The following is a 55,752-nucleotide window of genomic DNA, read 5'->3' as shown; positions in this document are numbered from 1 at the left end:
CCTGGATGATCACCGGCCTGCTGGGGTTCTTCCTGTTCCGCGAGAACATGCAGCGCCCCATCGGCGCGATCGAGGCCAACCAGGGACTGTTTGCCTACCGACAGGTCAAACCGGTCGACACGGTACTGGTGCGTTGTTATCTCGAGGGCATGACCCGCAGCGTGATCTTTCTGCTGTTCATCGCCGTGGGGGCCTTGATCCAGCTGGACCTGCTGCCGGATCGTCCCGTGATGGCGATGGCAGGCTGGATGTCGCTCTGGGCACTCGGCATCGGCGCCGGTCTGACGCTGTCGGCCCTGTCCGCGCTGGTGCCGGAAATCAGCAAGCTCGTGCGCATCGTCTCGTTGCCGCTGCTGATCCTCTCCAACGTCATCGCGCCGTTGCACCTGCTGCCGCACGACCTGCTGGTCTACCTGATGTACAACCCGATCGTGCATGGCATCGAGTACATGCGGGTGGGATTCTTCCCGTACTACGAGCCACTCCCGGGAACCGACATCACCTACCTCTGGTACTGGGCGCTGGGGCTGATCGCGCTGGGGTTGATGCTGCACCTTCGTTTCGAGTTGAGGCTCAAGGCCAAATGATCGAAATCCGAAACCTGTACAAGCGCTACCACAATCATCACGGCAGTGACTGGGTATTGCGCGACATCAACCTGACGATCCCGCCTGGCGTCAACGTGGGCCTGCTGGGGCGAAACGGTGCCGGCAAGTCGACGCTGCTGCGCCTGATCGGCGGAATGGATGCGCCGGAACGAGGCGATGTCATTCGACATAGCCGCGTGTCCTGGCCCATCGGTCTGACCGGGGGGTTTCAGGGGTCGATGACCGGTCGGCAAAACGTCAAGTTCGTGGCACGCATCCACGGCGGCGAGGCCAAGGTTAGCGAGGTGATCGAAAAGGTGCAGTCGTTCGCCGAGATCGGTGATGCCTTCGACGAGCCGATGAACACGTATTCGTCGGGCATGCGAGCACGTCTGGCCTTCGGCCTGTCGCTCGCGTTCAACTTCGACATCTACCTCTCGGACGAAGCCACGGCCGTCGGCGACCGAATGTTCAAGGAAAAGGCGAAAAAGGCCTTCAAGGACAAGATCGGCGAGGCCAGTCTCATCATGGTTTCGCACCAGGAAGGCATCCTCAAGGAGCTATGCCATGCCGGCATTTACCTGGAAAACGGGCACGCGACCTGGTTCGACGACATCAACGACGCGATCAAGATCTACCACGACGCGACCGGCGGTGAGTCGAAAGCCGACAAGGACACCGATGACGCCCCGCCGCCCGACCTCACGCCGAGTGACAAGGACCAGGCAGCCAAGTGGCTCAAGGAATATCGCCGGCAATGGCGCCAGCAGCACACGGCACTGAAGAAGGCGCGGCAGCTTCGCCTGCCCGCCCCCGAAATCACGGCGCGCAAGACAGCCATGGTGACCACACGCCAGCACATCGACCAGCTCGAAGCCTTTCTCGACTCGAACCCGACGCCCGGCGGCGGCAACGACACGACGAATTCCCCTAACACCAATCAGCAAGAACCTCCGCATTCATGAAACTCAAGATCCAACCCCATTGGCTGATTGCCTTGGTCGCAATTACGGCCGTTACCCTCTACTGGCACCTCTGGGCCGAGGACCGTTATGTCTCGAAGGCAACGGTGGTCCTGGAAAGCCCACAGATCGCGCCGCCGGAGCTGTCCTTCTCGTCGCTGATGAGCGGAGGCACCAGTGGCCAAAAGGACCTGCTGCTATTGCGTGAACACCTGCTGTCGGTCGACATGCTCAAGCGCATCAGCAAGGAGATGCCGTTTCGCGAGCATTACAGCCAGAACGGCGATTGGTTCGCCCGGCTTCACAATGCCGAGGCGCCGATCGAGGACCTCCACGACTACTACATGAAGCGCGTCAGCGTCGAGCTGGACGATTATGCCGGGGTGTTGAACATCAAGGTCCAGGCATTCGAACCGGCCTTTGCCAAGGAGTTGGCGGACCTCCTGCTGGAGGCGGGCGAAGCGCACATGAACGAGATGGGGCGACGGCTGGCCGAGGAGCAGGTGATCTTCCTGGAGAAACAGGTCAAGCGCCTGCACAGCCGACTGATGGAATCTCGCGACGACCTGCTGGCTTACCAGAACGAGGAGGGTCTGGTCGCCCCGACCCAGACCGTCGAGGCGTTGAACCAGGTGGTCGCGTCCCTGGAGGGCGAACTCTCCCGACTCGCGGCCCGGCAAAAGGCCATCGCGAGCTATCAGAGCGGGCAATCGGCCGAGATGGTGCAGGTCAAGAGCGAGATCGATGCCCTGCGCGAGCAGATCGATCTGGAGAAGAAGCGGCTGGCCCAGGCGACGGGCGAGTCACTCAACCGGGTATCGGCGCATTACCAGACACTCGAACTTCAGGCCGAGTTCGCGCAGGAAACCTACTCCAGCGCAATCGCCGCCTTGGAAAACACGCGCATCGAGGCCGCTCGCAAGCTCAAGCAGGTCTCGGTACTGCAAAGCCCGCTGATGCCGGAGTACCCGGTCGAGCCCGAGCGCACCTACAACTCGGTGGTATTTGCCCTGATCACCCTGTTCCTGGCGGTGATCGTGCACATGCTCATCCTGATCATTCGTGACCATCGCGACTGATATTCCGCGTGTCTTTCACAACTCGCGGACTGGGCCTTATCGGCCCGGCCGCGAGTTCAGCGCAAACAGGAAACAACGTCACCGAAATCGCCGGGCGGATGACCCTAGGCGGATAACCCAGGCAACATGAAAAAGGGGGGCTCCAAGCCTCCCTTTCTCTTCCCGCTTCAAGTGCTTTCGAGCCAATGGTTCAGAAGTAGCCTTCCTGCTTTTTCTTCTCCATCGAGGCGGCCGAATCGTGATCGATCACGCGGCCCTGGCGCTCGGAGGTGTTGGTCAGGAGCATCTCCTGGATGATGTCGGTGAGCGTGTCCGCCTCGGACTCGATCGCCCCGGTCAGCGGGTAGCAGCCGAGCGTGCGGAAGCGAACCTTCTTCATCATCGGCACCTCGCCCTCGTTGAGCGGCATGCGGTCGTCATCAACCATGATCAGCGTGCCGTCACGCTCGACCACCGGACGCTCCGCCGAGTAGTACAGCGGCACGATCGGGATGTTCTCGAGGTAGATGTACTGCCAGATGTCGAGCTCGGTCCAGTTCGACAGCGGGAAGACCCGAATCGACTCGCCCTTGTGCTTGCGGGCGTTGTAGAGCTTCCACAGCTCGGGGCGCTGACCCTTCGGGTCCCAGCGGTGCTGCGCGGTGCGGAACGAGAACACGCGCTCCTTGGCGCGAGACTTCTCCTCGTCGCGGCGCGCCCCGCCGAAGGCGGCGTCGAAGCCGTACTTGTCGAGCGCCTGCTTGAGGCCCTCGGTTTTCATGATCTCGGTGTGAATCGCCGAGCCGTGGGTGAACGGATTGACGTCCTTCTCCACGCCTTCCGGGTTGACGTGGACCAGCAGGTCCATGCCGACTTCCTCGGCCATCCGGTCCCGGAATTCGTACATCGCCCGGAATTTCCAGCGGGTGTCGATGTGCATCAGCGGAAATGGCGGCGGGCCCGGCGCAAATGCCTTGCGTGCCAGGTGCAGCATCACCGCCGAGTCCTTGCCGATCGAGTACAGCATGACCGGGTTCTCGGTCTCGGCCACCACCTCGCGCATGATGTGAATGCTCTCGGCCTCGAGCCGTTGCAGGTGTGTCAGCGTGGTCACCGTCCGGCTCTCGCGCCTGTTCTTATTCGGTGTTGGTTGATGCTCCTGTCGAGCCACCGGCCGGGAGCTGCGGGCACGCCCCACCACCCTGAGGCGGTGACGATACGGCCGCAGCGCCTGTTGCAACGCTGGCGTCTGCACCGCGATGCCCCGGGTGACGATCGCCAGGGGGCCGCCAATCTTCTCGGCAGCCGCCTGCCAGAAAGAAACATACTCATGTGCGCGGACCGGCTGGGTGTACAAGGCAAACAACAGTCGCCCCCGTGCATCCTGGACGGTCAACTGATAACCGCCCGCCAATGGCGCCTCGGCTGGCACATTCCGCACGGCCCCCACCATGACGGTAGCGTCATGGACACGCGCCCACTCGAGGCTCTTGCCGATCGGACCGGTCTTGCCGCGCGGCATCGAGCGGCGGCGCGGCACCAGCCCCCAGTCGCTCAACTGTCGGCGGATTGCACGAGCATCGGGCCGGGTGCCGGTCCGTTGCTCGGCCGCCTCGGCCAGTTGTTCCGCGTCCCAGCACCGTCCCGGCTCCTCAACGAGCAGGTCACGCAGAACCGTACCCACGTTCTCGGTCGGCTGACTCTCCGCCTTTCGTGGCCGCCCACGGGGCCCCACATCCACGGCCGGCCAGCCGCCGCGCTTGAAGGCGGCAAAGGCAGCCGTCACGGTCGGCGCACTCACCCCGGCCCGCTTGGCCGCCTGCGCCACCGTCAGGCCATCGAGTCGCAGTTTGACCGCCTCACGACGACGGCGATTCACCGCGTCCGGCGAAAAACGTTTTCTCGCCATGAAAACCTCAAGCGATTGTTTTAAAGACCACTTCCCGGGCGCATCCGTTGATTGGATCAGGAGGTGATCCGGGAGTGTATGTAACGCCTTCGAGGATAACAATCCGCCTTCAACGGCGGCGGCGCACCAGGCGATAGAACCGCTGGAACAACGACAGGGCCTGGGCCGGCTGCGCCTTTTTCCAGGCCTCCAGGAGCGAGACTGCCGTCTCGACATCGACCAGCTCGCCGCTCGAGGGATCGCGGTAACGCGGGTAGAGAATCAGGGTGCCGGCGACCAGCTCATCCAGCGACAACGACCGGCCGCGTCGCGGGGCATCAAGCCGGTCGGTCGTCAACCCCCAGCCAGCGTAGAACGGCATGCCGTACGTGGTCACGGCCACCCCGCGAAGGATGGCCTCGAAGCCGGCCAGGGACGTGATGGTATGCACCTCATCGACCTGATCGAGCAGGCTTGGCATGTCCGCATCGATCAACTCCTGATCGACCAGCCCGTCATCGCTCGACACCTCGCCCACTCGCGCGCCGGATATCACGTCCGGATGCGGCTTGTAGACAATCCAGGCCGAGGGGTTAGCCGCACGAACCGCCTCGAGCAGTTGGCGGTTCGTGCGTACGGCTCCGGCCCCACACCGGATCGAGGCATCCGTCTCGACCTGCCCCGGCACCAGGATCACCTTGCGCCCGGGCGGCGCGTTCAGGTCACAGGCGTGCCCGACGTTGTACTTGGTCAGTCGCAGCGCCACCAGCCGTTCGCGCAAGGCGCGCGCCCGAACACGCATGGACTCGTCGAACCGGGTCTCGGCCAGCAGCACCTCGAGATCGCTGGGCGCCGTCGGGTCGAAGTAGATGCCGCGCGAGTCGAGCACCAACGACAGCGGCTCGACCAGGTCCACCCCCAGCCCCACCGACCGAAGAAACCCGTCCTCCACGCGCCACAACCCCCTGCCCGCCTGCGCTTCCCGCTCCGGCAACTCCAGCGGCATTGATGCGGCCCATCCGACCACCCGCGCGTCGTCGTCCATCGAGGATGGCAACGTCCCGGCCGAGACATGGGACACGTCGGCCGCCGCGCCGAGAAAGTCGGAGACGAATCGCCGCTTGCGTCGCGACAGGCCAACGCTCTGCCACCGCCCCCGGCTGACCTCCTGCTGCCGGTACTGCTCGGCGATGCGCCCCAGTGCTTCCTCGGGTGAGCAAGGCTGCCGGGTGTACGGATTGATATAGCGGGGATAGCGCAGCACCGCATGGGCAAACAGGGCCACGAGGTCCCGACTCACCCCGCGTCGGGGGCTGGATTGGCGGTCGCGAGTCAGGCCCCAGCCGGCGTAGAACGGCATACCGAAACAATGCACCGTCTTGCCCGCCAGCAACGCCTCGAACCCCATCTGGCTCGTGACCGTGTAGACGGCATCCACGGCATCAAGCACCGCCCAGGGAGAACGCGGCTCGGCAAGGAGCGTGCACCCGGCCGCGCGCGCCGCCTCGAGCAGATACCCCTGCTTCTTGCCGGCCAGCACGTCCGGGTGAATCTTGACGAGAATCTCCGCGCCCGGATTGTCCGCGATGGACTCGTCCAGCATCCGCCGGAAGGTTTCGGCATTGGCCAGCCCGTACCGCACGGAGGCATCGTTGAACGTCTGGTCGATCACCAGCACCCGGGGGCGGCCATTACTCGGTGGCAACGGGCTATCCGGCGCGGTGTTGTACTTAGACAGGCGCCAGTCGACCACCTGTTGCATCAAATGCTGCGCCCGTTGCCGGGTCTCGGCATCGAGATCGTCCGCGAGGATCATCTGCTCGAGCCGGCTCGGCGCCGTGGCATCGAAATAGATGCCCACCGGGTCGACGATCAGGCTGTGCGCGGGCGATCCCGCCACCCCCAGCCCGAGCGAGCGAAAGAAACCGTCTTCGAGCGTCCACAAGGGCACCCGGTGGTGCGCCGCATAGCGACGCGCCTTCTCCCAGCTGGGCTTGCGCCCCCAGCCGGCCATCACCTCGGGAGACGTTGATCGCCAGGGGCGGATGCGCACAAGCTCCGCCTCGAGAAAGACCGGCAAGGTGGCAATGCGCGCCATGCCGGCGGAAAAGTGCCCGACACAGGTCATGAGCGAGCCGCCTCCCAGACCGCACGGCGGGCGTCGGGTTGTTCAAGCAAGGAAACGATCGCCTCTACCCAGGCCTCCGGCTCCATGGGACAAAGTCGGCCGTTAACGCCGTCGGCAACGCTGTCCCGATAAACCGGATCGTTGGCGTATACCCCAACCGCCCCTGCCGCGGTGATGTCCAGCAGCTTCGTCGGCGAGCGGGCCGCATTGAACCGTGACGGCAGCAGGGGGGCGACCCCGACCGCGCGGCCCGGACGGGTCACGAACGCGCGGTACGCTTCCCAGCCCATCGGCGAGACCACCGACACACGCGGCAATCCCGCGTAGGCACGTGCCGCGCGCCGATCACCGATCACCTCGAATGTCGCCGCCGGCACCTGTTCAAGCACCGCGCCCATCACCGGGCGAAGCCAGCGATGTTCTGCCAGGTGCGATGCCGAGCCATGGTAGAAAACACGGGTTGCGTCGGGATCGAATCCTGCCCGGTCCGGATACGGTGACATCGGGGGCAACACGATCGGCGACCAGGCCGCATACTTCTCGGCCAGGTACGGCGTCGAGACCAGCAGTTCCGCCCCGATACGCTGAAGCCATGCCTGATGACGTCCTGCAAGCCGATAAAGCTTCCAGCGGTAGCTCCACGGCAACCCCGCCCAGGACGCCGGGTCAAACAGATCGTCATCCATGAAAAAGCTCACACCGGCAATGCGGTTTCGGTACCGCGCCACCCACTGGCGCCAGGCATCGGTGACATAGCGGGTGAACACCAGCCACACGTCACGCGGTGGGGCTTGAGCGGGCGGGGAGTCCAGCCGCACCAGGTCAGGGGCGTGCCCGCTGATGGCGGTCACATGGGGGTGGACGAAGAAGTCGGTTGACGGGTTCCGCCGCTCCTCGACCACGATCGCCCGCTGGCGACCGGTAGCGAAACGCGGCTGGTCAGATCTCATGCAACACCATCAATGTGAATCGCCGCCGACGCGGCCACCCCCGTACAGTCCAGAAAAACCATTCTCGTCCCGACCCTTGCGGGGACGAGGGCGGCCATCGCCGCAGCCGGTTAGTCCGCTCAACGCAGAGAAAAATCCTCGTGCGCCAAAGTCAGATTCGGGTTGTAGGCCGGATCGTTGTCGAGTGCCTTGCCCCAACGCGTTCGCATATAGGTGATTTCCCCTTTGAAGCGGCGGCGTTTTTCCAGTGTGTCGCGACCGCCGCGGGAAACGGACTCGTGGTGGTAGGCCTCCGCGTAGGGAGTCCACAGGTTGCGATAACCCGCCTCGCGGACCTTGAGCGAGAAGTCCACGTCGTTGTAGGCCACGGGCAGGTTTTCTTCGTCCAGCCCTCCCACCTGGTCGTAAACCGATCGACGCACCAGCAGGCACGCGGCGGTGACCGCCGAGACGTTGTGCACGAGCTTCAGCCGCGAGAAGTAACCGGGGTGCTCGCCTGGGAAATGCTTGTGGCCGTGACCGGCCATCCCGCCGATACCGAGGATCACGCCGGCATGCTGAATCCGCCCGTTCGGGTAATACAGCTTCGCGCCGACGCAACCGATCGCCGGGCGACAGGCCTGCCGGACCATTTCGTCGAGCCAGTCACCGTTGATCGGCTCGACGTCGTTGTTGACCAGCCCAATGAGGTCGCCCCGGGCCTGCGCGACGGCATGGTTATTGATGGCCGAAAAGTTGAAGAGACGGCGCCATTCCAGCACCCGCACCCGCGCGTCTTTCTTCAAGTCGTGGAGATAGGCGAGCGTCTCCGGGCAGCGTGACTCGTTGTCGACGACCAGCACTTCCAGGTTAGGGTAATCGGTGCGCTCAAGAATCGCGTCAACGCAGGGTCGCAGAATCTCCACCCCGTCCCGCGTCGGGATGACCAGGCTGACCAGCGGTGGCGGATCAGGAAGCGGCCAGCGCACCCGGCAGGCATGCGGTACGTCCGCCGGCTCCACCGACGCATCCGGCGCTACCTCGGCAAGATGATCCGTCACGGCACGCAGGCCAGCCTCAGCGGCATTGCCCTCGCCGTTCGTCGACACGCCGGCGGCATCACCCCGCGTTCTTCGGTGATACAACACCCGAGGAACATGATGGATCCGCTCAGGCGCCAGACCGCGCGTGAAACGCAGGAGCAGGTCATGTTCCCCGGCATCTTCCAGGGCATCACCCGGGGCATCCGCGAATCCTTCGCGGAACCCGCCCAAGGCAAGCAGGCGATCGCGTCGATACACACACAGGCGCGAGACGTAGTCGTAGGCCAGCGCGAGATCCGGATTCCAGTCCGGCTTGAAATGCGGGTCGAAGCGCTCACCGCCAGCCGACAGCTTGTCTTCGTCGGAATACAGCAACTGCAACCCCGGCGCGGCGCGTAAAACCTGGGCCACGGTCATCAATGCTTCCGGTGCCAACCGATCCTCGCGCCCCAGCACGGCCACGTAGTCGCCGACGCCTCGTGACAGGCCGCGGTTTAGCGTCGTGGAGAGCGCTTCCTCTCCCGCCCATGACAAGAGTGACACTCGCGCATCCTGTCCGCTCGCCTCGGCCAACACCTGACGAACGTCTTCGTCGGCACCGGAGTGGAGCGAGATACAAAGGTCCCAATGCGCAAACGATTGCGCCCGCAACGAATCCAGCACCTCGCGCAGAAGCGCCGGGTCTGCGGCAGACACTGGCATCAGGAGAGAGAACCGAACCGCGGGCACTTGCCCTCGCCCGCCTCCGATCGTCACCAGATCGGAGGCAACGCGTTCGGACTCGTGTCGAAGCCACGAGGAATATTCCGCCTCGATGGGCCAGGAAAAGCAGGTGCGTTCGTAACGACGCAGCGCCAACTCGCGCGCCTGCCGGGAAACCAGCCAGGAAAGCCACACCCGCAGGCAAGCACGCCGCGAAAGCCCGCGGAAATCCCGGTCAAGCTGGCGCAGACGCGACCAAAGCCCCAACCAGGCAGCGAAACGACTCACCCGACGGAAGGCGTTTTGCGTATCGCCCCGGTCACCGGACGTCAGAACCGTCAACCGAGAGTCGTGACCAAGCGCCCCACCCGGCACGAACCGGCGAGTACTTCGCCCCGGACGGGTCTGAAGCCGGAATGTGGCCCCGGTCGCCGGACAGCACAGTGCAAGTTCGACCGGTACCGTGTTCGGGTTGTGGCACTCCCACTCAAACCAGCCCGGGCGCCCACCTCTCACGAACGTCGGCTTTTCATCCATCATATTGTTGCGAAAGTCCCAACGAAAATGGCGCCACGGGCAGTGACCAGACCAGGCCACTCAAGCGACCGCGTCATTTCGATTTCGGGCAGTGGGTTTTGTTCCCTTATCGCTCCCACTTTGAACAGGGTGCCCCCGACGCGCGGGCCAGGGGAGATAACCATCGGGAACAAGAAACGATCGCCGCCGGACCGTTCCGGCGGCTGTTTAGATGGCGGGGAGACGCTTACTGAATTTTGGTGCTCTTCGCCAAATTATGGCGAGCACATAGCAACTGCACATTCTCCGCCTTCAAAGACGTACCCCCTTTGGAGTACGGGACGATGTGATCGAAGTGAAGCTCGTCGGTCGCGCCACACTCCACACACTTACCGCCGTCACGCTTCCAGACCTCCAGCTTCACCGCACTTGGAATCACACGCCGACGTGGCTGTTGATCAGAGTGTTGTGGCGGCAGTTCGGCATCCAGATCCTCGAGTTCTGTCTCAACGGCCAACAATTTGAACTTAAAGACCTGCCGATGCCCGTCATGCTCTTTCCAAGAATCAACCAATTGGAAATAGCCGTTATCCGACCAAATCCCCTTCTTGATCTTCTCGTAAACGCGAACCATATCCGGCGGCTTCACGCCGTTCTTGTACTCCTGAGCAGCCTGGTGAAACTTTCCATTCTCCGTCAGTCGCCCCGACGGGAGCCTTTCCGGCTGATCCAGTAGTTTGGGATACACGGATCCCGCAGACGCGGGCGCGTCATGGCCTTCGTAGATAAGGACCGAACCGCCCTCTTCCAGCCGATCTTGGTAGGGCGCGTTTGCCCGGACAGACATCAGAACAACCGAATGCCGCCCTCGAATCCGAAAGTTCATGCCACGCTGCAGGCTCATGCGCTCACGCGTGCACATCTCGAAATATGAAATGACGTTGTCGTACATCGCCGCCGTCCCTATGCGCTGATGGATTAGGGACAGTCTACGTGCGCGCATAGGGAGTCGCGATTCGGAGAGTGCAAGATAAATCTGGCGCCCAAGGCAGGATTCGAACCTGCGACCTACCGCTTAGGAGGCGGTTGCTCTATCCAGCTGAGCTACATGGGCAGTCGGAAGGCGGCGGGGATGGTAACACGCGCGCCGAACCACCCTCCAGATCGACAGGCGCCTCATTCATTCTCCTGATGCAGTTCCAGGGTCGGGCCTTCGGCGGTCCACTTGATGGTCACCACGATCGGCTGACAGCAGACGCTGCAGTCCTCGACGAAGGTCTGCTCGCCGGCGCTGGTGTCGATCGAGAAGTCGACCGGCTCGCCGCAGTAAGGACAGACGGCACTGGCGTCGATGAGGGGTTCCATGGCGCGCCTCCTGGGGAACGACGCAGGCAATTTTCCTGCCTCAGAAGCGTAGCAGGCGCGCCCGGAAATACCCGGACGCGCCTGCTCGTTTTTCACTTGGCGGCGAGATGCCGCGAAGCGGATCAGCCCATCTGGCGGATCAGCTCGTCACCAAAGGCCTTGCAGCCGACCTGGTTGGGCTTGTCCATCAGGCGGGCGAGATCGCCGGTGACGTTGCCGCTGGCGATCGCGCCTTCCATCGCCCTGATGACGGCATCGGCGGCCTCGGTCCAGCCGAGGTGGCGCAGCATCATCTCGGCCGACAGGATGACCGACGACGGGTTGGCGAGATCCTTGCCGGCGATATCCGGGGCGGTGCCGTGGGTGGCCTCGAACATGGCGACGGTGTCGGAGAGGTTCGCGCCCGGGGCAATGCCGATGCCACCAACCTGCGCGGCCAGTGCATCCGAGACGTAGTCACCGTTGAGGTTCAGGGTGGCGACCACGTCGTATTCCTCCGGCACCAGCAAGATCTGCTGCAGGAAGGCATCGGCGATCGAGTCCTTGATGACGATCTCCCGGCCGGTGTTGGGGTTCTTGAGCTTCATCCACGGCCCACCGTCGAGCAGCTCGGCGCCGAACTCTTCCTTCGCCAGCTCGTAGCCCCAGTTCTTGAAGGCCCCTTCGGTGAATTTCATGATGTTGCCCTTGTGCACCAGGGTGACCGACTCGCGGTCGTTGGCGATCGCGTACTCGATCGCGCGGCGCACCAGGCGCTTGGTGCCGTCCTCGGAGACCGGCTTGATGCCGATGCCCGAGCTCTCCGGGAAGCGGATGTTCTCGACGTTCATCTCCTGGGTCAGGAAGTCGATCACCTTCTTCACTTCCGGCGTGCCCGCGGCCCACTCGATGCCGGCGTAGATGTCCTCGGAGTTCTCGCGGAAGATGACCATGTCGGTCTTCTCCGGATGCTTGACCGGGCTCGGGGTGCCGGTGAAGTAGCGCACCGGACGCAGGCAGACGTAGAGGTCGAGCTTCTGGCGCAGCGCGACGTTCAGCGAACGAAAGCCGCCGCCGACCGGCGTGGTCAGCGGGCCCTTGATGGAGACGACGTAGTCGCGGATCGCCTCCATGGTCTCGGCGGGCAAGCCGCTGCCGTCGGGGTAGACTTCGGTCGACTTCTCGCCGGCGTAGACCTCCATCCAGGCGATCTGGCGCTTGCCGCCGTAGGCCTTCTCGACGGCCGCGTCGATGACCTTTTTCATCACCGGCGTGACATCGATGCCGATGCCGTCACCCTCGATAAAGGGGATGATCGGCCGATCCGGCACGGTCAGTGTGCCGTCGGCGGTGACGGTGATCTTGTCGCCTTCGGGGATGGTGATCTTGTCGAAGCCCATGTGTTCTCTCCTGGCTGGATTCGCATGTCGCAGGCCGTATCGATGCGCCTGCTAGGTTGGCCGGCATTATACCGATTCACGTGATCCCACCGAGGCACGCCGCCAACCCGCTCGTCTCGCGGTGGGCGGACCGCGAACTTTTTTCTTCCCCACCTCTTGAAATCGCCGGGGCCGTTCCTACTATTGGCACTCGAGTCGGGTGAGTGCTAACAACGGCGGCTCCGCCGAGTTTCCCCGTCCCGACGCGAACAAACACCGTCGAAAATCCTTTTTCTATGTCAACGCATGGAGTAACCGCATGAAAATCCGTCCTTTGCATGATCGTGTGCTGGTAAAGCGCGAAGAAGAAGAACGCAAGACCGCCTCTGGCATCGTTCTGCCGGACTCGGCTGCCGAGAAGCCGAACCGTGGCGAAATCATCGCCGCCGGCCCGGGCAAGTCGAACGACAAGGGTGAGGTCCGTGCCATGGGCGTGAAGGTTGGCGACAAGGTCCTGTTCAGCCAGTACGCCGGCGCCAAGGTGAAGGTCGAAGGCGATGAGCTGCTGATGATGGGCGAAGACGACATCCTCGCCGTCATCGAAGACTGAATTGCCCGCGGAAAGAGCTAACGCTTTCCCCCGGAATCGAATCAATCAAGGAGCATATTGACTATGTCTGCCAAAGAAATCCGCTTTTCTACCAGCGCCCGCGACCGCATGCTGCGTGGCGTCAACCTGCTTGCCGACGCGGTCAAGGTAACCCTGGGCCCGAAGGGCCGTAACGTCGTTATCGAAAAGAGCTTCGGCGCCCCGGCCGTGACCAAGGACGGCGTTTCCGTCGCCCGCGAGATCGAGCTGGAGGACAAGTTCGAGAACATGGGCGCGCAGATGGTCAAGGAAGTCTCTTCCCAGACCGCCGACGTCGCCGGTGACGGCACCACCACCGCAACCGTTCTGGCCGCCGCCATCGTGCGCGAAGGCGTCAAGGCTGTCGCGGCCGGCATGAACCCGATGGACCTCAAGCGCGGCATCGACCGTGCCGTCGAGGCAGCCGTTGGCGAGCTCAAGAACCTCTCCAAGCCCTGCACCGACAACAAGGCGATCGCCCAGGTTGCCACCATCTCCGCGAACTCCGACAAGAAGGTCGGCGAGATCATCGCCGAGGCCATGGAGCGCGTGGGCAAGGACGGCGTCATCACCGTCGAGGAAGGCTCGGGCTTCGAGGACGAGCTGGAAGTGGTCGAAGGCATGCAGTTCGACCGCGGCTACCTGTCGCCCTACTTCGTCAACAACCAGAAGCAGATGAGCGTCGAGCTCGAGGACCCGTACATCCTCCTGCACGACAAGAAGATCTCGAACATCCGTGATCTCCTGCCGGCACTGGAAGCGGCCTCCCAGGCGAACAAGCCGCTGCTGATCGTCTCCGAGGACATCGAGGGCGAGGCACTGGCCACGCTGGTCATCAACGCCATGCGCGGCATCGTCAAGGTCGCGGCCGTCAAGGCACCGGGCTTCGGCGATCGTCGCAAGGCCATGCTGCAGGATCTGGCCATCGTTACCGGCGGCCAGGTGATTTCCGACGAGGTCGGCCTGACCCTCGACAAGGTCACCCTCGACGACATGGGTACCGCCAAGCGCGTCGTGGTCACCAAAGAGAACACCACGATCATCAACGGCTCTGGCACCAAGGACGACATCGACACCCGCGTCGAGCAGATCCGCACCCAGATCGAGAACACCTCCTCCGAGTACGACAAGGAGAAGCTCCAGGAGCGGATCGCGAAACTGGCCGGCGGCGTTGCCGTGATCAAGGTCGGTGCTGCGACCGAAGTCGAGATGAAGGAGAAGAAGGACCGTGTCGACGACGCGCTGCACGCGACCCGTGCCGCCGTCGAGGAAGGCATCGTCCCGGGTGGCGGCGTCGCGCTGATCCGCGCGCTTTCCAGCCTCGGCGAGCTCAAGGGCGACAACGTCGACCAGCAGACCGGTATCTCCATCGCCCTGCGCGCCATGGAAGACCCGCTGCGCTTCATCGTCTCCAACTCCGGTGGCGAGCCGTCGGTCGTTGTCCAGGGCGTACGCCAGGGCAAGGGTAACCACGGTTACAACGCCGCCAACGGCGAGTACGGCGACATGGTCGAGATGGGCATCCTGGACCCGACCAAGGTCACCCGTACCGCGCTGCAGAACGCTGCATCGGTCGCCGGTCTGATGATCACCACCGAGTGCATGATCGCCGAGCTCCCGAGCAAGGACGACGGTGGCACCCCGCCGGCCGACATGAGCGGCATGGGTGGTATGCCCGGCATGATGTAAGACCGGTCGCTCCGGCCCGTCGGGCGGGACACCGCTTCCCGGAAACCCCGCCATTGGCGGGGTTTTTTTTGTATCGTGAAAATACCAACGTCCAGCGGAGGCGCTCACCATGAACCACGACCCCTTTCTCGATGCGGCCCTCGAAGAGGCCCGGACGGGCCGTGACGAGGGCGGCATCCCCATCGGCGCGGTGCTGGTGCACGACGGCGAGATCGTCGGGCGGGGCCACAACCGCCGTATCCAGGACGGCAGTGTGATTCGGCACGGCGAGATGGATGCCCTGGAACGGGCCGGTCGCCGGTCGGCGGCCTTCTACCGGGAGTGCACTCTGTACACCACGCTGTCGCCCTGCCCGATGTGCTCGGGCGCGATCCGGCTCTACGGGATACCGCGCGTGGTGATCGGCGAGAACCGGTCATTTCTCGGCGAGGAGGCCTGGTTACGCGAGCACGGCGTGGAGGTAACGGTGGTGAACGATCAGCGCTGCATCGAGCTGATGCAGCGGTTCATCGAGACGCATCCGAGCCTCTGGAACGAGGACATCGGGGAGTGAGGGGCATCAGCGGCAGAGCGCGGCCTGCCCTCACCTGAAACGACAAACCCCGCCAGCGGCAGGGTTTTTCATGCGTCGGATCGTCAGTGACCCTTGCCCTGCAAGCGATCCATCACAGCGTAGAGCACGCCGGAGACGACAAAGGTCAGGTGGATACCCACCATCCAGGCCATCTCTCGGTCGCTCAGATTCTCGACATTCATGAAGGACTTGAGCAATTCGATCCCCGAGATGGCGACGATCGAGCCGATTACCTTGATCTTGAGATCGGTAAAGCTGATATGCCCCATCCACTCGGGGCGGTCATGGTGGCTATGCAGGTCATCCATCTTCGAGACGAAGTTCTCGTAGCCCGAGAAGATGATGATGATGAGCAGGTTCATGATCAACGCCACGTCCACCAGCGTCAGCACGCCGATAATGATCTCGGACTCGCTCAGGGAAAAGGCGTGGCTGAGCAGATGCCAGAGCTCGGAGCCGAACTTCACCAGCAGGATCAGCATCGCGCCGACCAGCCCCAGGTAGACGGGGGCCAGGATCCAACGGGCGCCGAACAGGAAGTGCTCGAAGTAATGCTCGGCGTTACTCGAGCGACGCGGGGCGGGGGTGGGTTTTTCCGATTCCACAGGTGGACCTCGATCAGGGTTCAAACGGTAAAACGCCCCGAAAACCGGGGCGTGGTCGTGGCTATCCTACCATTGGCTCAGCCGCGGTGGCGCGCGCTCTTGCCGGGGCCACCATTCCCCGGGGCGAGATACCCCGGGGCAACGTCCTCGAGCCGAGTGGGCTCGCGGGGACACTCCGGCGAGCAGGTATTGTCCCGCTGCAAGGAATCGAGATTGTCGCGACTGAACGGCTTGCCTGGCAGCCACTCCATCACGCGTGCCTGAATGCGCGACAGCCACATCGGCAGGCCGACCACCCAGCGCGGATGACCACTGGTCGACGCGGCGTAACGCACCAACTCGCCCAGCGAGTAGTCATGCGGACCGCAGAGGTCATAACGCGCGCCATCGGCCTGGGGATCATCGATCGACTCGACATAGCGACGCACCACGTCGCCCACGTAGACGGGCGAGAAGCGTGCGCCCGCGCAGGCCAGCGGAAAAACGCCCGGCATCAACTTGGCCAGGTCGGCAAAGCGGTTGAGGAAGGAGTCGCCCGGACCGAAGATCACCGACGGCCGGAAACTGGTCACGGCAATGTCGTGCTTACGACCGAAACGGTGCACCCAGTTCTCGGCCTTGCCCTTGCTGCGCTGGTAGTGACTGACACCTTCGTCCTCGTCTGCCCCCAGCGCGCTCATGTGCAGATAACGCGGCACGCCCGCAGCGGCAGCGGCACGCAGGGCGGCCTTGGTCAGCTTGATGTGCACCCGCTCAAAGCCCTTGCCGTTGTGCCGGCGCTCGTTGAGGATGCCGACCAGGTTGACCAGCAAGTCCGTGCCCTCGAGCAGTTCCGCCAGTTCGGGGGAGCCGCGATGGGTCGCCAGATCCGACCGGGCGGGGGGATTCATGTCGACCAGCACCACGCTCGGCCACAGCCCCATGTCCCGGTGACGTGCGGCGTGACGGCTTGGCACCACCACTTCCCAGCCCCGCTGGGAGAGCGCGCGGACCAGGTGCCGGCCCACGAAACCGGTTCCGCCCAATACCACGGCCCGAGGCAGGCCCTCGGGTCTATTGCTGCCGCCAACGGCGTGCGATTCGTCCATAACGTCCCTGACAGTGCATCTGCCGAATTTGATCGAACCGGTAGAGTACACTCGAGCCCCGTACAGACATAGCAACCCAGAGCACGGCAAGCACGCGCACTTGCCCGGCCACGACGAGACGCCATGACAGCAAGCGACCACGACGCCCTCGCCAAGACGCAATCGATCGACACCCTGATCATCGGTGCGGGCGCCAGCGGGCTCGCTGCCGGCTGGGCGCTGGCGCGGGGCGGACAGCGGGTCACCGTGCTCGAGGCGGGTGACACGCCCGGCGGCAATATCCAGAGCCGCCGCGACGGGGAATGGCAGATCGAGATCGGCCCGAACACCCTGATGGTCAAACCACCGCTCTATCGGTTGCTCAGGGAACTGGATCTGACCGACGAGGCGATCTTCGCCGGCGAGGCGGGCAAGAAGCGCTATATCGCCAAGGGCAAGCGGGTGCTGGCCCTGCCCACCCATCCGCTCAATGCCCCTTTCAACCCGCTGCTCGGGCCGCGCAGCATCGGCCGCATCCTGCGCGAGCCGTGGGTGGGCCGGGGAGCGGGCGAGGAGACCCTGGCCCAATTCGTCGAGCGACGCCTCGGCCGGAACATTCTCGACTATCTGGTCGACCCGTTCGTCTCCGGCGTCTATGCCGGGGACCCGGCCCGGTTGTCCGTCCAGGCCGCCATGCCGAAACTCGCCGCCATGGAACGTGAGCACGGCTCGCTGATCCGCGGCGGACTCGCCGCCATGAAACGGGCGAAACAGGAGCGCCGCGAGGGCAACGAGCCCATGCCATCCGAATGGCGCGGCAAGCTGATCAGCTTCCCAGGCGGCATCCAGACACTCACCGACCGGCTTGCCGCCGAGATCGATGCGTCGAGCGGTGGCGCGATCGCCTGTGGCCGATGCGCACAAGCCGTTCAGTCGAGCGATGGCGGCTGGCAAGTAACCGATCAGGACGGCACGACCTGGCAGGCCAAGCGACTCGTGCTGGCCACGCCGGCACACGTGAGCGCCTCACTGCTGCGCCCGCTGGACCCGCTGCTGGCCGAACCACTCGACGAGATCGTCTACCCGCCGGTCGCCGCGGTCGCCCTGGGTTTCCCACCCGGCGTGCTGGCCCACCCGCTCGACGGCTTCGGCGTGCTGATTCCCCGACGCGAACGCCGACGGACGCTGGGCGCGCTGTTCTCCTCGACGCTGTTTCCCAACCGGGCACCGCACGGCCACAAGCTGATCACCGCCTTTATCGGCGGGCGACAGGACCCCGACGCATTGGAGATGAGCGATGCCGATTTGGCCCGCCAGGTCGGCAAGGACCTGGGCGACTTGCTTGGCATCGAGGGAGAGCCGGTCTGGCAGCGCGTCAGTCGCTGGCCGCGCGCGATCCCACAGTACGAGCTGGGCCATCTGGCCCGGATCGAGCGGCTCGATCAGGCACTCGAGAACCACCCCGGCCTGTCGCTGATCGGCAACTGGCGCGAGGGCATCGCCGTGGGTGACTGCCTCGAGAACGGCCAGGCACTGGCCAGACGGATTCTCGACGGCAAAGGCTGAACGACTACCGCGTCAACGCGGCAGCAAAGCGCTCGCTAGTCACGATCGCGCTCGCGATCGAGTCGTCGCGGATCACGTGGCTCGTCCCGCCGGATGTCGTCCGGGTCGGCATCGTAGACATTGCCGTCTGCGCCGGGACCGAACGGCCCCTGCGGCCCGGTACCGAACCCGCCACGCTCGACCACGACCTGCTGCATCTTCCCGGCAAGCCACGCGCCAAACGCCAGTCGCCGCAGGAACGGCGTGACCAGCACCAATCCCAACAGGTCGGTTAGCGGCCCCGGCAACAGCAGCAGCAACCCGCCGAGGAAATTGGCCGCCACGCCCAGTCCGTCGATCTGCCCCCGACCGGTGGCCGCGACGTCACGCTGGGCGCGTGCCATGGCATTGGGCCCGGCAGTGCGCATCAGCCACGCGCCCCAGACACCGGTGGCGACGATCCACAGCAGCGTGACGAGAAACCCCATGGCCGCGCCCATCGCGATCAGGAGCACCAGCTCCACGAGGGGTAGAAAGAGGATGAATCCGGACAGTTTTCGCATGACTTCTCGGGATTGAGATGGATTTGTTTGCCGTCTAACGATTGCAGCGCTAGGCTTCCTGTCGTCAACCGGTTGGCATTTTCGGTCCATCGGGCGATCGCGGGTCGAGCCACAGACGCCCCGCGGAACTCGCCGCCCACCAGGTGGACCAAGGCCGGGCCGGCTGAAACGTGTAAGGACGAACAGCGACTCAACGAGCCGACGCAATCACGATAATGACGATCGAGCAAAGCACAATAGCACTGGTCATCACCACACTGGACGACCCTCGCGCGGCCGACGAACTCAGCGCTCGCTTGCTGGCCGATGGGCTAGTGGCCTGCGTGAACATCGTCGGCCCGGTCCGCTCGGCCTACCACTGGCAGGGCGAGCTGTGCCGCGACGAGGAATACCAGCTGCACATGAAGACCAGCCTCGAGCGTATCGACGACCTCAAGGACGCGATCGAGCAATTCCACCCCTACGACTGCCCCGAGGTGGTCATCCTGCCAGCCGAAAGCAGCCAGTCTTATTCCGAATGGGTTCAGCAATGCGTTCAAACCACTCCCTGACCGCACCGTGGGTGCGAATCGCCGCCTTCCTGCTTGTCACCGTCGCGCTTGCCTGGCAGACGGCGGCAAACGCCCAGCCCGAACTGCTGGGGCCGGAAGAGGCCTTCGGCGTCGAGGCCAACCATGACGATGGTGAACTGCGCCTCGATTTCCGCGTGGTCGAAGGTTACCACCTCTATCAGGACAAGTTGAAGATCAACGGTGGCGACGGGGTCGAACTGGGTGACGCGCAACTTCCCGAGGCGGTGATCGACGACGACCCGGTCTTCGGCGAAACCCTCGTCTACAAGGAGGACTTCACCGCCCGCGTACCAATCGAATCCGCGTCCGGCGGCGAGGCGACGGTCACGGTCGAATACCAGGGCTGCTCCGACATCCACGGGGTCTGTTACCCACCCGAGACCCACGAGCTCACCGTGGACCTGCCCCAGACCGGCGCCGACAGCCCGGCCGAAGAAGTGTCCGAGTCCGGGGCCAACTCCCGCGATGGCGGCATCAGCCTGGGCAGCTTCGGTGGCAGCAGCAACGAGCCGATGGACCCCGAAGAGGCGTTCGTCCCCGAGGTGATCGTCGATGACGGGAGCGTGTTCGTCCGCTTCGATATCACGCCCGAGTACTACCTGTACCGTGATCGCACCAAGGCCGCCGTCGGCGAAGGCGCGGAAATTCAAGCTGCCTACATCGGCGAGGGCGAGCGCAAGGACGATCCGAATTTCGGCACCGTCTGGGTCTTCCACGACCAGCTGGAAACCGAACTGTCGATCGACGCCGACGCCCCCTACACACTGGTGATCGGCTACCAGGGTTGCGCGGACATGGGCCTGTGCTACCCGCCGATGGAGAAGGCCTGGCGGATCGATCCGGCCTCGGGGGACGCCGAGCGCCTCGACGAGGTGCCGGGCGATACCGGTGAACTGACGCCGCTGGAAGAGATGGACTCGCTCGGCGACGATCGTGGCCAAGCACCGGCCGGCAACGGCGCGTCGACCGACACCGCCACCGAGGCCGCCGCCCCGGCGGGCTCGGAGACCGACATGATCACCCAGCGCCTGATCGATGGCAGCCCTTGGGCGATCATCCTGGGCTTCCTCATCTTTGGTCTACTGCTCGCGTTCACTCCCTGCGTCTTCCCGATGATCCCGATCCTTTCGGGCATCATCGCCGGCCAGGGCGAGCACATCACCACCCGCAAGGCCTTCGTGCTATCGGTGGTTTACGTGCTGGCGATGGCCGTCACCTACACGGTTGCCGGCGTGCTGGCCGGTCTGTTCGGCGCCAACCTGCAGGCGGCCTTCCAGAACCCCTGGGTACTGAGCGTGTTCGCCGCGATCTTCGTCGCACTGGCCATGTCGATGTTCGGCTTCTTCGAGCTGCAACTGCCCTCCTCGATCCAGTCGCGCATCATGCAGGCGCAGAATCGCCAGCAGGGCGGCACGCTCACCGGGGTGGCCGTGATGGGCTTCCTCTCGGCGCTGATCGTCGGCCCCTGCATGGCCCCGCCGCTGGCCGGCGCCCTGATCTACATCGGCCAGACGGGTGATGCCGTCGTCGGTGGCCTGGCGTTGTTCGCCCTGTCGATCGGCATGGGTCTGCCACTGATCCTCGTCGGCACACTCGGCGGCAAGTACATGCCCAGGGCCGGCGGCTGGATGGATGCGGTCAAGGCCGTGTTCGGCGTGGTGCTGCTGGGCGTGGCGATCTGGATGCTCGAGCGCTTCCTGCCACCGGCCGTCACCCAGCTCATGTGGGCCGCGCTGCTGATCGCCTCGGCGGTCTACATGGGGGCGACCGAATCGCTGCGTGAAGCCGCCTCGGGCTGGTTGCGCCTGTGGAAGTCGCTGGGTCTGGTGCTGCTACTCTGGGGCGCCCTGATGCTGATCGGGGTTGCCGCCGGGGCCAAGGGCACGGCGTTTGCGCCACTGGCCGGCCTGTCACTGGGCGGCGGTGGCGGCCAGGTTGCCGAACTCGAGTTCCGCATGATCGACAACGAGCAGGAACTTGACGAGGCGCTCGAACAGGCCAAGGCCGCCGGTCAGCCGGTGATGCTCGATTTCTACGCCGACTGGTGCATCTCCTGCAAGGAGATGGAGCACAACACCTTCAGCGATCCGCGCGTGATCGAGGAGTTGAGCGGCTTTCTGGTGTTGCAGGCCGACGTGACCGCCAACAACGCCGACCACAAGGCATTGCTCAAGCGTTTCGACCTGTACGGACCGCCGGGGATCATCTTCTGGGATGCCTCGGGTGAGCGGGTGCGTCAGCACTGGGTGGTCGGGTATCAGCCACCCGACGAGTTCCTCGGCCACGTCACGGCCGTCTCCAACCGCTGATCGATATCGAGCCCCGCCTTCGCGGGGCTCTTTGCTTATCCGGGGTATAACTTCGTGAAAAATCCGCCAATGAGTGGCGATTGACAAAAAACCGACGCCGAACACGTGACTTCGTCACCCCCAACCGGCACAATGCGGGAAATCATTGACTCGTCGGGCACTGACCCGGCGGGGACACGGTTATTCCGCCCGTCGACGAGAGCGAGTCTCCATGAAACGGATCCTGGTACTCAACGGCCCCAACCTCAATCGGCTCGGCACCCGCGAGCCCGAGCGCTACGGGCGGCTGACGCTGGCCGATATCGGCCAACGCCTCGACCGGGCGGCCGAGGGACAAGGGGCGGTGCTGGAACACTTCCAGAGCAATCACGAGGGAGAGGCCATCGACCGGCTGCACCGTGCGGCCGACGATGGGGTGGACGGGGTGCTGATCAACCCCGGCGCCTGGACCCACACCAGCGTCGCCCTGCGGGATGCCCTGCTCGCCATCGACCGTCCGTTCATCGAGATTCATCTTTCCAACATTCACGCCCGCGAGTCCTTCCGGCAGCATTCCTATTTCTCGGATGTGGCCGTCGGCAGCATCGTCGGGCTGGGTGCGCTGGGCTACGAACTGGCCCTGACCGCCCTGATCGCTCATCTGGACAGCCCGTCCGCCTGATTCGCACGCACAACGCAAGAGACCCACGTCATGGATATCCGCAAGGTCAAGAAACTGATCGAACTGCTCGAGGAATCGGGCGTCGCCGAAATCGAGATCAAAGAGGGCGAGGAGTCGGTTCGCATTTCGCGTCACTCCCAGCAGCCGCCGATGATGCAGGCCGCGGCGCCGGCGCACGCCCCGCAACCGGCCGCCCCGGCACCAGCCGCGTCAGGCGAGCCGGCACCCAGCGAGGCGCCGGAGGCCCGCGGAAAGACCATCAATTCGCCGATGGTAGGCACCTTCTATCGAGCCTCTTCTCCCGATTCCAGCCCCTTCGTCGAGGTGGGCACCACCGTCAGCAAGGGCGACACCATCTGCATCATCGAGGCGATGAAGATGTTCAACCAGATCGAGGCCGAGGTTGACGGCACGATCAAGGACATCCTGGTGGAAAATGGCCAGCCGGTGGAATACGACCAGCCGCTGTTCGTGATCGAGTAAGGCCCCGCCTGCCCGACCCACATCCAGCCGCTTTCGTCTTCCCAGGAGTTTTCCCAAGATGCTGAACAAGGTCCTGATCGCCAACCGCGGCGAGATCGCGCTGCGCATTCTGCGCGCCTGCCGCGAACTCGACATCGGCACGGTGGCCGTCCATTCCACTGCCGACCGTGATCTCAAGCACGTCCGCCTGGCCGACGAGTCGGTCTGCATCGGCGGCCCCCGGTCCAACGAGTCCTACCTGAACGTGCCGGCGTTGATCGCCGCCGCCGAACTGACCGACTCCTCGGCCATCCACCCCGGCTATGGCTTTCTTTCCGAGAACGCCGACTTCGCCGAGCGGGTCGAGGAATCGGGCTTCATCTTCATCGGCCCGACCGCCGAGTCCATTCGCATGATGGGCGACAAGGTCACCGCCAAGGAGACCATGCGTGCCGCCGGGGTGCCCTGCGTACCCGGTTCGGAAGGCGCGCTGACCGACGATCCGGACGAGAACCATCGGCTGGCACGCGAGATCGGCTACCCGGTGATCATCAAGGCGGCCGGTGGCGGGGGCGGCCGGGGCATGCGTGTCGTGCATACCGAGGCGCACCTGCACCACGCCATCGAGATGACCAAGAGCGAAGCGGGGGCGGCCTTCGGCAACCCCGAGGTCTACATGGAGAAGTTCCTCGAGCACCCGCGTCACATCGAGGTGCAGATGCTCTCCGATGGCCAGGGAAACGCCATCCACCTGGGTGAGCGCGACTGCTCGATGCAGCGCCGCCACCAGAAGGTGATCGAGGAGGCGCCGGCCCCGGGCATTACCGCCGAGCAACGGGCCGAAATCGGGGAGGTCTGCGTCGCGGCCTGCAAGCGCATGAACTACCGTGGCGCGGGTACCTTCGAGTTCCTGTACGAGAACGGCGAGTTCTACTTCATCGAGATGAACACCCGCCTACAGGTCGAGCACCCGGTCACCGAGATGGTCACCGGCATCGATCTGGTCAAGGAACAACTGGCGATCGCCGCCGGCATCCCGCTGCAGCTGACCCAGGACCAAGTGGAATTCCGCGGTCACGCCGTGGAATGCCGCATCAACGCCGAGGATCCGGCCACCTTCGCACCCAGCCCCGGCAAGATCACCAACCTGCACTTCCCGGGCGGGCTGGGTGTGCGGGTCGACTCGCACATCTACAACGGCTACTCGGTACCGCCGTTCTACGACTCGATGATCGGCAAGCTGATCACCCACGCCGGTGATCGCGAGGCGGCCATCCGTCGGATGCACGGGGCGCTCGAGGAAATGCTGATCGACGGCATCAAGACCAACATCCCGCTGCACCGCGAGCTGATGATGGACGCGAACTTCATTGCTGGCGGCATGGACATCCACTTCCTGCACAAGCGCCTCGGGATTTCCTGATGGCGAATGAGTGGCAGCACCTCTGGCTCGAGGTGCCGCGCGACGACGTCGAGGCGGTCGAGGACGCCTTGCTGGCCGCCGGCGCGCTGTCGGTGACCCTGGAAGAACTCGGTGACGAGCCGGTGCTGGAACCGCAACCGGGCGAGTCGCCGTTGTGGGCCGAGACCCGGGTGGTCGGTTTGTTCACGGGCGATGTCTCGCCGGCGATGATCGTCGGCACCCTGCACGGGCTGCTGCGCCCTGCCCTGCTTGACCGGCTGGGTCACTCGATTTTCGACGAGGAAGACTGGGTGCGTCGTACCCAAGCGGACTTCGCCGCCATGCCGATCGGCGATCGGCTGGTGATCGAGCCGGCCTGGGAAGACAGCACCGCACCGGTCGGCCGCCTGCCCATCCGGCTCGACCCGGGCCTAGCCTTCGGCACAGGCAAACACGAGACCACGCGCCTGTGCCTGGAATGGCTGGAATCGCAGGAGATCACCGGACAGCACTGGCTGGATGCCGGCTGCGGTTCGGGGATACTGGCCATCGCCGCGCTGCGTCTGGGCGCGGGCCAGGTCGACGGCACCGACATCGATCCGCAGGCGCTCACAGCCAGCCGCGGCAACGCCGAACTCAACGACATCGACCCCGCCCGCTTCTCGCTGTATCTCGCCGAGGAGTATCCCGCCGACCGACAAGTCGACGGACTGCTGGCGAACATCCTCGCCCCGACCCTGATCGAACTCGCCCCGATGCTGAGCCGGCACCTCAAGCCAGGCGCCCGCTTTGCGCTGTCCGGCATCCTCACGCATCAGGCCGATGCCGTCGCCGCCGCCTGGACGGCTGCCGGCAACGAGGTCACCACGTTCCGGGAACTGGGGGACTGGGCACTGGTGGCGGGCCGCCGGCCGGGCTGAGTCGGGGACTATCGCCCCGGTGGTTCGTGATCCATGCCGTTGTCGGCTCCGCGATCCTCCTGGTCCTTTCTCGCCGCCAGATCGTGCTCCAACAAGGCCTCGATCCGGTCGAGCCGATGCAGGATCTGCATGTCGATGCGCTCCTCGTCCTGACTGCTCGCCTCCATTCTCAGGCCGACGAGAAAAGCGGCGGTCGAGGCACTGATCAGGGCCAACCAGACCACCGCCACGCCGACGAAGACAAAACCCATCGCCCGGGCGGCGTCGGTCTGCGGTACGAGGTCGCCATAGCCGACCGTCGACAAGGTGACCAGCGCCCACCAGGCCCCGTCACTGAAATCGTCGAAGGTCTGCGGGTCCAGCACGGGCATGAGTGACCCCGCCAGCACCAGCAGGAATGCCGTCATCAGGCCGATGGCAAAGAACACGTGCCGGCCCAGCTCGCGAAAATAGCGACGCCCGAGAAAGCGCTGTAATCACGACCAGCAAGACACGCAGCAAGCGCAGACCCAGCAGGAAGGCCACGGCCTCGATCAGGATCAACGGCACACCAATGGCCACTACGGCCACCAGCAACCAGTTGCTCTTGAGATAGAAAACCTTGTCCTTGACCAGGGCGAGCAGAATCAACTGCTCGACCAAAAAAAAGCCCCAGATCAACAGGTCGACCCAGAACCCCTGTCCTACAGCAACCTGGCCGGTATGTTCGAGATACCACTGCACCGGAATCCACAGGGAAATCAGCAGCAGGGGCAACTCGAGACGGACCGCCCATCGCTGGGCCACGTGACTCTCGTGATCGGCCACCCCGGCAATGCCGAGCAGCCGCGTGAATCGTACGCCCCAGCTGATCAGCAGCCTCGCCGTGTGCTTTTCGGGCGACTCGAAGAGCGGTTTATCCGCCAAGGCGCTGGCCTCCCGCCATCCGGGTCATCCAGCGGCGCAAGGGCGGCACACCGGCCACCACCTGGGTCGCGGCGGTGCGGGCGGCGACCGTCAGCGGGTCGCGGCGACGATAGCCCCAGTCAAAACCGTCCATCAGCGACTGGACCAGCTGGTTGTCCGCGCGCCGACGCCGCTCGTAGGCACGCGCCAGTCGCGCATCCCCCATGCCTCGATCGCCCAAGGAGGCGACGACCGTCACCAACGCCTCGACGTCGGCAAAGCCGAGGTTCGCCCCCTGCCCGGCCAGCGGGTGAATGGCGTGTGCCGCATCGCCGACCAGCAACACCCGATCGGCCCAGTAGCGGTGGGCATGCAGGCGCCGGATCGGGAACCACGCCTGCCCGGCCACGCGCGTGATCTCACCGAGCTCATCCGGAAACGCGGCCATCGCCGCGTCACGTAGTGCCTCGGGCGAGAGCGCGTGCCGGGCGCGCACCCGCTCGGGGGCGTCGTACCAGACCAGCGACCCGCGTGCACCGGCAAGCGGCAGGAAGGCCTGCGGGCCGTCCGGGGTGAATCGCTGCCAGGTGATGTCCTGCTGCGGGTAGTCCGTCTCGACCGAGAGGATCTGGGCGGCGACCGAGTAATCGCGGCTGGTCGCGCCGATGCCCGACGTCTCGCGTACCCAGGAGCGTTGCCCGTCGGCCCCAATGACCAAATCGGCGCGCAACTCGCGACCGTCAGCCAGGGTCAGGCTCACGTCACGGTCGCGCACCACGAGGGACTGAGGTTGGCTGCCGGTGAGGCATTCGACGTTGTCGAACTCGCGCAATCGCGACCACAACGCCAGCTGCACCCGGCGATTCTCGACGATGTAACCCAGATAGGGCCGCCCCACCTCGGCGGCGTCGAAGGTCAGGTCACCCGGCCCGGCGGCGTCGAAGACCCGCATGCGTCGATAGAGCGCGGCACGCTCTGCGCGAATGCTCGACCAGGCGCCCAGCCGATCGAGCAGCGCGATACTCGCCGGGGCGAGAGCCGAGACCCGCAGGTCGAAGGGGTCATCACCGCCAAGCGGTGCAGGCGGTTCGCGCTCGATCAGGGCGACATCGAGGTCATCCCGCGCCAATGCCAGCGCCGCGGCAGCACCCACCATGCCGCCACCGACGACGATCACGTCCACCTGGTGCACGGCCGACATCAGGCGATCCCCCGTGTGGCCCGCACCAGGCGATTCTTGAAGGGCAGCAGGCCATCGAAGAGCGACAGGGTCCCACCGCGCAGGTGGCCGAGGCCCGGCAAATCCAGGGAAAAACCGCGCACCAGCCCGTCGGTCAGGCCGATGGTGCGCCGATAGTCGGACTGACGCAGCGAACGGTAGCGCTCGAGCCGTTCCGGATCACCCGGGTCGACCGGGGCACCGCGGTCGGCACGCAATACCCGGGCGAGATCGCGGATGTCACGCAGGCAGAGATTGAAACCCTGACCGGCGACCGGATGCAGGGCGTGGGCGGCATTGCCCAGCACCACCAGCCGGTCGGCGACCGGCTCGTTCGCGGTCACGAGGGTCAGCGGATACTGACCTCGCGGCGTGAGTGCCGATAAGCCGCCCAGACGATGGCCGAAGGTCTCATCCACCGCCTCGGCGAAGGCCTTGTCATCCAGCGTGGCCAGCCGTTCGGCCTCGGCACGGCGCGCCACCCAGACCAGCGAGACCCGACCCTCGGCCGCCGGCAGCACCGCCAGCGGACCGCCGGTGGTAAAACACTCGAACGCCACCCCGTCGTGCGGACGCGCCGGCATGCCCGTGGCCACCGTGGCCACCTGGCCGTATTCGCGACGGGTGACGGCCATATCCGTGCGTTCGCGCACCGCCGACTCCGCGCCGTCCGCGGCCACCACCAGGCGCGCGCGCCGGTTGAGCGTTCCGTGATCGTCGTGGTGGATCTCGACGGTCACGCCGTCGGCGTCGGTTGCATGCTGGCGATAACACGCCGGGCGATGGTACCGAACGCTACCCTCGCCCGTCGGCGGCTCGGCCAGCAGGGATTCGAGCCGCTCGCCCAGCGCCTGGTTGGGCATGACGTAGCCCAGCGCCTCGACGCCGGCCGACCGAGCGGTGATCCGGGTCAGGCCGAAGTGACCGCGGTCGAATACCCGCACCTCGCGGATGCGCTCGGCGGCCGCGGCCAGCGGCGCATCGATCAGGCCAAGCGTGTCCAGATACTGCCAACCGGCATCGGCCACCGCGGTCAGGCGCCGGTCGAAGCTGGCCGACTCGTCGGGACGGCGCGGCTCGATCACCTCGACCGACCAGCCGTCGGCGGACAGGGCACGCGCCAGCACACCGCCCACCATGCCGCCGCCGACGATCATCACGTCGGTGTCGAATGGTTGGAGGCGTTCGGCCGCTGCGCGGGTCATGGTCGGATTCACTCCCGGTCTACTCGATTGGTTGGCTGACCGGATCGCGGCGCCCGGCGAACAGGGCCTCGATCGCGTCGATTTCCTTGGGCACCCCGCGGGTGAGCACATCATGCCCGTCCTCGGTCACCAGCACGTCGTCCTCGATGCGAATACCGATGCCGCGATATTCCTCGGGTGCCTCCGACTGGGGGTCGACGTAGATGCCCGGCTCGACGGTCATCACCATGCCCGGCTCGAGTTCGCGCCAGTCGCCATCGACGCGATAGCCGCCGACGTCGTGGACGTCCGAACCCAGCCAGTGGCCGGTGCGGTGCATGAAGTAGCTGCGATAGCGCCCGGCCTCGATCGCCTCGTCGACCGGCCCCTCGATCAGGCCGAGCTCGATCAGCCCTTCCGTGATCACGCGCACGGCGGCCTGATGCGGGGCATCGAAGGACACGCCGGGGGCGATCGCCTCGATCGCGGCGAGTTGTGCGTCGAGCACCAGTTGGTAGAGCGCGCGCTGGGGCTTGCTGAAGGTGCCACTGACGGGCCAGGTGCGGGTGATGTCACCGGCGTAGTAATCGACCTCCGCGCCGGCGTCGATCAGCACCAGGTCACCGTCTTTCAATTCCGCGGCATTGGCCCGGTAGTGCAGCACGCAGGCGTTCTCGCCGCCGGCGACGATCGGGGCGAACGAGGGCTCGCCGTGCGCGCTGGCGAACACCTTTTGCAGGATCGCGGCGATCTCGAACTCGAACAGCCCGGCGTGCACCCCGCGGGCGGCGGCCAGGTGGGCCTCGACCGACACGGCTGCCGCCCGGCGCAGCCGGTCGATCTCCTGCGCCGACTTGATCAGGCGTTGCTCGTGGATCGGCCCGGCGACGTCCTTGATCGTTTCCGGCGGCTGAACGCCCGCCCGGGCGCCACGGCGCAGCTCGTCGAACCAACCCAGCGCACGGAGCACCCAGTCGTGCTCGTCGAACGGCAGGTAGAGCTTGTTGTAGCCCTTGAGCAGCTCGGGCAGCCGCTCGTCGATCTCGTCGATGCCGAAGGCCTGGTCGATCCCCAGCGCGGCCGGGGCTCGCTCCGTGCCGAGCTGCGGGCCTTCCCAGCGTTCGCGTTCGGGATCACGCGGATGGACGAAGGCGATCACCTCGCCCTCGGGGCGCTTGGGACAGATCAGCAACAGGGCATCGGGTTCGGCCAGACCGCTGAGGTAGTAGAAGTCGCTCGACTGGCGGAAGGGCCACGGATTGTCGTGGTTGCGCTGCTGTTCCACGGCCGCCGGCACGATGGCGGCGCTGCGCTTGCCGATGGCCTTGATCAGGCGCTTGCGGCGGCGTTGGTACTCACGGCGCTCGGTCGGGGAAGGGCCGATCAATTGCATTTCGTCGCTCGTGGTCTGGATTGCGGTGTCGTCGAGGCTACTGCAGGCGTTGCGAGCCGGCCGTCTCGGGGATCGGCGGGTGCAATTGCAGGTACATCACCAGCAGCGCGGAGCTGAGGTATTCCTCGATCTGGTGAATGTCGAAGGCATCGTCCTCGGTCTTGACCGACTCGGGGTCGAGTTGGGCGATATCGCCCAGATCGTCAAACACCTCGCGGGCGTCATCCCCGAGCGCCCGCCGGGCGGGGCCGTTCTCGATCGCGTAGCCGTAGAGCACGCCCTGGGCGAAATCGATCAATCCCTCGACCTGCGTCTTGAGGCTCGTTTCCTCATCGGGCAGCACCAGGTCAAGGCCGAGGTTGTCGGCGGTAGTGACCTGCTCGACCAGGCGCTGGTAGAGCTCCGAAAGCGCGGACGGCGGCGCCTGCGGCGGCTGGTCTTCCTCGACCAGTTCGGCCAGCCAGCGCGACTCCTCGGCCGGGCCGCCACCGATCCACATGCCGATCAATACCCCGTGTGCCTCGGCCGGATTGGCCAGCGCGCCGATGGAGTCGAGTGCCTGCTGGAGTCGTTGATATTCCGTCATTACGCGTCCCGTTGCCTGTTCGCCGGTTCGTGTGGGGTCGTTGCGGCCGGAGCCCGTGAATGGGCACATTGTCACCGCTATGCCGGGCAAATGATAGACTGCCGCCGGAGATCCGGGCGCTCGCGCGCCTGTCTTCCGGGCTGCGGCCCACCCGTCATCCCGCCCGGCATCCCAACGGATGCGTTGGGGCGATTCACGCGGAGATTCGACACCATGGCCGAAGGGCTTGCCGACAAGATCGAACGACTGCTCGCTGCCGCCGAGCGGGCCCATGCCGAGCGCAGCGAAATGCGCACGCAAGCAGCGTCGCTCGCGGAGGAAAACCGGGAACTGCGCCAACTGATCGAGCACAGCCACGATCGGATCGAGGAACTGGCAGGCCAGTTGCGGCGTCTTGAGGACCAGGCCGCCGAGACCCAACGCGAGGATTGACCCATGAGCCAGCCGAACCACCCCGTCACCGTCCGAGTGATGGAAAAGGACTACCGCATCGTCTGCCCGCCCGACGAGCAGGGCATGCTGCTGCGCACGGCCGAGTACCTCAACGACGAGATGGCTGCGATCCGCAAAACCAGCAAGGTGCTCAGCACCGAGCGGATTGCCGTGCTCGCCGCGCTGAACATCACCCGCCAGCTGCTCGAGGGACGTGAACTCGAATTGCCGGCCGATCTCGACAACGGCGAACTGGCCGGTCGCATCGACCGCCTGCTCGAAGCCATGGAGCAGCACTGAGCCGGCGAACAGATCGCCTGGCGACACGACAGCGCTTGAAAGCACGGCCCACCAGCCCTAGCATTGAGTCAGTCTTCTGGGACGTTCGCCAGGTGGCGCTCAATCCCTTGAGCCTTAAATTGCGACACAGGGGGCGACAAAACGGTTCTGTGCGCATGTCCGCTCTGGCGGAAAGCCTGATGAGCCGCGCGGAGCCCCCGACTTGAACCTTCCGGTTCAAGGTCGTAGCGCCGCCAGCGGCGCCCTGGAAGACACCTCACACCGACAGGTCTGCACGAATGCGATTGTGCTGTTCACGCATGGCTCGACGAGCCGGGATGGCATCGAGTTCGTGCAGGCCTTTTTTGCTTGAATCATGTTGAAACCCGAGAAAGCCGCCCTGAGAAAAGCCCTGCGCTCGCGCCGAAAGGCGCTGGGCGGCTTTCCCCGATTCCAGGCCATCCGTCGACTGGAAGACCGGCTCGAGCGTCTGACCCGTGGGCTTTCCATCACATCGGTCGCCGCCTACTGCGCCTTCGACGGCGAACCTGAACTCGATGGCTGGCTAAAGCGTCATCGGGGCCAGGTCTGGCTGCCGCGGGTGTTGCCGGACCACCGACTCGCCTTCCATCACGCCGATCCGCAAACCGCCTGCTCGCGCCGGCGCCTGCCGCGCACCAACCGCTTCGGCATCATCGAATCGGCCGATCCGCGCCAACGAGGCATCAACAGCCTCGACGCGCTGCTGATCCCGCTGGTCGGCTTCGATGCCCACGGCAATCGCCTCGGGATGGGCGCGGGCTTCTACGACCGGGCCCTGGCCCAGCGCAGCTGCCGGCGGCCGCTGGCGATCGGCGTCGCCTTCGGCTGCCAGGAGGTCGACTCGTTGCCGGTCGACCCCTGGGACCAACCGCTGGACTACATCGTCACCGACACCGGCCTGATCGATGCCCGCCGACCGCCCGTTTCGGACTGACTACAAATCACGACGCACAGGAGATGCTATGGCCTACTGGCTGATGAAATCCGAGCCCGACGCCTTTTCCATCGACGATCTCAAGCGCGTCGGCACTGAACCCTGGGACGGCATCCGCAACTACCAGGTGCGCAACATGATCCGCGACGAGATGCAGCCGGGCGACCGGGCCTTCTTCTACCATTCGAACACCAAGGTCCCGGGCATCGTCGGCATCATGGAGATCGTCAGCGAAGCGCGGCCGGATCACACCGCCTTCGACCCCGACGAGAAGTACTACGACCCCAAGTCCGACCCGGACAAACCACGTTGGCTCCTGGTTGACGTCAAGTACGTCCGCCACACCAAGCGGGTCATCCCGCTGACCGAGCTCAAGGCCGACCCGGCATTGGAAGAGATGCCGCTGGTGCGCCGCGGCAACCGCCTGTCGATCATGCCGGTCACCAAGGCGCAGTGGGAACACATCCTCTCGCTAGAGGATCAGGGCTGACACGCCCCGCACCACGGAAACGAAAAAACCGCGCCCAGGCGCGGTTTTTTGTTGCCCTTGCCCTGCTTCGCGTTTACGCCAGGAACAGCGGGTAGACCGGGTTGTCGCTCTCCGCCCAGTAGGGGTAGCGCAGTTGCTCGAGGTAGGTGGTCAACTCGGAGACCTCGGCCTCAGGCACCTGGATGCCCACCAGCACCCGACCGTAGTCGGCACCGTGGTTACGGTAGTGGAACAGGCTGATGTTCCAGCGAGCACCCAGATGCGAGAGGAATTTCAAAAGCGCGCCGGGACGCTCGGGAAACTCGAAGCGGAACAGCCGCTCGTCACGTATGTCGCCGGCATGCCCGCCGACCATGTGCCGCCCATGGAGCTTGGCCATCTCGTTGTCGGTCAGGTCGATCGCGGGCAGCTGGGCGGATTTGAGCTGCTCGAACACCCGTTGCCGGTCGGCCTGCTCGGCGAGCTTGATGCCGACGAAGATATGGGCCCGTTCGGCATCGGCGTAGCGATAGTTGAACTCGGTGATCTGGCGCCGACCCAGCAGCTCGCAGAAGGCGAGAAAGGCGCCCGGGCGCTCCGGGATGGTCACCGCGTACAGGGCCTCGCGGTGCTCGCCGATCTCGGCGCGCTCGGCCACGAATCGCAGCCGGTCGAAATTCATGTTCGCCCCGGAGGCGATCGCCACCAGCGTCTCGTCGGTCAGACCACGCTCGCGGGCGTAGCGCTTGAGGCCCGCAGTCGCCAGCGCCCCGGCCGCCTCGTTGATGCTGCGGGTGTCATCGAAGATGTCCTTGATTGCCGCAGCCATCTCGTCGGTATCGACGGTGATTACCTCGTCGACCGCCTCACGCGCCACCTCGAAGGGATACTCGCCGATCTGGCGCACGGCCACGCCATCGGCAAACAGGCCGACCTGGTCGAGGATCACCCGCTCGTCGGCGGCCATCGCCGCGGCGAGACAAGCGGCATCCGCCGGCTCGACCCCGATCACGCGGATCTCGGGGCGCAGGGCCTTCACGTAGGCGGCCACCCCGGCGATCAGCCCGCCGCCACCGACCGGCACGAAGATGGCATGAATGGGATCGGGGTGGTGGCGCAGGATCTCGGCCCCCACGGTGCCCTGCCCGGCGATGATGTCCGGGTCGTCGTAGGGCGGGATGTAGGTGAGCCCCTCGGACTCGATCAGCGTCTTGGCGTGGGCGAAGGCATCGTCGAAGGCATCGCCCACCAAGACCGCTTCCGCCCCGCGCCGGCGGACGGCATCGACCTTGATCGCCGGGGTGGTCTCGGGCATCACGATCACCGCGCGCAGGCCGAGCGTCTGGGCAGCCAGCGCCACGCCCTGGGCGTGGTTGCCCGCCGAGGCGGCGATCACGCCACCACCGATGCGGTCCTCGCGCCAGAGCTTGTGGATCTTGTGATAGGCGCCACGCAGCTTGAAGGAGAAGACCGGTTGCATGTCCTCGCGCTTGAGGAGCACCCGGTTGCCGATGCGTTCGGAAAGCTGGATGGCCGGCTCGAGTGGCGACTCGATGGCCACGTCATAAACCCGGGCCTTGAGGATCTCCTCGAGATAGTCGCGCAGCAGGGGCGTCAAGTCCGCACCTCGTGATGGATGGTTGGGCGCCGTTTTTTGGGGGTTGTTGCCCGCCAAACGGTGGTAGTGATATAGGATAGGAGGTTATCAGAAACCCGGACAAACCTCGGGCCCCACGGCGTCACGCCGCTCTGGTGGGGCCCGATCCCGACTAGAGTGAGACCACAATGAGCAACACGGAACATGGCAAGAAACTGGCCGCCCAGGCCGCGATCGAATACGTCCCGGCCGGCAGCGTCGTCGGCGTGGGCACCGGCTCGACGGTCAACTACTTCATCGACGAGCTGGCCAAGATCAAGAATCGGATCGAGGGCGCGGTCTCCAGCTCCGAGGCCAGCACCCAGCGCCTGAAGGATCATGGCATCGAGGTATTCGACCTCAACAGCGTCGACTCGGTACCGGTCTATATCGACGGCGCAGACGAATCCAACGAGAACCTGCAGCTGATCAAGGGTGGCGGCGGCGCCCTGACCCGCGAGAAGATCATCGCGCAGCTGGCCGACAAGTTCGTCTGCATTGCCGACGAGACCAAGCTGGTCGACGTCCTGGGCGACTTCCCGCTGCCGGTCGAGGTGATCCCGATGGCGCGCAGCATGATCGCCCGCGAATTGGTCAAGCGCGGCGGCCAGCCGGTCTATCGCGATGGTTTTGTGACCGACAACGGCAACCAGATCCTCGATGTACACAACCTGCGCATCATGGAGCCGGCCAAACTCGAGGCGGAACTCAACGACCTTCCCGGCGTCGTAACCGTCGGTATTTTCGCCCTGCGTCCGGCCGACGTCCTGATTCTGGGCACGGCGGACGGAGACATCCGCAAGATCGACGGGTAAGGTTCTTTATGTGCACAGCCAAACGTTTGACCCGCACCGGCCAGGTCCTGACGGCCGCGTTGCTGACCCTCTCCCTCGCCGCACCACTTCAGGCAGAGGAGAAAGAAATCTTCGGTTACCTCGAGGACGTCAAGGTTATGGAACTCGGCTGGGTCATGGAGGCCAAGCTCGACACGGGCGCCACTACCTCCTCGATCGACGCACGGGAGATCGAGCCGTTCGAGAAGGACGACGAGGACTGGGTTCGCTTCAAGGTCGTTGATCGGGATACCGGCACCGAAAAGTGGCTTGAGCGACCGGTGGAGCGCACGGTCAAGATCAAGCGCCACGAAGGGAAGCCGGATACCCGGTACGTGGTCGACCTGACCATCTGCGTCGATAGCACGGAAATCGAGGAAGAGGTCACTCTCAACAACCGCGACGGGTTCAACTACCCGGTGCTGGTCGGCCGCAACCATATGGCGGGACGGATCATCGTCGATCCGGGCGAACGTTTCACCGACGACCCGGACTGCAAGTAACGCCCGTTCTACCCGGCCGGCAAGCTGCCGGCCGCTTCATTCCAGGCGCATGACCGCCCAACCCGCCGCCGAGATCCACTGGAGCCCAACACGCCATCATGAGACGAATCCACCTGCTGTCCGTTGTTTTCCTGCTGACCCTGGTGGGCCTTTCGGTGGCGTACTACAAGTACAGCGCTCTGGGCTTTCCGCTCACGCCGGACCGCGAGACGGAAACCTGGACAGTCGAGGCACAGATCGCGGTGAACCCGGGCACGGCCCCGGCCTCGGTACGGTTCGCCCTGGCGAGCGACCCGCCACACTACACCCTGCTCGATGAAGGCTTTGTCTCGCGCGGCTGGGGCCTGACCACCCAATCGAGCGACCGGCAACGCGAAGCGGTCTGGACCAAACGGTCCCCCGAAGGCAATCAAACCCTGTACTACCAGGCGACGGTCTACCGCGATCAGGAGGAAATCCAGCCCTCGTCCTACCCCGGGCCGGCAGCACCGCCAAAGCTCGAGGAGCCGCTCAAGTCGGCCGCCGAGTCGTTCGTCGAGGATATTCGTGCCGATTCGGCGGACATCCAGACCTTCGCCACCCTGCTGGTCAAGGAGGTCAACGCCAGTCGACCGAACGAGAATATCGCCGCGTTCCTCAAGCCCGACGCTAACGAGACCGAACGCACCCGACTGGCCATCCGCCTGTTGGCAATCGCCCGTATCCCGGCACGCATGTCCCATGGCGTGATGCTGACCGACGAGGGACGCAATCTCAGGCCGACCACTTGGCTCGAGGTTCACAACTCGCGGCGCTGGGTACCGATCAACCCGCAAACGGGCGCGGTGGGTTACCCACGCCAATTCCTGGTCTGGTGGCATGGCGATCAACCGGCGCTGACCACCTCGGGGCTCGAGGGCGTGGAGCTGACCTTCGCGACCACGCGCAATCTGCGCGATGCCATGGAGACCGCCCAGCTGCAATCGACGATTGCCGAATCACGACTGATGGACTTCTCCCTGCTCGACCTGCCGATCGATGCGCAGAACACCTACCGCGTGCTCTTGCTGGTGCCCCTGGGGGCGCTGATCATCGTGTTATTGCGCAACCTGATCGGCATTCGCACCTTCGGCACCTTCATGCCCGTACTGATCGCGCTGTCGTTCCGTGAAACGCAACTGGTCGCCGGCGTGGTGCTGTTCACCCTGATCGTCGCTCTTGGCCTGGCGATCCGCTTCTACCTCGAACGCCTCAAGCTGTTGCTGGTACCCCGACTGGCCGCGGTGGTAATCGTCGTGATCCTGTTGATGGCACTGATCAGTATCGTCTCGCATCGCCTGGGGCTGGACATCGGCCTGTCGGTCGGGCTGTTCCCGATGGTTATCCTGGCGATGACCATCGAGCGGGTGTCGATCGTGTGGGAGGAGCACGGTGCCGGTGACGCCCTGGCACAGGCGACCGGGTCGCTGGTCGTCGCGGCAATGGCCTACCTCGTGATGGTCAACGCCTACGTGACCCATCTGTTTTTCGTCTTCCCCGAGCTGCTGTTGGTCGTGCTGGCCTTTACGCTGCTGGTTGGCCGCTACACTGGGTACCGATTGACGGAACTGTTCCGTTTCCGCGCCTTCAAGACATTGGCCCACGCCCGCCGACCCACCCCTCCCGGAGACGACCGCTGATGGCCATCAACTGGCCGATTACCCCGCGCCGACTCAAGGAGTTGGGGGTGCTGGGCATGAACCAGCGCAACGGCGAGTTCATCGCCGAGATGAACGCGCGCCGTTACTATCCGCTGGTCGATGACAAGCTCCTGACCAAGGAACTGGCCGAGGAGGCCGGACTCCACGTCCCGGCACTCTACGGGGTGATTAGGACCACCCACGAGATCAAGCACCTGTCCAAGCTTGTGGGCGACCACGATGAGTTCGTGATCAAGCCGGCCAACGGCGCGGGCGGGGACGGCATCCTCGTGATTGACGGCAAACAGTCCGACAAGCCGCTGGTCTACCGCAAGAGCTCGGGGCGGGCGGTCAGCATCGACGCGATCGCCCTACACATCTCCAACATCCTGGCCGGCGCCTACAGCCTCGGCGGGCGTCCCGATGTGGCGATGATCGAGTACCGGGTGCAGTTCTCCCCGTTGTTCGAGAAGATCAGTTTCCAGGGCGTGCCGGACATCCGGACCATCGTTTATCGAGGCTATCCGGTCATGGCGATGGTGCGCCTGCCGACCACCCAGTCCGACGGCAAGGCCAACCTCCACCAGGGGGCCATTGGAGCCGGCGTCGACATGGCCGGCGGTCAGACACTCGACGGGGTCGCTCACAACCGGCATGTCACCCACCATCCGGACACGCGCGAGCCCATCAGCGGGGTGGACATCCCCGGTTGGCAGTCGCTGCTGGAAATGGCAGCCAAATGCAGCGACATGACCGGCCTGGGCTTTTTGGGTGTGGACGTGGTACTCGACCGGGATCTCGGCCCCCTGATCCTGGAGCTGAACGCCCGCCCGGGGCTCTCCATCCAGATTGCAAACGGTGAGGGATTGCGTCACCGTATCGAGCGAGTCGACCGGCACGTCGATCATCTCGCACGCGACGAAACGGCGGCCGAACGAGCCGCCTGGTCGCGCGAGAACCTGGCTCCCATGAATTTGTGACACCGACCTTAATGGCTCCCAACACGCCCCTTTTATACGCCGTTATCGGCAACCCCATCGAGCACTCACGCTCGCCCCTGATCCACCGGGCCTTCGCCCGGCAGTTGGGGATCGAGCTGGCCTACGAAAAGATCTGGGCACCGATCGACGGCTTCGAGGAAACCGTCACCGCCTTCGTCGAAAAAGGCGGCCGCGGCATGAACGTCACCGTGCCGTTCAAGCTGCAGGCCTTCGATCTCGCCGGACAGCATAGCGAGCGTGCCCGGCGTGCGCTGGCGGCCAACACCCTGGTGTTCCCGGCGAATCCTGACGAGCCGATCTACGCCGACAACACCGACGGGGTCGGCCTGGTAAACGACCTGGCCTTCCACGGCGTCAAGATCTCCGGCCGCCGGTTGCTGATCCTGGGTGCCGGGGGTGCGACGCGCGGCGTACTCGCCCCGTTGCTGCAGGAAGCCCCGCGCGAACTGGTGGTCGCCAACCGCAACCCCGATCGCGCCTACGGCCTGGTCGAGGAATTCAGCGATGCCGCCGGCGACTGTCTGCTCTCCGGCTGCCCGTTGGCCGGTATCGAGGAATCCCGCTTCGACCTGATCATCAACGCCACGCCGGCGAGCCTTAGTGCCCAGCTCCCGCCCCTGCCGGATGCGCTGATCGGTGCGGGCACGGCAGCCTACGACATGGCCTACGGTGCCGAGCCGACCGTCTTCATGCAATGGGCCGAAGAGCGAGGCGCGCAGGCACTGGATGGCTTGGGCATGCTGGTCGAGCAGGCGGCCGAGAGCTTCGCCCTCTGGCACGGCAAGCGCCCGGATACCGCGCCGGTGCGTGAGCAGTTGCGCCAGGAAATCCGGGAAGCCGCCGAGCGCGACGCCGAGGACTGACCGGCATCCAGCTGCAATGAAAAAGGCCCGCCAAATGGCGGGCCTTTTAGGTTTCTGCTGTTTGACGGAGCGATCCGGCAGGTGCTCCACGTCAGGGCGAGAAACGTCGATCCTCTTCGGGACGATTGACCCGCATCAGCAGGCGCGCCTCGCTTTCCGACAGGCCGAAGTCCTCGATCAGCTCATCGACACTTACCCGCCCCTGCGAGGCCAATCGCAAGGCGTGCCCGAAGCCGGGCTCATCGTCGTCCGAGGCCACCGCATCGATCCGCGCGTTGAGCTGGGTGATGCGTTCGGCCAGCGTCTCGACACGCTCGTCGATCTGATCGATATGCCGGCCGAAACCGGCCAGCGCCGATTCGAGACCGCGATTCTCGCGCTCGAGGCGCTCCATCTGGGTCTGGAACCATCGTTCGCGCGTGAGCTGGGCACGCTTGAGACCCCGATACAGGGACAACGTGACCAGCAGGACGAGCAACCCCAGAATCAGGGCGGCGGTAGCAAGCCAGAGAGGCGAGACAATCATGTCGCGGAGATGTCGGAGAGGCTCTTCATGTCGACAAGGATAATCAATTTCTCGTCCTGCGGCACGATGCCGAGAATGTGACGGGCACGATCGTCGGCGACGGCCATCATGGCCTGATCGACCACCGTCTGCGGCAGCGCGATCACCTCGGCCACGCTATCGACCACCAGACCGACGATCTCTCCCGACGCCACCTCGATGACCATGATGCGGCTGTTCTCATCCCAGCCCTTCTCTTCGAGGCCGAAGAAGGTGCGCGCATCGACCACGGTGACCACGTTACCGCGCAGATTGATGATGCCGAGGATGGCATCCGGCGCACCGGGAATCGGGGTGATTTCGGCGTCCCGCAGCACCTCCTGGACGTCGAGCACGTTCAGGGCATAGGTCTCGTCGTCGACCGTGAAATTGACCCAGCGCGACAACGGCCCCTGATCCTGCGCCTCGAGCTCCTCGTCGTACTCTTCCGGGGTCCGGGTCTTTTCCATCGCTTGATTCATCATCTGTTTACCTCTTGGATCGCCGCCACGACTACCGGGACGCCTTCAGGGCCGCACGTAGGCCAGCGACGTCGAGTACGGCCACGCCCGCTGCCGACGCCGTGCCCGCAAGCCACGGACGGCGAGCCGCACGCTGGGCCTCGTTACGCCACTCCACGGACTCGTCGTCCAGTTCGGGCGGCTGCTCGACACGCTCGCCGGCCACCCCCCACAAGCCGCCCTTGCCCAGCAAGAGCACCTCGGTCTCGGCATCGGAACGCCCCCGCATGCCCGTGAGCGCGGCCAGCGACAGGATAAGTCGCGGACGCCCGTCAACGGACAAGGCACCGGCCACCTGTGACGGGGCACCGGGCACCGGTTCGAGGACTGGGCCGGGATGTCGCGAGTCGATCGCATCAGCGGGAATCGCCATGGTCATGCCGCCGATACGCAACCAGCCCCAGCGCGCATCGTCCGCCATCTGACTCGAGTCGCTGAGCTCGGCTTGCATGGCGTCCGACTCCGGCGGTGGCTCGGCCGGAGCGACCGACTCGGGGGCAGTGAACGCCCCCTCCTCGGAAGTTATCTCGGGTGCCCCCGTCTCCGAAGCGTCCATCTCCTCGGACTCGATCGACGAGTTCGAAGCCTCGACGTCCGGGGCCGCAACGGTCGCGGCCGACTCCAATGGGGCGTCGTCACCGGTGGACGCCGCGCCTTCATCGACCGACGGCGCACCAGCGGCCGGCGACTCCGGCACATTGATCACCTTGAGGCCCGGAGACTTGCGCGGCGCACTGCTCTCCGCCGCCTCGTCGGCATCCGGGTCGCGCAGCAACCCATCGAGGTAGGCCGTGATCGCGGCATCCTGGTCGACGATCGATTGCCGGCTGTCGGTCTGTTTCTCGGCGGCCATCAGCGGGTCTCCTGCAGACGGGCACCGCTGGCGCCCAGTTCGGCCGCCGGGGCCATCGCCTGCCCGCCGACATGGGCCTCCAGCCAGTGAAGAAACTGTTTGTACGCCTCGCTGCCGCGGGCGTCGGGTTGAATCATCGGCAAGGGCTTGCCCTGACGACTCGCCTCGCGGAATTGGGTGTCGATCGGGATGACGTCGGTCCAGACATCGTCGTGGTAACGGTCGTGTAGGAGGCGCAGCGTGTCATGCGAGGCACGAGTACGACGATCGAACATGGTCGGCAGGATCACGTATTCCAGTCGCTGGCGACGCGAGCGCTGCACCATCGCCAGGGTGCGCAGCATCCGTTCGAGCCCCTTGAGCGCCAGGAACTCGGTCTGCACCGGCACGATCAGGAATTCCGCCAGCGCCAGGGCGTTGACCATGGTCACGCCCAGGATCGGCGGGCAGTCGATCAGCACGTAGTCGTAATCGTCGCGGATGCGGTCGATCGAGCGCTTGAGCACCAGCCCCATGCCATCGCGCATGCCCAGCTGGCGATCCAGGGTGGCCAGGGCCGTCGAGGCGGGCATCAGGCTGATACCGTCGAACGCGGTGGGATGCACCACGCGGGCCGGGTCGAGTGGCTGGCCTTCGGCCGCCGACTTGAACAGCGAGTAGACGCTCGCCCCCGGGGCCTCGGGCTCCATGCCGAAGTACACCGTCATCGAGCCGTGCGGGTCGAGATCGACCAGCAAAACCCGCTTGCCTTCGCGGGCGAGGTGACCGGCCAGGCTCACGCTGGTGGTGGTCTTGCCCACCCCGCCCTTCTGATTGGCAACTGCCCAGATCTTCATCGCAACGCCCCTCCGATGGCCGCACCGATCTGCCCCAGCGGCAGGATCGATTCGGCCAGGTTCGCCTTGGCCACGGCCGCCGGCATCCCGTAGATGACACTGGTGGCCTGGTCCTGTGCCCAGACATGACCGCGCGCCGCGGTGACCTGACGGGCCCCTTCGGCGCCGTCGTCACCCATGCCGGTCAGCACCACCGCCAGCAGGTCGTCTCCGGCGACGCGGGCGGCCGATGAGAACGCCAGGCTCACGCTCGGTCGGTAATGTTCATCGGCCACCGGATCACGCAGATTGAGTTTGTAGGCGCCCGGCCGCCCGGCCAGTTCACCGTGCCTGCCGCCGGGAATGACGTAGGCGGTACCCGGACGCAGCATTTCGCCATCGGATGCCTCGACCACGCGAATCGGCATGGAATCGTTCAGACGCTGGGCGAACGGGCCGGTAAAGGCGCCGGGCATGTGCTGGGCAATCACGATCGGCACGGAGAAGTCCGGCGGCAGCTTGCCGAGTACCGCCGGCACCGCCGCCGGCCCACCGGTCGAGGCACCGATCACCACCAGGCCCTGGCGAGAGAGAAAACCGCTCGGTGCGTTCCGCCCACTGCGATGACGCGGTTCGGCGGCAGCTGGGGGCACGTCCTGGCGCGCGCTGGCGGGGGGGGATGCCGATTCCCGCTGCGAGCGCAGGGCCAGCATCCGCACCCGTGAACACAGACGCCGCCCGGAGCGGGCCAGCGTGTCTTCCGGGTCGTCACCGTTCTTGGGGAAGAAGTCGACCGCGCCGGCATCGATCGCATCCAGCGTGGCCTCGGCCCCGGCCTTGGTCAGTGCCGAGAGCATCAGAATCGGGGTCGGGCAGCGTTCGGTGATGCGCCGTACCGCCGAGATGCCGTCCATGATCGGCATCTCGACGTCCATGGTGATGATGTCGGGCTTGAGTTCGCAGGCTTTGAGTACGGCCTGGCGCCCGTTGGACGCCTCGCCCACCACCTCGAGCCGCGGGTCACTGGAGAAGACTTCCCGCAGGGCGCGGCGGAAGAAAAGCGAGTCGTCGACGATCAGAAGGCGTATCGGCATCGATCAGGCCACCGAACGCAGACGTTGACGACCACGGCCCGTGTTGCGGCGCACCATGCCCGGCAGGTCGAGGATCAGGGCGATGTGCCCGTCGCCGGTGATGGTCGCGCCGGCAAAACCATCGACCACCCGCAGCAGCTCGCCCAGCGGCTTGATCACCACCTCTTCCTGACCGATGACCGAGTCGACCACCAGGGCCATCAGCTGTGCGCCGTGCTGGACCATGACCACCTGGTCGGTCTCGCAGCGCGTGCCGGGTTTCTCGCCACGCAGGGCCAGCCAGTCGGTCATGCGGAACAGCGGCACGGCGCGGTCGCGAACGGTGATGGTCGACTGACCATCGACAACGTTCACTTCCTTGTCGGCCATCTCGAAGATCTCGTTGACCACCGACAGCGGGATGGCGTACTTGCGACCGGAGACGATCACCATCAGCGTCGGCAGGATCGCCAGCGTCAGCGGCACCTTGATGTTGATCTGGGTGCCTTCGCCCTGCACCGAGTCGATGCTGATGGTGCCCGAGAGCTTGGTGATCGCGGTCTTGACCACGTCCATGCCCACGCCGCGGCCGGAGATATCCGAGATCTGATCCTTGGTGGAGAAGCCCGGGTGCAGGATCAGCTCGAAGCATTCCTGGTCGGTAAGGCGCTCGGCGGTGTCGGGGTCGACGATCCCTTTCTCGACGCCCTTGCGACGCAGCACTTCGGCGTCCATCCCGGCACCGTCGTCCTGAATGGACAGGCGAATGTGATCGCCCTCTTGGGCGGCCGACAACAACACGGTCCCGGCCCGGTCCTTGCCGTTGGACTCCCGGGCGTCCGGCATCTCGATGCCGTGGTCGACCGCATTGCGCACCAGGTGGATGAGGGGATCGGCCAACGCCTCGACCAGGTTCTTGTCGAGGTCGGTGTCCTCGCCCTCGAGTTCGAGGTTGACCTCCTTGCCCAGGGTGCGCGCGGTGTCGCGCACCACCCGCGGGAAGCGGCCGAAGACCTTCTTGACCGGCTGCATGCGGGTCTTCATCACCGCGCCCTGCAGATCGGAGGTGACCATGTCGAGTGTGGCAATCACCGAGGAGATTTCCTCGTTCTCGAAAGTCGTCTTGAGGGTGTTCATGCGGTTGCGCACCAGCACGAGCTCACCCACCAGGTTCATGATGCTGTCGAGTCGCTCGGTGTCCACGCGCACGGTGGTTTCCACCGGTGCCTTGTGCGCCTCGGCTGCCTTGGGGTTCCCCTGGGAATTTCCCTGGGAGTTTCCAGGGGGCGTGGCATCAGGCTTGGCCGGGGCCGCGGGCTTGGCAGCCGACTGGGATGGCTGTTCGGGCTTGGGCTTCGATTCAGGAGCGGCGGCCTCGGCTGGCTTTTCGTCGGCCTGAGTTGCGGCCACCGTCGGCCCCTTGCCCTTGCCGTAGAGCTCGTCGAGCACCGCCTCGAACTCCTCGTCGGTGATCTCGTCGGAATCCGCGGCACCTGCCGCCTTCTCGGCAGCGGCCGGGTTCGCTTCGGGCGCCGGGGCCTGGAACTTGCCCTTGCCGTGCAACTCGTCGAGCAGGCTCTCGAACTCGTCGTCACTGATCAGGTCATCGCCCGAATCACCGCTTGCCGCCGGCGCCTCGGACTCGGCCGCGTCGAGGTCAGCCAGCATGCGGTCGAAGGCATCATCCTCGTCGGCCACGGCCGTTGGCTCGTCGGCCGGGATATCGTCGCTGGTGAGGTCACTCGGGGCTGGAGCAACGGCCGGCGCAGTCGCATCCTGATGCGCCAGCCCTTCGATTTCCTTGAGGAAGGCCTTGGAGACGTCCTCCGGATACTGACCGCCGCGCAGGGAATCGAACATGTCGTTGAGCACGTCGATTACCTGCAGCATCACATCCATGATCCGGCTGTTCATGGTGATTTCGTGGTTGCGCAGCAGGTTGAAGATGTCCTCGGCGCGGTGACAGACCTCCACCAGCGGATGCACCTCGAGGAAGCCGGCCCCACCCTTGATGGTGTGGAAGGCGCGGAACACCGAATTGAGCCGGTCCGCGTCATCGGGCGACTGCTCCAGCTCGATCAGCTGCTGATCCAGCCCGTTGAGCAGCTCACCGGCCTCAATCAGGAAGTCCTGCAACAGCTCGTTGTCGGGTTCGAATGCCATGCTTGCCTCTCACTGCGCTCTGTGACCCCCGGCGGGGTGTGCCACGTTCCCGCCCGGCCACGTGGGCCCGGCATTTCCCTCGATCGACCGGGTCAGAAACCCAGGCTGGCGAGTAGATCGTCGACGTCGTCCTGATTCTTGACCACGTTATCGCCGGCGCTGGGCAACTGCGGCCCGACGCCATCCTCGGCACGCTCGGCCGGGGCGACGGACTTGCTGTCCTCTCCCTTGGCATTGCGGACCGGGGCGGTAATCTGCAACAGCCCGACGAGCTTTTCCTCGAGCTGCTCGAGCAGATCGATCACCCGCATCAGGAGCTGACCGGACAGATCCTGGAATTCCTGGGCCATCATGATCTCGGTGAACTGCCCCTTGAGTCGCTCGCCACAGCGGGTGGTCGAGTCCAGGTAGCGGGTCATCGACTCGACCACGCCCCCCAGACGAGCGTTATCGGCTTCGCTGGCGGCGACTTTAGCCAGCTCGTCCTTGAGCCGTTGCGAGCGCTCGACGATCTGCTCCGCCGTGGGGGTGGCCTCTTCGGTGACCGTCAAGGTGCGGGTCGCAGCCTGCTCGGTCAGGGTGATCACGTAGCGCAGGCGATCACGCGCGTCCGGCATCTCGTCCTCGGCCAGCGCCCCGAGTCGCTCGTCCTCGGCAAAGCTCCTGAGGGTGTCATGTACCTCACGGGTCATCCGACCGACCTCGTCGAAGATATTGCCCGAATAGGCCGCCGTGAGTTCACCGATCAGCTGCGCTTCGCTCGACGAATCTTCGTTCTCGATCGCCTCGACCAATGCGCGGGCGTCGGCCAATCGCTTTTCGCGACCGACCACCGGCTGGAAGTCCTGCTCCTGTACTTGAGTCATCCCGGGGCCCTACGATTCGACGCGTTCGAAGATCTTGTCGATCTTCTCCTTGAGGGTGGCGCCGTTGAACGGCTTGACGATGTAGCCGTTCACGCCCTCCTGGGCGGCGAGCACGATCTGTTCCCGCTTGGCCTCGGCGGTCACCATGAGCACCGGCAGGCTGGCGAGGTTCGGGTCGGCACGAACCGCTCGCAGCAGGTCGATGCCGGTCATGCCCGGCATGTTCCAGTCGGTCACGAGGAAATCGAAATTGCCCTGCCGGAGCAGTGGCAGTGCCGTCTGGCCATCATCGGCCTCCTCGAGGTTGGTGAAGCCAAGCTCCTTGAGGAGGTTCTTGATGATCCGGCGCATCGTGGAGAAATCGTCCACCACGAGGATCTTCATGTTTCGGTCCATTTTCGCCCCTGGGATCGTTTGTCAGTACCAGGCAGGTTGCCTTGTTCGAACGTGGGTAGGAGGGTCTATCGGCGCCGAGCGGAAAAGATTGAGCCCTTTTCTGCACCCGGCGCCCTATTTCCAGGCGTTCATCGCGGTCTTGAGCCGCATGATCGCCTTGTTGTGAATCTGACAGACGCGCGACTCGCTGACGCCGAGCACCGCGCCGATCTCTTTTTGGTTGAGTTCCTCGACATAGTACAGGGACATCACCAGCCTTTCCCGTTCCGGCAGCTCGTCGATGCAGTCGGCAAGATCGCGCTGGAAGTGGTTCTCGGCCAGCGCCTCGTCGGGTTGCTGGCTATTCGGGTCGGCAATGTCGAAGGTCTCGTTTTCCGCCTCGCCGCCGTGATCCAGCGAACCGACGTGTACCGAGGAGGAATCACTGATGGCGGCGTGGTACTCGTTGAGGGTGATGCCCATGCGCTCGCAGACCTCGGCATCTCGCGCCTCGCGACCGGTGTCGGCCTCGATGGCGGCCACCGTCTGCGCGATTTCCCGCTGGCGACGATAGACCGAGCGCGGCGCCCAGTCGTTGCGGCGCACCTCGTCGAGCATTGCGCCGCGAATGCGCAAGCCGGCGTAGGTCTCGAACGAGGCCCCCTTGTCGCCATCGAACAGGCGGGCAGCGTCGAGCAGCCCGACCATGCCCGCCTGTATCAGATCCTCGGCCTGCACATGGGAGGGCAGACGCCCGAGCAGGTGAAAAGCCACTCGCTTGACCAGGTCAGCGTGCTTGGCCACCAGGGCTTCGGTCGATCCGGCCTGAACGTTCTGATACATGGCGCGTGCATTCATAACAGGTTCTCGGGGTCCAGCTCGGCGTTGTTCACCAGTCGCTCGACGAAAAACTGCAACTGCCCCTGCGGCCCGCGCGGCACCGGCCACTGATTGACCTTGTCGGCCATCGCCGTGAACGCCCGCGTCGACTTCGCCCCGCCGTAGAGCTGCACGACGGTCTTCTGACGCTGCACGGCCCGACGCAGGTAATCGTCGAACGGCACCGACCCCATGTGGGTGAGCGTCACGTCGAGGAAGCGCTTGGCGGCCACCGAGAGTTTCTCGAACAGGCGCCGGCCCTCGGCAGCATCGCGCACCATGTTTGCGACCACGTGGAAACGGGTGACGTCGTGTTCACGCGATAGCACCTTGATGACGGCGTAGGCATCGGTGATTGAGGCCGGCTCGTCGCAGACCACCACCACGACCTCGCTGGCAGCCTCGGCGAAGCGCACCACCGAGTCGGCGATGCCCGCGGCCGAATCGACGACCAGGGTGTCGACCGGCCAGCGCATGCCGGAGAAGGCCGAGATCAGTCCGGCATTCTCGGCGGCCGTCAGACCGGCCATGCTGGCCACCCCGCTAGCGGCCGGCAGGATGCCGATACCCTCGGGGCCTTCGAGCATGATCTCGTCGAGAGTCGCCTCGCCGGAAAGCACGTGGGACAGATTGCCCCGGGACTGTAGACCAAGCAGGACATCGACGTTGCCGAGCCCCAGGTCGGCATCCATCAACACCACCCGCTCGCCGCTGCGGGCGAGTGCCACGGAAAGGTTGACCGAGACGTTGGTCTTGCCCACGCCGCCCTTGCCGCTGGTCACGGCGATCACCCGCACCGGGCGATTGGCATTGGCGTAGCGCGCCCCGTCGGCCTGGTCGTGGCCGCTAATGGTGGGCTGGAGTGTCATCCGGCTTGATTGAGCATCCACAGCGGATCATCCCGGTCGGTGTGTTCGAGTTGTGACTGCCCCATTTCCAGGGCCTGCTTGATCAGGTCGGCCGCCTTCGGGAACCAGAGATCCTCCGGGACGCGCTGGCCGACCCCCGCGCAAACCAGCGGCAGGCGACGCGGCTCACCGTCGACACCGGCCAGCGGGCGAACCAGGGCGGCCAGGCCGCCGCCGAGCAGGACGGTCTCGTCGAGCTTGGTCAGCACGGTGCCGTGCAACGGCAGGCCGGCAAAGCGTTTCTTGACGTCCTCGAGGGCCGGGTACTGGGCATTGGCCGACAGCACCAGCAGCAGCTTGACCGCCTCGCCCGCCCCCATCAGGGCCTCGAGTTTCTGCATCATGCGGAAATCGCGCTGCGACATCCCGGAGGTGTCGATCAGCACCAGGTGCCGGTCGGACACGGCCTCGAGCAACTGCGCCAGATGCGTCTCATCACGGGCAATATGCAATGGCACGTTAAGGATACGGGCGTAGTTGCGCAACTGCTCCTGGGCGCCGATGCGAAAGCGATCCGTGCTGATCAGTGCCACCGAGTCGCGCCCACGGTGCAGCACCGCGCGGGCGGCCAGCTTGGCAAGCGTGGTGGTCTTGCCCACGCCGGTCGGGCCGACGAAGGCATAGGTACCACCGGCCTCGACCGGGTCCTCGGCACGGTTCTCGAGCTGCTCGCCAAGCATCTTGAGCGCCTCGACGAATGCCCGCTCCGGCTGGGCCTGGGCCGCGGCCCGACCCAGCTCGCGCGCCAGACCCGTCGGCAGGCCGATATCCTGCAACCGCTGGACGGTCGAGACCTCGGCGGGGTGCGCCTGGCTGAAACGGTGCCATTCCATGACCGACAATTGCCGTTCGAACAGGTCACGCAGCTGCGCCACTTCTTCGGTTAGCGTCGACAGGCGCCCCTCGGCCGCGCCCTGATCCTCGACCAGCCAGTCCCAGTGCGATGGGGTTCGGTTGGACGAACGAGCGGCCGGCTCGTCGGCCGCCTGATTCGCGGTGGACTCGGCGGAGGGGCCTGTCTGCTGCTCGCTCCAGGCGGCAAGCGCCTCGGAAAAGGCGGCACGGTCGTCTTCGCTCTCGTCGGCGGCAGACGACGCGAGCGTCTCGCTTGATTCGGTCGACCCGGCCGATTCGGCCTTGCGGCTACGCTCGGCGAGCATCTCGGCGGTTGTCTTGGGCGCGACATTGCTGGCCTCCGCCGGCTCGGCCTCGGCCGCGGTCGGCTGTACCGGACGCGACGCTTGTTCCGGCGTGGCGCGCTCGGCCCTCGCCGCCGGCCGTTCCGAGGCGCCAGCGATCCGGCTGGCCGACTGCTGGGCGGCTGCCAGCTGGATCGCCTTCTCGTCGAAGTCCATCGCGGCAATCACCTCCACCCCGCCGGAGACCGGCTTGTTGGAGAGGATGACGGCCTCGTCACCGAACACGCGCCGCACCTGGCGCATGGCCTCGCGCATGTCACTGGCGATGATTCGCTTGATTTTCATGTATCCACCAGACCCTTAGCGGTTGGGTTATCCGGTCGAGTCGTCAGCCTTCGTTCTGGTTGCCGACGCTCGCCACCACGCGTATTTCCTTGTTGTCCGGTATCTCGTGATAGCTCAGCACGCTGAGCGTCGGGATCGAGTGCCGGACCATGCGCGAGAGCCAGCTGCGAATCTGCGGAGCCACCAGGAGAATGGCCGGCTTGCCACTCTGCTCCTGACGCTCGGCCGCGTCCTTGAGTGACTTGTGCAGTCGCTCGGCCAGGCCGGGCTCGATTCCGGGGGCCTGATTCCCGCGCTGGGTACTGTTAAGCAAGAGCTGTTCCAACTGTGGATCCAGCGTGATGACCGGCACGGTCGGCGCCAAGCCGTTGATGTGCTGGACGATCATCCGGCCCAGCGCCATGCGCACGCTCTCCGTCAATTCCCCGACGTCCTGGGTACGCTGACCCTGGATCGTCAAGGTTTCGGCAATCGTGCGGATATCGCGAATCGGGATCCGCTCGGAGAGCAGTTGCCCGAGCACCTCGACGATGGTGGTCATCGGCAGGGTCTTGGGCACCAGGTCCTCGACCAGTTTCGGCGAGTTTTGCTTGAGCGTGTCGAGCAGTTGCTGCGCCTGCTCGTAGCCGAACAGGTCGGCGGCATTGTCGCCGAGGATCTGCGACAGGTGGGTGGCGACCACCGTGGCCGGGTCGACCACGGTATAACCAAGCGCTTGGGCCTCTTCCTTCTGGCCGCGATCGATCCAGTAGGCCTTCAGGCCGAAGGCCGGGTCGGTGGTCTGGATGCCCTTGATGTCGCCGGAGACCTGCCCCGGATTGATGGCCATGTCGCGGTCGGGGAAGATCTCGGCGTTGCCGATCGGCACACCGTTGAGGCTGATGCGGTACTCGTTGGGCTTGAGATCGAGGTTGTCACGGATGTGAACCGTCGAGATCAGGAAACCCAGGTCCTGCGAGAGCTTCTTGCGAACACCCTTGATGCGCGGCATCAACTGCCCCCCCTGGTTGCGGTCGACCAGCGGGATCAGGCCGTAGCCAACCTCCAGACCAATCAGGTCCACCGGCGGGACATCGTCCCAGGTCAATTCCTTGACCTCGGGCTTGGTCTCCGCCGGGGCGGCCTCGGCCGCTGCCTTCTCGGCCGCCTCGGTCGCCTGGCGGCGCGATACCAACCAGGCGCCACCACCGGCAATCGCGGCGAGGAAAAGGAAGGCGGCGTTGGGCATCCCCGGCACCAGGCCGAGGCCCGCCATAAGGCCCGCGGCCACGCCCAGCACCCGCGGATCGGAGAACATCTGCCGCTGGACCTGCTTGCCCATGTCCTCCTTCGAGGCGGTGACACGCGTGACGATGATCGCGGTCGCCGTCGAGATCAAAAGCGAGGGAATGGTGGCAACCAGCCCGTCACCGATGGTCAGCAGGACGTAGGTCTCGGCGGCATTGCCGAACGGCATGCCATGTTGCGCGACACCGATCAGCAAGCCGCCGATCACGTTGATGAACACGATCAGGATGCCGGCAATGGCATCGCCGCGCACGAATTTCGAGGCACCGTCCATCGAGCCGTAGAAGTCGGCCTCGGAGGCGATCTCCTCGCGCCGGGCGCGGGCCTGTTCCTGGTTGAGGATGCCGGCGTTGAGATCGGCGTCGATCGCCATCTGCTTGCCGGGCAGCGAGTCGAGCGTAAAGCGGGCGGACACCTCGGAGACCCGCCCGGCGCCCTTCGTGATGACCACGAAGTTGATCACCATCAGGATGATGAACACCACCAGGCCGACGGCGTAGTTACCGCCGATGACGAAGTTGCCGAAGGCCTCGATCACGTTGCCGGCCGCGCCGGGGCCCTCGTGACCATTGAGCAGCACCACGCGGGTGGAGGCGACATTGAGCGCCAGTCGCAGCAGGGTCGCGATCAGGATGACGGTGGGAAAGATTGCGAAATCCAGCGGCTTGCCCACGTAGAGCACCACCATCAGGATGATCAGCGACAAGGTGATGTTGAAGGTGAACAGCGCGTCCAGACCCAGCGGCGGCAACGGCACGATCACCATCGCCAGCAGCATGATGATCATCACCGGCGGCCCGATCCCCTGCCCCCGATACTGGCGCAGGGTGTTACCCAGGCGGGCAAAGCTGAAATTGTTCGGGCTGGGTTTCATCTGAACGCGTTCTTCTTGGCTGCGGTTACGTTGAGGTTCATCGATCGAGCGACTGGTCAGTCGGTTGCCGGCACGTCGAAGCCGTCAGGCACTTGCGGCTCCGGGCGCCCCGGCGTCTGCCCGGCACCGCGAGCGGCCTCCTTGAGCTGGTAGACGTAGGCCAGCACCTGGGCCACCGCGGTGTAGAGCGCGGCGGGGATCACCTCGTCGATCTCGACATGCGTATACAAGGCCCGTGCCAATGGCGGGGCCTCGAAGATCTCGACCCCGTGGGACGCGGCGATCTTGCGCAGGTTGAGCGCCATCTCGTCGACCCCCTTGGCCACCACGATCGGCGCACCGACGCCCTCGGCGTCGTACTTGAGGGCGACGGCATAGTGGGTCGGGTTGGTGACCACCACGTCGGCCTCGGGCACCGCTTCCATCATCCGGCGCTGCGACATCTGCATCTGGGTCTGGCGGATGCGCTGCTTGATCTCCGGCCGGCCCTCGGTGTCCTTGTGTTCGTCCTTCACTTCCTGAAGGGTCATGCGCTGCTGCTTGTTGTGTTGCCAGATCTGGAACGGCACATCGACAAGCGCCACCAGCAGCAACCCGAACGAGACGGCGAGAAAGCCCCAGCCGATAAGCCAGCCGGCATGGGCCAAGGCGGCATCGAACGGCTGCAGGCCGAGGCTCATGAATTGCGCGTCGAAGGCAAAGAAGACCGCCACGCCGATGGCGGCGATCAACACGAACTTGGCGAAGGTCTTGCCCAGTTCCATCAGCGCCTTCACACCGAAGATGCGCTTGAGGCCCGCGATGGGATCCATCTTGGACAGCTTCGGCGCCATCGCCTGGGTGGAGAAATTCCAGCCGCCGACGGCAATCGAGGCGACCACGGCCAGCACGACGGTGGCAAAGAAGATCGGGACGAAGGCGAGAAAGCCGCTGGCGAAGGCATTGGCCAGCCGCGAGAACATCGCCGCCTGGTCGAAGACATCCGCGCGCTCGATGATGAACGAGTCGCGCACGACCTCGGCCAGCCCCAGCATCATCTGGCCACCGAACACCAGGAACACCGCAGCCGACCCGACGGTCAGCAAAAAGGAGTTGAGTTCCCGCGAACGGGCGACTTGCCCTTTCTCGCGGGCGTCGCGCAGTCGTTTCTCGGTGGGTTCTTCGGTTTTCTCCTGACCGTTCTCGTTCTCCGCCACCAACTCACCTCAGGATTTCCGTGATCAGCACGAACGACTGATGCACGAACTGTTCCACGTTCGGGAACCAGAGGGGGGCGGCAAGGAACAGCAGGAAAAAGCCGATCATCAGAGTGGCCGGGAAACCCACCGAGAAGATGTTCATTTGCGGCGCGGCGCGCGTGATCACGCCCATGGCGAGGTTGACCATCAGGAGCGTGGTCACCACCGGCAGCGCGACCAGCACCGCGTTGATGTACATCTGCTGACCGAACCAGGCGATCGCGCGGAAGTCCTCGGCAGTGAGTCCCACCGGCGAGACCGGCAGGATGGTGAACGAGTCCGCCAGCATCTTGACGATCATCGCCGGCACGTTGAGCGCCACCATCAGCAGGGTGACCACGATGGTCAGAAACTGCGAGATCAACGGCACGCTCACGCCGTTCTGCGGATCGACGGTCTGGGCAAAGCCCAGGCCCATGCTCATGGCGATCGACTCGCCGGCGACCACGAACGCCGAGATCACCAGGTTGAGGATGAAGCCCATCGCCACGCCGATCAGCACCTGCTGAACGATCATGGTGATCCCGGCGATCGAGAGCGGGTCGACCGCCGGGATCTCGGGCACCATGGGCGTGATCACCAGGGAAACCGCCAGCGCGATCAAGAGCCGAATGCGCACCGGCAGGGACTGCGAGCCGAAGATCGGCGCGACCATGAGCATCGCCCCGACCCGCACCAGCACCCACAGGTAGGTGGCGGTCCAGCCGAGTATCTGCTCGATCGCCAGTTCCAAGGCGGGTGCCTCAGGCGATCAGCGAGGGGATGTTGTGAAACAGCCGCTCGGTGAAGTCGACGATCACCTGCAGCATCCAGGGCGCGGCCAGCAGGATCGCGACCACCACCGCGATCATCTTGGGGATGAAGCTCAGGGTCATTTCGTTGATCTGGGTCGCCGCCTGGAACATGCCGATCAAAAGGCCCACCGCCAGCGCAGTGAGCAGGATCGGCATCGACAGGTACAGGATGACCGTGAGCGCCTGGCGGGTGAGATCAATAACGGTATCCGGACTCATGGCCTAGCCCCCCATATAAAAACTGGACGCGAGCGTACCCATCAGCAACGCCCAGCCGTCGACCAGCACGAACAGCATGATCTTGAATGGCAGCGAGACGATCATCGGCGAGAGCATCATCATGCCCATCGACATCAGCACCGAGGCGACCACGAGATCGATGATCAGGAACGGGATGAAGATCAGGAAACCGATCTGGAAGGCCGTCTTGAGCTCAGAGGTGACGAAAGCGGCCATCAACACGGTCAGCGGCACGTCGTCAGGCGTCTCGAAGTCCGGGTAGTCGCCGATCTCCTGGTAGAGGGCGATGTCGGTCTCGCGCGTCTGGTTGAGCATGAAGGTGCGCAACGGTTGAGCGGCCCGATCGATCGCCTCCATCGCGCCGATCTCCTCGGCCATGTACGGCCCGACGCCCTCCTCGTAGGCGGTCTGGAACACCGGCGCCATGATGAACAGCGTCAGGAACAGCGCCAGGCCGAGCAGGATCTGGTTGGAGGGCGTCTGGACGGTACCGAGTGCCTGGCGCAACAGGGCCAGCACGATGATGATGCGCGTGAACGAGGTCATCATCAGCAGCAACGACGGCAGCAGGGTGAGCACCGTCATCAGGGCGAGGATCTGCAGCGTCAGGCTGTATTGCGTGCCGCCGTCCTCACTTTCGGTCAAGGTCACCGCCGGCAGACCCGGCTCGGCCAGCACCGGGGCACTCGCGCCGAACAGACCGAAGGCCAGCAGCATCAGCAGGGAAAGCCGGCCGAACATGCTAGCCATCGTTCGAGCTCCCCTTGCTACCTTGGCCACTCGGGCCACCCTTGCCGAAGCGGGCGGCCAGCTGTGCCTGGAAGGCCTCGCCGAAGCTCGGGTTTTCCCCGTCGCGCCGGCGCGGCTCGAGCGGGGGATCGACCCAGCCGAGCGACTCGATCGCCCCCTGGCTCACGCCGACAAGCATCTGCCGATCGCCCACGGCCACCAGCAGGATGCGCTCGCGCGGGCCGATCGACATCTGGGTGAGCACCTGCATCGGGTAATTCCCCGCGCGGGCGTCCAGCCGGCCGACACGCTTGACCACCCACACCAGCGCGAACATCAGCACCAGCACCAGGATCAGGCTGATCACCAGCTTGACGAGATAGCTCGGTGCCAACGGATCGATGGCCTCGGCCGCCATGACCGGAGCTGCCACCACCAACAACATCAGGGAGAGGAGCGAGCGCATCATCAACGCAGCTTACGCAGGCGCTCGGCCGGGCTGATCACGTCAGTCAGGCGGATGCCGAACTTCTCGTTGATCACCACCACCTCGCCACGCGCGATCAGCGTGCCGTTGACCAGCACGTCCAGCGGTTCGCCGGCCAGCCGGTCGAGCTCGACGATCGAGCCCTGGTTCAACTGCAGCAGATTACGGATAT

57 protein-coding genes, 1 tRNA gene, 1 other RNA gene and 1 pseudogene (2 of these 60 running past the window's edge) are annotated in these 55,752 nt (G+C 65.1%); 23 read left to right on the top strand and 37 right to left on the bottom strand.

Annotation, left to right across the window (positions count from 1 at the left end):
- The 3 genes in view from D5687_RS05940 to D5687_RS05930 are tightly spaced (each overlapping or abutting the next) and all read left to right on the top strand, a layout consistent with a single transcriptional unit that may run on beyond the window.
- Positions 1-587, top strand: partial view of an ABC transporter permease gene (locus D5687_RS05940; RefSeq protein WP_125198851.1) — the 3' portion only. It extends 238 nt beyond the left edge of the window; the window shows 587 of its 825 coding nt (coding positions 239-825); the start codon falls outside the window, past its left edge; it ends in the stop codon at positions 585-587.
- Entirely contained in the window at positions 584-1,552 is a 969-nt protein-coding gene (locus tag D5687_RS05935; protein ID WP_125198850.1) for an ABC transporter ATP-binding protein, read from the top strand. The genes D5687_RS05940 and D5687_RS05935 overlap by 4 nt, the downstream gene beginning before the upstream one ends.
- A complete protein-coding gene (locus D5687_RS05930) occupies positions 1,549-2,628 on the top strand; it encodes a chain-length determining protein (RefSeq protein WP_125198849.1) in 1,080 nt (359 codons plus the stop codon). Before D5687_RS05935 ends, D5687_RS05930 begins: the two co-directional genes overlap by 4 nt.
- Positions 2,629-2,818: 190 nt before the next feature.
- Here the strand turns inward: D5687_RS05930 and cysD are convergent, their stop codons facing one another.
- The 9 genes and pseudogenes from cysD to icd form a co-directional block, all read right to left on the bottom strand.
- A complete protein-coding gene (gene cysD / locus D5687_RS11430) occupies positions 2,819-4,060 on the bottom strand; it encodes a sulfate adenylyltransferase subunit CysD (RefSeq protein ID WP_255410302.1) in 1,242 nt (413 codons plus the stop codon).
- Between the two features lie 300 nt (positions 4,061-4,360).
- A pseudogene (locus D5687_RS11425) lies at positions 4,361-4,516 on the bottom strand (helix-turn-helix domain-containing protein); the annotation flags it as partial.
- A 109-nt stretch (positions 4,517-4,625) separates the two neighbouring features.
- Positions 4,626-6,623, bottom strand: a complete 1,998-nt coding sequence (locus D5687_RS05920; RefSeq protein WP_125198848.1) for a capsular polysaccharide biosynthesis protein — start codon at positions 6,621-6,623, stop codon at positions 4,626-4,628.
- The gene (locus D5687_RS05915) at positions 6,620-7,573 is read right to left on the bottom strand and encodes a glycosyltransferase (protein WP_125198847.1); all 954 of its coding nucleotides are present in this window, start codon (positions 7,571-7,573) and stop codon (positions 6,620-6,622) included. Before D5687_RS05915 ends, D5687_RS05920 begins: the two co-directional genes overlap by 4 nt.
- Positions 7,574-7,692: 119 nt before the next feature.
- On the bottom strand, positions 7,693-9,639 hold the full coding sequence (locus D5687_RS05910) for a glycosyltransferase (protein ID WP_158611774.1): 1,947 nt from the start codon (positions 9,637-9,639) through the stop codon (positions 7,693-7,695).
- A 421-nt stretch (positions 9,640-10,060) separates the two neighbouring features.
- The gene (locus tag D5687_RS05905) at positions 10,061-10,765 is read right to left on the bottom strand and encodes an HNH endonuclease (RefSeq protein ID WP_125198845.1); all 705 of its coding nucleotides are present in this window, start codon (positions 10,763-10,765) and stop codon (positions 10,061-10,063) included.
- 85 nt (positions 10,766-10,850) lie between these two features.
- Positions 10,851-10,927: transfer RNA gene (locus D5687_RS05900), tRNA-Arg, on the bottom strand.
- Positions 10,928-10,989: 62 nt separating this feature from the next.
- Positions 10,990-11,178, bottom strand: coding sequence for a CPXCG motif-containing cysteine-rich protein (locus tag D5687_RS05895; RefSeq protein WP_125198844.1), 189 nt, complete (start codon positions 11,176-11,178; stop codon positions 10,990-10,992).
- Between the two features lie 122 nt (positions 11,179-11,300).
- Positions 11,301-12,557 (bottom strand): NADP-dependent isocitrate dehydrogenase, encoded by a 1,257-nt coding sequence (gene icd / locus D5687_RS05890; RefSeq protein ID WP_125198843.1) that lies wholly within the window; start codon positions 12,555-12,557, stop codon positions 11,301-11,303.
- A 298-nt stretch (positions 12,558-12,855) separates the two neighbouring features.
- Between icd and groES the strand changes: the two genes are divergently transcribed.
- From groES to D5687_RS05875, 3 genes are all read left to right on the top strand, one after another.
- Positions 12,856-13,146, top strand: a complete 291-nt coding sequence (groES, locus tag D5687_RS05885; RefSeq protein WP_125198860.1) for a co-chaperone GroES — start codon at positions 12,856-12,858, stop codon at positions 13,144-13,146.
- A gap of 63 nt (positions 13,147-13,209) precedes the next feature.
- Entirely contained in the window at positions 13,210-14,853 is a 1,644-nt protein-coding gene (groL, locus tag D5687_RS05880; protein WP_125198842.1) for a chaperonin GroEL, read from the top strand.
- Positions 14,854-14,962: 109 nt separating this feature from the next.
- Positions 14,963-15,406 carry a nucleoside deaminase gene (locus tag D5687_RS05875; RefSeq protein ID WP_125198841.1) on the top strand — a complete coding sequence of 148 codons (444 nt, stop codon included), beginning with the start codon at positions 14,963-14,965 and terminating at the stop codon, positions 15,404-15,406.
- A gap of 83 nt (positions 15,407-15,489) precedes the next feature.
- Here the strand turns inward: D5687_RS05875 and D5687_RS05870 are convergent, their stop codons facing one another.
- Positions 15,490-16,032 carry a TIGR00645 family protein gene (locus tag D5687_RS05870; protein WP_125198840.1) on the bottom strand — a complete coding sequence of 181 codons (543 nt, stop codon included), beginning with the start codon at positions 16,030-16,032 and terminating at the stop codon, positions 15,490-15,492.
- Positions 16,033-16,109: 77 nt separating this feature from the next.
- Positions 16,110-17,120 carry a complex I NDUFA9 subunit family protein gene (locus D5687_RS05865; RefSeq protein WP_125198839.1) on the bottom strand — a complete coding sequence of 337 codons (1,011 nt, stop codon included), beginning with the start codon at positions 17,118-17,120 and terminating at the stop codon, positions 16,110-16,112.
- Positions 17,121-17,243: 123 nt separating this feature from the next.
- Here D5687_RS05865 and hemG point away from each other — a divergent pair, with 123 nt between their 5' ends.
- Positions 17,244-18,665: a protoporphyrinogen oxidase gene (gene hemG / locus D5687_RS05860; protein ID WP_125198838.1), complete on the top strand. Its 1,422-nt coding sequence runs from the start codon at positions 17,244-17,246 to the stop codon at positions 18,663-18,665.
- A 35-nt stretch (positions 18,666-18,700) separates the two neighbouring features.
- Here hemG and D5687_RS05855 read toward each other — a convergent pair whose 3' ends face one another.
- Positions 18,701-19,207: an FxsA family protein gene (locus D5687_RS05855; RefSeq protein ID WP_158611773.1), complete on the bottom strand. Its 507-nt coding sequence runs from the start codon at positions 19,205-19,207 to the stop codon at positions 18,701-18,703.
- 215 nt (positions 19,208-19,422) lie between these two features.
- On the opposite strand from D5687_RS05855, the gene cutA reads away from it, so the two are divergent.
- The 6 genes from cutA (at position 19,423) to prmA (ending at position 25,533) form a co-directional block, all read left to right on the top strand.
- Positions 19,423-19,758: a divalent-cation tolerance protein CutA gene (cutA, locus tag D5687_RS05850; RefSeq protein WP_240031431.1), complete on the top strand. Its 336-nt coding sequence runs from the start codon at positions 19,423-19,425 to the stop codon at positions 19,756-19,758.
- A complete protein-coding gene (gene dsbD / locus D5687_RS05845) occupies positions 19,737-22,088 on the top strand; it encodes a protein-disulfide reductase DsbD (RefSeq protein ID WP_125198835.1) in 2,352 nt (783 codons plus the stop codon). The genes cutA and dsbD overlap by 22 nt, the downstream gene beginning before the upstream one ends.
- Positions 22,089-22,299: 211 nt before the next feature.
- A complete protein-coding gene (aroQ, locus tag D5687_RS05840; protein WP_125198834.1) occupies positions 22,300-22,749 on the top strand; it encodes a type II 3-dehydroquinate dehydratase in 450 nt (149 codons plus the stop codon).
- 30 nt (positions 22,750-22,779) lie between these two features.
- Positions 22,780-23,232, top strand: coding sequence for an acetyl-CoA carboxylase biotin carboxyl carrier protein (accB, locus tag D5687_RS05835; RefSeq protein WP_125198833.1), 453 nt, complete (start codon positions 22,780-22,782; stop codon positions 23,230-23,232).
- A 58-nt stretch (positions 23,233-23,290) separates the two neighbouring features.
- Positions 23,291-24,634: an acetyl-CoA carboxylase biotin carboxylase subunit gene (gene accC, locus D5687_RS05830; protein ID WP_125198832.1), complete on the top strand. Its 1,344-nt coding sequence runs from the start codon at positions 23,291-23,293 to the stop codon at positions 24,632-24,634.
- A complete protein-coding gene (gene prmA / locus D5687_RS05825) occupies positions 24,634-25,533 on the top strand; it encodes a 50S ribosomal protein L11 methyltransferase (RefSeq protein WP_125198831.1) in 900 nt (299 codons plus the stop codon). Before accC ends, prmA begins: the two co-directional genes overlap by 1 nt.
- Positions 25,534-25,541: 8 nt before the next feature.
- On the opposite strand, the gene D5687_RS05820 is transcribed toward prmA, so the two are convergent.
- From D5687_RS05820 to D5687_RS11260, 6 genes are read right to left on the bottom strand one after another with little or no spacing between them, the layout of a single operon-like run.
- Positions 25,542-25,904 (bottom strand): potassium channel family protein, encoded by a 363-nt coding sequence (locus D5687_RS05820; RefSeq protein WP_158611772.1) that lies wholly within the window; start codon positions 25,902-25,904, stop codon positions 25,542-25,544.
- Positions 25,864-26,439 (bottom strand): hypothetical protein, encoded by a 576-nt coding sequence (locus D5687_RS05815; protein ID WP_125198829.1) that lies wholly within the window; start codon positions 26,437-26,439, stop codon positions 25,864-25,866. Before D5687_RS05815 ends, D5687_RS05820 begins: the two co-directional genes overlap by 41 nt.
- Complete coding sequence (locus D5687_RS05810; RefSeq protein ID WP_125198828.1) at positions 26,429-27,619, bottom strand: FAD-dependent oxidoreductase; 1,191 nt, start codon at positions 27,617-27,619, stop codon at positions 26,429-26,431. The genes D5687_RS05815 and D5687_RS05810 overlap by 11 nt, the downstream gene beginning before the upstream one ends.
- Positions 27,619-28,842 carry an FAD-dependent monooxygenase gene (locus D5687_RS05805; protein ID WP_158611771.1) on the bottom strand — a complete coding sequence of 408 codons (1,224 nt, stop codon included), beginning with the start codon at positions 28,840-28,842 and terminating at the stop codon, positions 27,619-27,621. Before D5687_RS05805 ends, D5687_RS05810 begins: the two co-directional genes overlap by 1 nt.
- A gap of 19 nt (positions 28,843-28,861) precedes the next feature.
- Entirely contained in the window at positions 28,862-30,214 is a 1,353-nt protein-coding gene (locus D5687_RS05800) for an aminopeptidase P N-terminal domain-containing protein (RefSeq protein ID WP_125198826.1), read from the bottom strand.
- A 37-nt stretch (positions 30,215-30,251) separates the two neighbouring features.
- The gene (locus tag D5687_RS11260) at positions 30,252-30,800 is read right to left on the bottom strand and encodes a UPF0149 family protein (protein WP_158611770.1); all 549 of its coding nucleotides are present in this window, start codon (positions 30,798-30,800) and stop codon (positions 30,252-30,254) included.
- A 213-nt stretch (positions 30,801-31,013) separates the two neighbouring features.
- On the opposite strand from D5687_RS11260, the gene D5687_RS11255 reads away from it, so the two are divergent.
- The 5 genes from D5687_RS11255 (at position 31,014) to D5687_RS05775 (ending at position 32,977) form a co-directional block, all read left to right on the top strand.
- On the top strand, positions 31,014-31,232 hold the full coding sequence (locus D5687_RS11255; RefSeq protein WP_158611769.1) for a hypothetical protein: 219 nt from the start codon (positions 31,014-31,016) through the stop codon (positions 31,230-31,232).
- 3 nt (positions 31,233-31,235) lie between these two features.
- Positions 31,236-31,532 carry a cell division protein ZapA gene (locus D5687_RS05790; protein ID WP_125198824.1) on the top strand — a complete coding sequence of 99 codons (297 nt, stop codon included), beginning with the start codon at positions 31,236-31,238 and terminating at the stop codon, positions 31,530-31,532.
- Between the two features lie 70 nt (positions 31,533-31,602).
- Positions 31,603-31,787, top strand: a non-coding RNA gene (gene ssrS, locus D5687_RS05785) — 6S RNA.
- Between the two features lie 103 nt (positions 31,788-31,890).
- Positions 31,891-32,487 (top strand): 5-formyltetrahydrofolate cyclo-ligase, encoded by a 597-nt coding sequence (locus D5687_RS05780; RefSeq protein ID WP_158611768.1) that lies wholly within the window; start codon positions 31,891-31,893, stop codon positions 32,485-32,487.
- A 28-nt stretch (positions 32,488-32,515) separates the two neighbouring features.
- Positions 32,516-32,977: an EVE domain-containing protein gene (locus D5687_RS05775; protein WP_125198822.1), complete on the top strand. Its 462-nt coding sequence runs from the start codon at positions 32,516-32,518 to the stop codon at positions 32,975-32,977.
- A 73-nt stretch (positions 32,978-33,050) separates the two neighbouring features.
- Here D5687_RS05775 and ilvA read toward each other — a convergent pair whose 3' ends face one another.
- Positions 33,051-34,574 (bottom strand): threonine ammonia-lyase, biosynthetic, encoded by a 1,524-nt coding sequence (gene ilvA, locus D5687_RS05770; RefSeq protein ID WP_255410300.1) that lies wholly within the window; start codon positions 34,572-34,574, stop codon positions 33,051-33,053.
- A gap of 167 nt (positions 34,575-34,741) precedes the next feature.
- Here ilvA and rpiA point away from each other — a divergent pair, with 167 nt between their 5' ends.
- The 5 genes from rpiA (at position 34,742) to aroE (ending at position 39,450) form a co-directional block, all read left to right on the top strand.
- Positions 34,742-35,407: a ribose-5-phosphate isomerase RpiA gene (gene rpiA / locus D5687_RS05765; RefSeq protein ID WP_125198821.1), complete on the top strand. Its 666-nt coding sequence runs from the start codon at positions 34,742-34,744 to the stop codon at positions 35,405-35,407.
- Between the two features lie 8 nt (positions 35,408-35,415).
- A complete protein-coding gene (locus D5687_RS05760) occupies positions 35,416-35,928 on the top strand; it encodes a RimK/LysX family protein (protein ID WP_125198820.1) in 513 nt (170 codons plus the stop codon).
- Positions 35,929-36,026: 98 nt separating this feature from the next.
- A complete protein-coding gene (locus D5687_RS05755) occupies positions 36,027-37,586 on the top strand; it encodes an inactive transglutaminase family protein (RefSeq protein WP_125198819.1) in 1,560 nt (519 codons plus the stop codon).
- A complete protein-coding gene (locus D5687_RS05750; RefSeq protein WP_125198818.1) occupies positions 37,586-38,566 on the top strand; it encodes an alpha-L-glutamate ligase-like protein in 981 nt (326 codons plus the stop codon). Before D5687_RS05755 ends, D5687_RS05750 begins: the two co-directional genes overlap by 1 nt.
- 11 nt (positions 38,567-38,577) lie before the next feature.
- The gene (aroE, locus tag D5687_RS05745; RefSeq protein ID WP_125198817.1) at positions 38,578-39,450 is read left to right on the top strand and encodes a shikimate dehydrogenase; all 873 of its coding nucleotides are present in this window, start codon (positions 38,578-38,580) and stop codon (positions 39,448-39,450) included.
- Between the two features lie 91 nt (positions 39,451-39,541).
- On the opposite strand, the gene D5687_RS05740 is transcribed toward aroE, so the two are convergent.
- From D5687_RS05740 to fliN, 18 genes are all read right to left on the bottom strand, one after another.
- Complete coding sequence (locus D5687_RS05740) at positions 39,542-39,976, bottom strand: DUF2802 domain-containing protein (RefSeq protein ID WP_125198816.1); 435 nt, start codon at positions 39,974-39,976, stop codon at positions 39,542-39,544.
- A complete protein-coding gene (locus tag D5687_RS05735) occupies positions 39,973-40,479 on the bottom strand; it encodes a chemotaxis protein CheW (RefSeq protein ID WP_240031430.1) in 507 nt (168 codons plus the stop codon). The genes D5687_RS05740 and D5687_RS05735 overlap by 4 nt, the downstream gene beginning before the upstream one ends.
- 28 nt (positions 40,480-40,507) lie before the next feature.
- A complete protein-coding gene (locus D5687_RS05730; protein WP_125198815.1) occupies positions 40,508-41,368 on the bottom strand; it encodes a chemotaxis protein CheW in 861 nt (286 codons plus the stop codon).
- Positions 41,368-42,204 carry a ParA family protein gene (locus tag D5687_RS05725; protein WP_125198814.1) on the bottom strand — a complete coding sequence of 279 codons (837 nt, stop codon included), beginning with the start codon at positions 42,202-42,204 and terminating at the stop codon, positions 41,368-41,370. The genes D5687_RS05730 and D5687_RS05725 overlap by 1 nt, the downstream gene beginning before the upstream one ends.
- Positions 42,201-43,277, bottom strand: coding sequence for a chemotaxis response regulator protein-glutamate methylesterase (locus D5687_RS05720; RefSeq protein ID WP_125198813.1), 1,077 nt, complete (start codon positions 43,275-43,277; stop codon positions 42,201-42,203). Before D5687_RS05720 ends, D5687_RS05725 begins: the two co-directional genes overlap by 4 nt.
- A gap of 3 nt (positions 43,278-43,280) precedes the next feature.
- Positions 43,281-45,419, bottom strand: coding sequence for a chemotaxis protein CheA (locus tag D5687_RS05715; protein ID WP_125198812.1), 2,139 nt, complete (start codon positions 45,417-45,419; stop codon positions 43,281-43,283).
- A gap of 92 nt (positions 45,420-45,511) precedes the next feature.
- Positions 45,512-46,285: a protein phosphatase CheZ gene (locus D5687_RS05710; protein ID WP_125198811.1), complete on the bottom strand. Its 774-nt coding sequence runs from the start codon at positions 46,283-46,285 to the stop codon at positions 45,512-45,514.
- 9 nt (positions 46,286-46,294) lie between these two features.
- A complete protein-coding gene (gene cheY / locus D5687_RS05705; RefSeq protein ID WP_125198810.1) occupies positions 46,295-46,681 on the bottom strand; it encodes a chemotaxis response regulator CheY in 387 nt (128 codons plus the stop codon).
- Positions 46,682-46,795: 114 nt separating this feature from the next.
- On the bottom strand, positions 46,796-47,518 hold the full coding sequence (locus tag D5687_RS05700; protein WP_125198809.1) for an RNA polymerase sigma factor FliA: 723 nt from the start codon (positions 47,516-47,518) through the stop codon (positions 46,796-46,798).
- Positions 47,515-48,408 (bottom strand): MinD/ParA family protein, encoded by an 894-nt coding sequence (locus D5687_RS05695; protein ID WP_125198808.1) that lies wholly within the window; start codon positions 48,406-48,408, stop codon positions 47,515-47,517. Before D5687_RS05695 ends, D5687_RS05700 begins: the two co-directional genes overlap by 4 nt.
- Positions 48,405-49,931, bottom strand: coding sequence for a flagellar biosynthesis protein FlhF (gene flhF / locus D5687_RS05690; protein ID WP_125198807.1), 1,527 nt, complete (start codon positions 49,929-49,931; stop codon positions 48,405-48,407). Before flhF ends, D5687_RS05695 begins: the two co-directional genes overlap by 4 nt.
- Positions 49,932-49,974: 43 nt before the next feature.
- On the bottom strand, positions 49,975-52,005 hold the full coding sequence (flhA, locus tag D5687_RS05685; RefSeq protein ID WP_240031434.1) for a flagellar biosynthesis protein FlhA: 2,031 nt from the start codon (positions 52,003-52,005) through the stop codon (positions 49,975-49,977).
- Between the two features lie 143 nt (positions 52,006-52,148).
- Positions 52,149-53,288 carry a flagellar biosynthesis protein FlhB gene (flhB, locus tag D5687_RS05680; RefSeq protein ID WP_125198805.1) on the bottom strand — a complete coding sequence of 380 codons (1,140 nt, stop codon included), beginning with the start codon at positions 53,286-53,288 and terminating at the stop codon, positions 52,149-52,151.
- Between the two features lie 4 nt (positions 53,289-53,292).
- The gene (fliR, locus tag D5687_RS05675; RefSeq protein ID WP_125198804.1) at positions 53,293-54,063 is read right to left on the bottom strand and encodes a flagellar biosynthetic protein FliR; all 771 of its coding nucleotides are present in this window, start codon (positions 54,061-54,063) and stop codon (positions 53,293-53,295) included.
- A 10-nt stretch (positions 54,064-54,073) separates the two neighbouring features.
- Positions 54,074-54,343 carry a flagellar biosynthesis protein FliQ gene (fliQ, locus tag D5687_RS05670; protein ID WP_125198803.1) on the bottom strand — a complete coding sequence of 90 codons (270 nt, stop codon included), beginning with the start codon at positions 54,341-54,343 and terminating at the stop codon, positions 54,074-54,076.
- 3 nt (positions 54,344-54,346) lie between these two features.
- A complete protein-coding gene (gene fliP / locus D5687_RS05665) occupies positions 54,347-55,105 on the bottom strand; it encodes a flagellar type III secretion system pore protein FliP (protein ID WP_370271306.1) in 759 nt (252 codons plus the stop codon).
- Position 55,106: 1 nt separating this feature from the next.
- Positions 55,107-55,562: a flagellar biosynthetic protein FliO gene (gene fliO / locus D5687_RS05660; RefSeq protein ID WP_125198802.1), complete on the bottom strand. Its 456-nt coding sequence runs from the start codon at positions 55,560-55,562 to the stop codon at positions 55,107-55,109.
- A protein-coding gene (fliN, locus tag D5687_RS05655; RefSeq protein ID WP_125198801.1) for a flagellar motor switch protein FliN crosses the window boundary here: on the bottom strand, positions 55,562-55,752 show its end. Its footprint extends 226 nt past the window's final position; the window shows 191 of its 417 coding nt (coding positions 227-417); the start codon falls outside the window, past its right edge; it ends in the stop codon at positions 55,562-55,564. Before fliN ends, fliO begins: the two co-directional genes overlap by 1 nt.

Origin of the sequence: Guyparkeria sp. SCN-R1, assembly GCF_003932495.1 — a bacterium.
In the GTDB taxonomy this organism is placed as follows: Bacteria; Pseudomonadota; Gammaproteobacteria; order Halothiobacillales; family Halothiobacillaceae; genus Guyparkeria.
This window is presented reverse-complemented; position numbering and strand designations above follow the sequence as displayed.

Excerpts from the sequence above, each read along its gene's own strand:
- flhA (WP_240031434.1), bottom strand. The coding sequence starts at position 52,005 with ATGATCATCATGCTGCTGGCGATGGTGATCGTGCCGTTGCCGCCGCTG.
- groES (WP_125198860.1), top strand. The coding sequence starts at position 12,856 with ATGAAAATCCGTCCTTTGCATGATCGTGTGCTGGTAAAGCGCGAAGAA.
- aroE (WP_125198817.1), top strand. The coding sequence starts at position 38,578 with ATGGCTCCCAACACGCCCCTTTTATACGCCGTTATCGGCAACCCCATC.
- D5687_RS05920 (WP_125198848.1), bottom strand. The coding sequence starts at position 6,623 with ATGACCTGTGTCGGGCACTTTTCCGCCGGCATGGCGCGCATTGCCACC.
- D5687_RS05875 (WP_125198841.1), top strand. The coding sequence starts at position 14,963 with ATGAACCACGACCCCTTTCTCGATGCGGCCCTCGAAGAGGCCCGGACG.
- D5687_RS05905 (WP_125198845.1), bottom strand. The coding sequence starts at position 10,765 with ATGTACGACAACGTCATTTCATATTTCGAGATGTGCACGCGTGAGCGC.
- D5687_RS05895 (WP_125198844.1), bottom strand. The coding sequence starts at position 11,178 with ATGGAACCCCTCATCGACGCCAGTGCCGTCTGTCCTTACTGCGGCGAG.
- D5687_RS05930 (WP_125198849.1), top strand. The coding sequence starts at position 1,549 with ATGAAACTCAAGATCCAACCCCATTGGCTGATTGCCTTGGTCGCAATT.
- cysD (WP_255410302.1), bottom strand. The coding sequence starts at position 4,060 with ATGGTGGGGGCCGTGCGGAATGTGCCAGCCGAGGCGCCATTGGCGGGC.
- D5687_RS05810 (WP_125198828.1), bottom strand. The coding sequence starts at position 27,619 with ATGTCGGCCGTGCACCAGGTGGACGTGATCGTCGTCGGTGGCGGCATG.
- accB (WP_125198833.1), top strand. The coding sequence starts at position 22,780 with ATGGATATCCGCAAGGTCAAGAAACTGATCGAACTGCTCGAGGAATCG.
- D5687_RS05800 (WP_125198826.1), bottom strand. The coding sequence starts at position 30,214 with ATGCAATTGATCGGCCCTTCCCCGACCGAGCGCCGTGAGTACCAACGC.
- D5687_RS05740 (WP_125198816.1), bottom strand. The coding sequence starts at position 39,976 with ATGATTGTCTCGCCTCTCTGGCTTGCTACCGCCGCCCTGATTCTGGGG.
- D5687_RS05865 (WP_125198839.1), bottom strand. The coding sequence starts at position 17,120 with ATGGACGAATCGCACGCCGTTGGCGGCAGCAATAGACCCGAGGGCCTG.
- groL (WP_125198842.1), top strand. The coding sequence starts at position 13,210 with ATGTCTGCCAAAGAAATCCGCTTTTCTACCAGCGCCCGCGACCGCATG.
- D5687_RS05915 (WP_125198847.1), bottom strand. The coding sequence starts at position 7,573 with ATGAGATCTGACCAGCCGCGTTTCGCTACCGGTCGCCAGCGGGCGATC.
- flhF (WP_125198807.1), bottom strand. The coding sequence starts at position 49,931 with ATGAAAATCAAGCGAATCATCGCCAGTGACATGCGCGAGGCCATGCGC.
- hemG (WP_125198838.1), top strand. The coding sequence starts at position 17,244 with ATGACAGCAAGCGACCACGACGCCCTCGCCAAGACGCAATCGATCGAC.
- cheY (WP_125198810.1), bottom strand. The coding sequence starts at position 46,681 with ATGGACCGAAACATGAAGATCCTCGTGGTGGACGATTTCTCCACGATG.
- D5687_RS05720 (WP_125198813.1), bottom strand. The coding sequence starts at position 43,277 with ATGCCGATACGCCTTCTGATCGTCGACGACTCGCTTTTCTTCCGCCGC.
- D5687_RS05760 (WP_125198820.1), top strand. The coding sequence starts at position 35,416 with ATGTGCACAGCCAAACGTTTGACCCGCACCGGCCAGGTCCTGACGGCC.
- D5687_RS05790 (WP_125198824.1), top strand. The coding sequence starts at position 31,236 with ATGAGCCAGCCGAACCACCCCGTCACCGTCCGAGTGATGGAAAAGGAC.
- D5687_RS05935 (WP_125198850.1), top strand. The coding sequence starts at position 584 with ATGATCGAAATCCGAAACCTGTACAAGCGCTACCACAATCATCACGGC.
- aroQ (WP_125198834.1), top strand. The coding sequence starts at position 22,300 with ATGAAACGGATCCTGGTACTCAACGGCCCCAACCTCAATCGGCTCGGC.
- D5687_RS05725 (WP_125198814.1), bottom strand. The coding sequence starts at position 42,204 with ATGAAGATCTGGGCAGTTGCCAATCAGAAGGGCGGGGTGGGCAAGACC.
- D5687_RS05755 (WP_125198819.1), top strand. The coding sequence starts at position 36,027 with ATGAGACGAATCCACCTGCTGTCCGTTGTTTTCCTGCTGACCCTGGTG.
- fliP (WP_370271306.1), bottom strand. The coding sequence starts at position 55,105 with ATGTTCGGCCGGCTTTCCCTGCTGATGCTGCTGGCCTTCGGTCTGTTC.
- D5687_RS11255 (WP_158611769.1), top strand. The coding sequence starts at position 31,014 with ATGGCCGAAGGGCTTGCCGACAAGATCGAACGACTGCTCGCTGCCGCC.
- fliQ (WP_125198803.1), bottom strand. The coding sequence starts at position 54,343 with ATGAGTCCGGATACCGTTATTGATCTCACCCGCCAGGCGCTCACGGTC.
- fliO (WP_125198802.1), bottom strand. The coding sequence starts at position 55,562 with ATGATGCGCTCGCTCCTCTCCCTGATGTTGTTGGTGGTGGCAGCTCCG.
- rpiA (WP_125198821.1), top strand. The coding sequence starts at position 34,742 with ATGAGCAACACGGAACATGGCAAGAAACTGGCCGCCCAGGCCGCGATC.
- D5687_RS05700 (WP_125198809.1), bottom strand. The coding sequence starts at position 47,518 with ATGAATGCACGCGCCATGTATCAGAACGTTCAGGCCGGATCGACCGAA.
- D5687_RS05735 (WP_240031430.1), bottom strand. The coding sequence starts at position 40,479 with ATGATGAATCAAGCGATGGAAAAGACCCGGACCCCGGAAGAGTACGAC.
- prmA (WP_125198831.1), top strand. The coding sequence starts at position 24,634 with ATGGCGAATGAGTGGCAGCACCTCTGGCTCGAGGTGCCGCGCGACGAC.
- accC (WP_125198832.1), top strand. The coding sequence starts at position 23,291 with ATGCTGAACAAGGTCCTGATCGCCAACCGCGGCGAGATCGCGCTGCGC.
- D5687_RS05805 (WP_158611771.1), bottom strand. The coding sequence starts at position 28,842 with ATGACCCGCGCAGCGGCCGAACGCCTCCAACCATTCGACACCGACGTG.
- dsbD (WP_125198835.1), top strand. The coding sequence starts at position 19,737 with ATGCGTTCAAACCACTCCCTGACCGCACCGTGGGTGCGAATCGCCGCC.
- icd (WP_125198843.1), bottom strand. The coding sequence starts at position 12,557 with ATGGGCTTCGACAAGATCACCATCCCCGAAGGCGACAAGATCACCGTC.
- D5687_RS05750 (WP_125198818.1), top strand. The coding sequence starts at position 37,586 with ATGGCCATCAACTGGCCGATTACCCCGCGCCGACTCAAGGAGTTGGGG.
- D5687_RS05730 (WP_125198815.1), bottom strand. The coding sequence starts at position 41,368 with ATGGCCGCCGAGAAACAGACCGACAGCCGGCAATCGATCGTCGACCAG.
- D5687_RS05715 (WP_125198812.1), bottom strand. The coding sequence starts at position 45,419 with ATGGCATTCGAACCCGACAACGAGCTGTTGCAGGACTTCCTGATTGAG.
- D5687_RS05855 (WP_158611773.1), bottom strand. The coding sequence starts at position 19,207 with ATGCGAAAACTGTCCGGATTCATCCTCTTTCTACCCCTCGTGGAGCTG.
- cutA (WP_240031431.1), top strand. The coding sequence starts at position 19,423 with ATGACGATCGAGCAAAGCACAATAGCACTGGTCATCACCACACTGGAC.
- D5687_RS05710 (WP_125198811.1), bottom strand. The coding sequence starts at position 46,285 with ATGACTCAAGTACAGGAGCAGGACTTCCAGCCGGTGGTCGGTCGCGAA.
- D5687_RS05775 (WP_125198822.1), top strand. The coding sequence starts at position 32,516 with ATGGCCTACTGGCTGATGAAATCCGAGCCCGACGCCTTTTCCATCGAC.
- D5687_RS05820 (WP_158611772.1), bottom strand. The coding sequence starts at position 25,904 with ATGCCCGTGCTGGACCCGCAGACCTTCGACGATTTCAGTGACGGGGCC.
- D5687_RS05695 (WP_125198808.1), bottom strand. The coding sequence starts at position 48,408 with ATGACACTCCAGCCCACCATTAGCGGCCACGACCAGGCCGACGGGGCG.
- D5687_RS11260 (WP_158611770.1), bottom strand. The coding sequence starts at position 30,800 with ATGACGGAATATCAACGACTCCAGCAGGCACTCGACTCCATCGGCGCG.